Here is a 57,671-nt window from a genome sequence, read left to right on the forward strand (position 1 = left end):
TGCCTGCTGGAGGTCGACGCGGGCGACGGTCTCGACGAGGACGCCCAGCAGGCGAGCGGTGCTCGCGTTCTGCGACGGCTGCTGCTCGGCGGCGGTGGCGAACGGAGGGCACTGGGGTTCAGTGCCTGGGACGGCCGGCGCCGCTCACGGCATGGCCGCCGAAAGCGAGGACGCTGGCGGCGCGCGGGCGAACCGCAGCACGTTGCCGTACGGGTCGATGACCTCCAGGGTCGGGCCGCCCGGCGCGTTCGCGTCCACCCCCGGGCGCAGCGCCGCCTCCGGCTGAGCGAGCAGTTCGGCGCGGAGCGCGTACACGTCGTCGACCGGAAACCACACCACGCCGTGCGGACTGCCGTCGCCGTGGTGCTCGGACAGGTGCAGCAGCGCGGTCGAGCGCGACACCTGTACGTACAGCGGCAGCCCCGGCTCGAACCGGTGTGCCCAGTCCACCGTGAAGCCCAGGTAGTCGACGTAGAACCGCAGCGCCACCTCGGCTGAGAGCACGCGCAGGACCGGCACCCCGGGGCTGATCACCGGTGTCCGGGACCGCCCGGCGGCGCCACGACGCCGCCAGGACGTTCCAGTCCCTGGCCCCGTGCTGGTGTGCGACCAGTTCCAGGGCGAGGCTGTGCGGGATCTCGATCCCCGCCTCGGCGAGATCGCGCCGGAGCAGTCTGGCGAGACCCTTGGCCCGCCAGCAGGCATTCGTGGCGGTCATGCTCGGCCTTCCGCGCGGCTACACCGGCCGGTGCTCGCGTTGTCGGCGGACGCCGCGCTCGAAAGCCGGGCTCGACTCGACCTGTCCGGCGCATTCACCGAACCCCTCAGGGGCGCGAGCGGCTGGCTGCACCGAGCCGCCACCACCGTAGCCGAACCGGAACCCGGGCACCATCCGGCGCCGGCCCCCTCAGCGCTGGGACCGGCAGCGGGTCAGTCGTCGTCCTGGTCGTCCGCGTCGTCGTCCTGGTCGTCGTCCTGGTCGTCGTCCTGGTCGTCGTCCCGGTCGTCCGCGTCGTCGTCCGCGTCGTCGTCCTGCTCGGTCCGGACGACCGCGCCGGTGGTCGCGTCCACGTCCACCTCGAACTCCCGGCCGTCCCTGGTCAGCTCCACGCTCCACACCGCCCGGCCGTGCTCCTGCTCCCGCTCCACCTCGTCGAGCTGGCCCCCGCCGGCACTGCCCATCGCGATCTCGACGGCCCGCTCGGAGCTCACCTCACCGGCGGCCGGAGCGGTTCCGGTCGGGCCGGGCGTACCGGTCGGGCCGCCCGGCGTACCCGTCGGCTACCAGTCCGTCGTCAAGTCGACACCGCCGTCACCGGTCCCGCCAGGGCGTGGTCGCCGAAGGCGTCCGCCGTGGTCTCCACTCGGGCGCGCCCGCGCCGATCGCGGTGCCCACGATGGCGGCGGCGGCCAGCGTGCCGCCCACGGTCACGATCAGCGTCTTGCGCCGCATCACAGTTCCTCGCCAGCCGGACCCGCTGCCCGGTGTCGAGCGTTGTTGTTCGCTCCGGCGCCGGATAGCGGCGCGCCGGGTGAACGCCAGGTCTTGCAAAGAGTCACCGCGGCGCGGCACCGCGCAGGCCGGGCGCGGACCTTCGATGGCCTGCCGCCGCCACGGCGGCCAGGAATCGCCACACCAGCGAGGGCAAGAGCATGATCGGTGCCAACCGGGTCGTCGCCGGCACCAGGCCGGCCAGCGCCAGCAGTCCGACCGTCAACTGGACCCGGCTGACCTGCGCGAAGACGGTGTAGCTGAGCACCAGCCGGCCGATCAGGAACAGCGCCGGGCCACCGATGATCGCCCCGGCCCAGGCGGGCGGGGTGTCGCCGTAGGGGCGTTCGATCACGAGTTGCCCACCGACCGCCGCGTCCATGATGCCGGCCACGATCACCAGGTGGACGAACGCGGAGCGGCTCAGTTGGCTTGATCCAGCCGAGGCAGCGATGGTGGTGGTCATCAGCTCCCCGGCGCGGTGGATGTAGATCCGCCAGATCAGCACCGTGGTGATGAAGACCACCGTGAGTGCCTGGGCGTCCCGCACCGTGTACCGGCTCTGGCTGAACGCGTCGACGGTCACGAAGAGCGACGCGCCGAGCGCGATGATCACGAACTGCCGGTAGCGCTCGGCGATCCGCTCACCCACCCCTGGCCGGGTGGCCGGTGCCGGGACTTCACGCAAGCGGCTGGCCGGAGCAGGCATGCCAGGCGTACTCCACCACACCGCCCAGAGCGCGGGCTGGCCGTTGCAGTCGCCGAATCCACGCACGAGCAGACGACCCCAGAACAGGATCCGGCGGACTTGGGCCCAGTCGGTCGGCGCAGAGGCCGGTCCTGACATTGCGGACGACGTACGACGAAGAGCAGCAAGCCGCTGTACGCGTGCCGGCCACTGGTGTCGCCAGTGGCAGGCTGCCGGCCATGATCGCGATGATCTGGGTGACCACCACCGGGTGGCTCAGGTCCACCGAGTCACCGGCCCAGGCGGTGAACGCCCGACCAGGGTGAACGCCAGGAGCAGCAGAGCAGGCCAGGCCGACCGCCGGCCCAGCTCAGATCGTCGACCAGCCGCTCCGAGAGGGCGATCAGCGCGAAGACGTACGCCAGGTCGAAGAAGAGTTCCAGGAAGGTTGGGCGGGTCGCCTGGTCCAGACCGTCCGCCCAGCTCCCGTCGTCGGATGTTCGAGCCTGGTCCGGCCACTGGCGCCACCGTTGGCTGAACACGGCGATGTCGAAGAGCAGGAGAGCAACCAGCGTGAAGCCGTCAGAGAGTGCCGGGGGCGACGACCGAGGTGCCGCCCCGATCGGCGGCGCGAGCTCATACCCCATCGCCCTGGAACTCTTCTTCGACCTGGTCTACATCTTCATGCTCTCCCGGCTGTCCCAGGGACTGGCCGACGATCTCAGCGTCCGCAACGCGGCGCAGGTGGCCGTGCTGCTGCTCGCCGCGTGGTGGGTCTGGGTGCTGACCGCGTGGCTCACCGACCTGTTCAACCCCCGGCTGCCGGTGATCCAGGCGCTGGTCCTGGTGATCATGTTCGGCACCCTGGTCATGGCGGTGGTAGTGCCGGGGGCCTTCGAGGAGCACGGGGCCGCCTTCGTGGCCGCGTACTTCGGCATCCACATCGCCCGGGACGCCGTCCTCATCCCGGGCACCCGGGTGCACCGGCCCATCCAGGCCAGAAGCATCCGGGTCTTCTTCTGGTTCCTGGTCACCGCCGGGCTGTGGATCGGCGGGGCGTTCACGCACGGAACGGCCCGCCTGGTGCTCTGGGGGATCGCGGTGACCGTCGACCTCGGCTCCGCCCGGATCGGCTGGCCCACGCCACGGCTGGGCCGCACCGAGCTGGCGAGTCAGATCTTCGCCGGGATGCACCTGTCCGAGCGCCACCGGCAGATCCTCATCATCGCGCTCGGCGAGCTGATCCTGACCGCCGGCCTCGGGCTCGCCCGCAGCGACTTCGAGGCGGGCCGGGTGGCCGTCTGCGCGGTGGCGTTCGTCAACGCGGTGCTGCTCTACCAGCTCTACTTCCACCGGATCCGGCAATTTCAGGGACCACAGGACGTCGCGGCGGTGGAACGGGTCCAGCCGGGCACCGCCACCTCGTACCGGCACCTGGTGATGGTGGCCGGCGCCGTGGTGATCTCGGCCGGCACCTCGCTGGCCCTCACCCGCCCGTTCGGGACGGCGCCGGTGGCCTGGATCGTCGTCCTGCTGGGCGGTCCCGCGCTGTTCCTGCTCGGCACCGCCCTCTTCGACTACGTGATGACCGGGCGGATCCTCTGGTCCCGGCTGGTCGCCATCCTGGCGCTGGTCGCGGCCGGCCCGGCGATGCCGCTGCTCCCGCCGCTCGGGATCATGGTCGTGGCGAACCTCGTCCTGCTCCTCACCCTGCTCGCCGGGGTGACCGCCGCCCGGCGCCGGCCTCCCGCCTGACCCGGCACGACCGGGGACGGGTCCGGCCGCACGGCTCGGCGCACTGCACGGCTGGGCGCACTGCACGGCTGGGCGCGCGGTCAGGCTGGGCGCGCGCGGCTCCGACGGCGCGGCGCGGGCCGGAGGCGTCAGGCCGGGCCGGAGGCGTCAGGCCGGGGCGAGGACCGGGGGGCCGAGCGCGACCGCCACCCGGGCCCCGCCGCCGGCATCGGCGGAGAGTTCCAGCCGACCGCCGCTGGCCCGGGCCGCGCGGCGGGCGATGTCCAGGCCGAGGCCGGTCGAACCGGCGGCGCTCGCGCCCCGCTGGACGAGCGCGGCCGGGTCGACCAGGGCGGCCGGCAACCCGGGTCCGGCGTCCACGACGGTGAGCAGGGCCCCGCCGCCGGCCCGCCGGGTCAGGGTGACGGTGAATCCGACCCCGTCCGGGGTGTGCGCGAAGACGTTGCCGAGCAGCGCGTCCAGCACCGCGGCCAGCTCGTCGGCGGGCAGCCGTACCGGCAGGGGGCCGTCGGCGAGGTCCAGGGTGACCCCCCGGCCGGTGTCCTCGGCCAGCACGGACCAGAAGGCGACCCGCTCCCGGACCACCGCGGTGGCGTCGCAGGACTGCTCGCCACCGCTGTCGCCCCGCCGCCGGGCCTGCCGGATCAGCCCGGTGACCGCCCGCTCCACGGCGTCGACCCGGGCGGTCAGCCGAGCCGCCTCATGCGGGTCCGCCAGCGACTCGGACTCCAGCCGCAGCGAGGTCAGCGGTGTACGCAGCCGGTGGGAGAGGTCCGCGACCTGCTCCCGTTCCTCCCGGAGCAGCTCCTGGATCCGCCCGGCCAGGTGGTTGAGCCCGCTGGCCACCTGGCGCAGCTCCGCCGGCCCGGACGGGCGGGCCCGGGCGGTCAGTTCCGCGCGGGCCAACCGGTGCGAGACCTCGGCGAGCTCGGTGATCGGCGTGACCAGCGCGCGGGCCAGCCGGTCGGCGACGGCGAGACCGAGCAGCAGCAGCGCCACCCCGAGCCCGGCGAGGACCAGCCAGGACCGGTAGACGCCCCGGGTCAGCTCGGCGTCCGGCACGAAGGTCCGGATCACCGCCGTACCGTCCGGCCGGCCCTGCACGGCGACCAGGATCTCCCGGCCGTCGGGGCGGGCCACGGTCAGGCTCTCGCCCCGGGCGGCCAGCCGCACCCCGTCGGTGCGCGGTGCCGGCGTGCCGAGCACCGAGCCGTCCGGCAGGAAGACGGTGACCGGCCGGCGGGCGGCGGCGCCCACCTGCTCGGCGGCGAGTCGCAGGCTGCCGGGGTCGGCGGTGCCGACCAGCGGGACCAGGCCCTGGACGTCGGCGCCGGCGGCCACCACCGCCCGGTCGGCGGCCACGCCGCGCAGCAGCACCGCGAGCGGCACCAGGAAGGCCAACAGCACCAGGCACATCGTGGCCGCGACCAGCAGGGTGAGCCGCCGCCTCACGCGTCCGTCCCGGGCGCCTCGAGCCGCACCCCGACCCCGCGCACCGTGTGCAGGTAGCGGGGGCGCTGCGCGGTCTCACCGAGCTTGCGGCGCAACCACGACAGGTGTACGTCCACCGTCTTGTCCGCCCCGCCGTAGGGGAGCTGCCACACCTCGGTCAGCAGTTCCCGCTTCGTCACCACCAGACCGGCCCGGCCGGCGAGGTGGTGCAGCAGGTCGAACTCGCGCGGGGTCAGTTCGAGCGGGGTGCCGGCCAGGGTCGCCTGGCGGGACCCCGGATCGACCCGCAGCTCGCCGACGGCCAGCGGGGCGGGGCCGTTCGCCGGGGCGGCGCCGCGGCGCAGTACGGCCCGGATCCGGGCGTCGAGCTGGGCGGCGGTGAACGGCTTCACCACGTAGTCGTCGGCGCCGGCGTCCAGGCCCCGGATGATGTCGGCCTCGTCGTCCCGGGCGGTGGCGATGATCACCGGGGTGGCGTTGACCGCGCGCAGCATCCGGAGCATCTCCAGACCGTCCAGATCGGGCAGCCCGAGGTCGAGGATGACCAGGTCGGGCCGGTCGTCCAGGACACCCTGCAACCCGGTCATCGCGCTGCGCACCGCGGCCACCGCGTGCCCCCGCTCGCGCAGCGCGTGGCGCAGCGGGTCACTGATCGCGGGATCGTCCTCGATGAGCAGTAGGCGGGCCACCATGGCACGGTAACCCGGCGGGACGGCCGATGTCCGTCGTCGCGGCACGCCCGTGGCCGTCCCCGACCCCCGTTCGGCGATCGGCCGGCCGGCCCGGCCGCACCCATAGGCGGCGGGCCGGGCCGCCCATTCGGATCCGGCCGCCCGGCCGGGAATCCGCTCGACTGTGGAATTCGACGGCTGCGGGTGGCCGGGATAAGCATTGGCCGGCGATGATCGGAGCCTTTCCCGCGCCATTGGCACCGGTTGTCGTAATCGTGACACGGGCGGCCACCGAAAGGCGTCTTGCGGTATTGCCCGGCTACTGGTGGGCTCTCATTCAACCGCAGCCATCTGGCATCACCCACCAGTAATCCAGCACGGGATTCCGGAGGAGACCATGGCTACCTTTCATCAACAGGGACAGTATGTCCACGGACCTCAGTACAACGCCGATCTGATAGACCTGCGCGGTGCCGCCCTCAGCACGCTCGCCGGCGGCGACACCGCCGAGCTGTCGGCGCGGCTGACCGGTCTCGTCGACGGGCTGCGACACGCCGCGGCGTCCGGCCTGCTCGACCCGGCGGCGGAGCCGGCCGTGACCGCGGAGGTCCGCGCCGCGGTGGCCAGTCTCGACCGGCAGGACCGGGCCGCTGCGGCCCAGCACCTCGGCAGGGCGGTCGCGGCGCTCCAGGTGGCCGCCCCGGTGGTGGCCCTCGGCGCGGCGCTGGTCACCGCGTGGAACGCGTTCTCGGTAGCGGCGTCATGACCGACCACGACCAGCGGTACCAGCGCATCTTCGGCACCCAGATCAACGCCGACACGGTTCACGTGCGGTCGTCCGCCTCGGCGGACGAACTGCTCGGCTACGGCATGCGGGCCATCGCCGAGCGGCTCTACCCGAAGGCGGTGGAACTCTTCACCGAGGCGATCGCCAAGGGCGCCACCGGGGCGGATCCGCACTACTACCTCGCCCTGGCACTGCTCGGCGGGCGCAAGCCGAGCCGGTTGGGCACGCAGGCACAGGAGATCGTGCCGCGGGTCGAGGAGCAACTGCGACGGGCCATCGAGCACGATCCGAACGCCGCACACGCCTACGCCCTCTGGGCCGCCGTCAAGCGCGATCACTACGCGGACCGGTTGGACCCGGGGCCGCCGCTGGCCGGCCTGGAGGCCCGGGCCCGCACCGTCGACCCGGTGCACGCCGCCGAGATCGCACCACTGGTGAGCACCCAGGAGAACCCGCTCTGGCAGGCCGCGCTGACCATGGCCCGGGCCGGCGTCGAGGCGCGGCGGCCCAACGTGCACAAGTACTTCGTCCGCACCCCGAACCCTCCCGACCTGACCGGTGCCCAGGCCCTGATGGTCACCGGGGGCATCGGCGTCCTGCTGGCGTTCGTGCTCACCCTGGTGGGCATCGCGGACACCGACTCCGCCGGGCTGCTCTGCCTCTCGGTGCCGATGGGGATCGGTGCGGTCTATCTGCTGGGCAAGGGCGGCATCCGGCGCGCCGCGCTGGGGTCCGCGTACGCCCGGGCGCTGTCGGCCGCCGAGCCGAAGCCCACGGACGAGCAGATGGACCTCTGGTTGCACTTCGACAAGTTCGGACTGCTGGACCGGGCACTCGGAAACTCGGACCGTTCGCTGGACGATCTCATCTGCGAGCCGCAGATGGCAGATCGGGCACGAGCTCTTCGTCGGCCGACCAGGCGGTCGGCGCGGTCCATGCGATACGGCGGTTCTCGCGATACAAGGTCGCCGGCTCTGCCATGCTCGGGCACAACAGGATATCGGTGTTCTCCTGTGAATGGGATTTCGTCCGTTGCGTCGTTTCCAACACCGACTCGTTCGACTTCCGCTACTCCGACATCACCGGCCTCCGTACCCGGCAGTTGCACGATGCCGCCCACGGCGGAGAACTCTTCCTGATCACCGAGGACGGCAAGGAGGTGCCGGTGCGGTTCGCCAGGATGTTCGAGATGATCATCGCGGGTACGGACCGGATCACGGTGACCATCGACGTGCAGCGGGACGGACGGGGTGCCGAGCTGCAGCCCACCGGTGCCACCGCCACCGAGCGGCTGATCCGCCGGCAACTCGACTCGGTCCACTGAGCCCCCGCCCGCCCCGGTACGCCCCGCCGGCCGTACCGGGGCGGGCCCCTGCCGGACGCGTCCGACCGCCGTTAACCCCGCCTTAGGGTCTGCCGGGGCCGTCCTTAACGACCGGTGCGGCATAGTCGGGGGATGCGTCGACGTACCGGCCTGGCGGTGACCGGGTGGCTGCTGGCGGCGGGGGCCGCCACGGTCACCGGGCTGGCCGCCGTACAGGTGATCGGGGCCGGGCTCACCGGTCCGGCGGGCGAGGTGCGCAGCCCCGACGAGGTGTCGCGGGCGCTGGCGGCCAGTCCCGGGCCGGCCGCCCCGTCCGGTGCGGCGCCGCCCGGACCAGCCGGCTCCGGCTCCCCGGGCACGTCCGGCCTCGGCTCGCCCGGCCCGTCCGACCCCGGCTCACCGGCTCCGGGCGGCGCCTCCGCCAGCGGTACCCGCCGGCTGCTCTCCACCCCGGGCGGGACCGTGGTCGCCGAGTGCACCGGCCAGCGGGTCTGGCTCGCCTCCTGGACTCCCGCCCAGGGCTTCCGGGTCCAGGACGTCGACCGGGGCCCGGACGACGACGCGGAGCTGACGTTCCGGGGCTCCGGTCGCCACATCGAGGTGGAGGTGGAGTGCCCGGCCGGCGAACCGGTGCCGTCCTGGACCGAGGGCGACGACTGACCGGTCGGCCGTGGATCGGGTGGGTGGTCACAGACTGCGCGACCAGGTCTGCTCCACCAGATCCTGGCCGAAGCTGTGGTGCGGAGCCTGGTCGCGCAGTTCGAAGCCGGCCTTCTCGTAGATCCGCCGGGCGTCGGCGAGCACGTCGTTGGTCCAGAGCATGATCTCCCGGTAGCCGGCGCGGCGGGCGAAGCGGAGGCACTCGTCGACGAGCCGGGTGCCGATGCCCATTCCCCGGGCGCCCGGTTCCACGAGCAGCAGGCGCAGTTGGGCCACCTCGTCGTCCCGTCGTACGCAGAGGACGCAGCCGACCCGGTCCCCGTCGACCTCGGCGATCCAGGCACCCTCGCGGCGCGGGTCGGCGCCGTCGAGGTGGTCGGCGACGATCCTGGCCACCAGCGCCTCGAACGACAGGTCCCAGCCGTACTCCTCGGCGTAGCGGACGCCGTGCCGCTGCACGATCCAGCCCGGGTCGCCGGCCTGGAGGGGGCGCAGCAGGTAGCCCCGGGGTGCGGCGCTCGTGCGGTCCAGCAGCTCCCGGATCACCCGCATGGCGGCGACCAGCCGGTGCCGGTCCTCGCCGGACAGCTCCGCCAGGAGGGTTTCGATCTCGGCCTGGGACCGGCCGTCGAGCGTCTGGTACGCGGCGCGCCCGGCCTCGGTCAGCTCGACCACCTGACGCCGGGCGTCGGTCGGGGACTGGCTGCGGGCAATCAGCCCCTCGGCGGCGAACCGGGCCAGGATGCGGCTCAGGTAGCCGGGGTCCAGGGCCAGCTCGCGACGGAGGTGCGGTACCTCGGTGGCGGGTCGCCGGGCCAGCTCGAAGATCACCCGGGCGTCGGTCAGCGAGTACGGCGACCGCACCAGCCCTTCGTCGAGGGCGCCGATCAGCCGGGTGTAGAAGCGGTTGAAGTCCCGTACGGCGGCGGTCTGGGTGCCCAGGAGCCCGGTCGGGGAGTCCGCCGTCCTGGTGCCGCGAGGATCCGACATAGCTGACCACCTCAAATAATCAGTTGACGAAGTCAAGATTTCATCTCCGCCCGGTCTCGTCAAGGTGGCTGCGGGTCCGGCGGGGGTTCCGGCGGGCACGGTGCGGTGTTATCTTTGCCTAAGTCAACTAAATCATTGAGATTGGCAACGATTATGGCGCTGTTGCTCTTCCTGCTCTTCGCCGTCGGGCTCGGACTGGCCTCCACGCTCGGTCTCACGGTCGACAGTCGGGACGGCGCGGACTGGGCACCCAGTCACGGCGGCCTCCGCATGCCCCGCGACCATCGCCGGCACTGGTCCGTGCCCCGCTGACCCCCCGCTGCCGCGCCGACCGCGTTCCGGCCCGGCTCCGGCCACCCGGTGGGCGGGTGTGGGCTCAGCCGTACCGGCGCGCACCCAGGGACCAGTCGTAGCTGCCCCGGATCCAACTGCGCCGGGCGGCCACGAACCGGAGGAGATCCGGATCCGCCCCGGCCAGCAGTTCGGACTCCAGCCGCAGGTAGGCGTCCAGTCCACTGTTGAACCGCCGCGCGGCCTCGGCCAGCCCGGACCGCTCGTCCCCGCCGGACGCGCCGGTCAGCACCACGACCAGGTTGTGTCCGTCCCCGCCGAGCCGGCGCTCCTTGGCGTAGGAGAAGACGTCGTTGCACCAGCACACCAGGTCGGTGGCGAGGTCGTCCAGGCCGGCCACCACCGGGTCGGCGCGGCGGGCCGGATCCGGACCACCGCCGTACGCCAGGTCGGTCAGGGTGAAACTGGGTCGTACGCCCCCGGTGTGCCGGCGCATCTGCAGGTACTCGGCGACGCCCGGCACCCGGTGCCGCTCCCGGTTGGCCGCCTCCCAGAGCAGGGCGAGCAGGTAGTCGCGCAGGTGGTTGGTGAAGTCGAGCAGCGGCCGGGGGCCGCCGTGCGCGCGTACCCGCCGACAGAGGTCGTGCAGTGCGGCGCCGGCCGGGCCGGCGGCGGTGACCGCCGCGGACGCCGGCCCGCCGCGCAGGTCGAGCACGTCCAGCAGCCGGCCGACGACCGGGGCGAGCCGCCCCGGGGCCCGGCCCAGCTCGTCGTCGTCGCAGCTGTCGTCGAAGGCGAACAGCCAGGTGAAGAGGTCGGTCAGCAGGCGGAGCGGTTCCGGCCGGGCGTCCGGGCAGGCCCGCCCGGCCAGGCCGGCGGCGTCCGCCCGGTCCAACCGCCGCGCGGCGTCCGCCCCCGACACCAGGCCGAGCCCGACGGCCCACCGGACGGACTGCCGGCCGACCTCGCCGGCGTGTCCGTTGTGCCGGGCCGGGAAGGGCGGCCCGGCCAGCGCCGCCGCGGCGAAGGTACGCATCCGACCCCCTGTCGGTGATACCGCTCGGACGGCCCGGTTCCGCTCCGGGTGGCGCTCAGACCCCGAGCCGACGGGTGCGGAGCCGGTCGGCGAGTTCGGTGGGACCGGCCAGTTGCACCCGGGCCACCCGCTGCCGGCCGAACAGGAACATGGTCAGCTCGGCGGGCGAACCGACCAGCCGGAGCTGTTCCCCGCCGGCCCCGGTCGAGGTCTCGCCGTGCCCCGGGGCCTGGATGAGCAGGTCGGCCGGGAACCGGCGCAGCGACATCCGGGCCAGCGCGGGGATCCGCCGCCAGAGCGCGCCGTGGTGCCCCTCGGCCAGCTCCCGTGGCTGCCAGCCGGGCTGCGCCCGGCGTACGTCCTCGTGGTGGACGAAGAACTCGGTCAGGCTGGCCAGTTCGTCCAGCGCCGGCAGGCTCAGCGGGCTCCACCGCGGTCGGTGCCGGACCAGCTCCACCAGGGCCGGGTAGGGGCGCGCGGCCAGCCCCGTCCGGACCCGTTCCGAGTGGGCACGCAGCGGCCGGAGCAGGATCCCGGCGGCGGCGTCCGGCCGGCGCTCCCGGATCACCAGGTGTGCCGCGAGGTCGCGGGTGGTCCACTCCTCGATGACGGTCGACGCGTCCGGTCCGAGGGACAGGAGGAGATCGGCCAGGGATTGACGCTCGACATCCGCGTACCGGGGCATGCCCTTGATCGTAGGGGTGATCCGGCCATCCGCACCGGTCCGGACGCCCCCGACCCGATCGGGCTTCGCCGGTTCGGGGTGCGGGGGGCCTGTGACAGCAGACACAATCGGTGCGGAGCCGCTCTCGGCGTCGTCAACGGCGGGCGTGATCAGTAAGGATGAGCAGGAGGAAGACGGCTTACGGCGGGGGACAGCGTGGCGGGTGTGACGAGCCGGGACGTGCTCGGCAGGGGGATCCGGGTCCTCGGCTACGCGGTCCGGGAAGAGCCGCGGATCTTCGCCGTCGCGGTCAGCGGCAGCATCGTCTACAGCCTGCTCATCATCACCGGCGCGTACGTCGTGGGTGCGATCGTCGGCGAGGTGGTGGTGCCGGCGCTGGAGCGCGGCCGGGCCGACACCGCGGCCGTGCTGGTGAGCGCCGCCGCGCTGATCGCGGTCAGCCTGGGTCGGGTGGCGGGCATGTTCGGCCGCCGGCTCGGCGCCGGCTACATGCAGTACCGCCTCCAGGCCAGCTACCGCCGCCGGGTCACCCGGCGCTACCTGGAACTGCCGGTGTCCTGGCACCACCGGCACGCCACCGGCACGCTGCTCTCCAACGCCAACTCGGACGTGGAGGCGGCGTGGTTCCCGATCGCGCCGCTGCCGTTCGCCGTGGGCACCCTGGTGATGCTGGTCGCCGCGATGGGGTCGCTGTTCCTCACCGACTGGGTGCTCGCGCTGGTCGGGGTGGCGATCTTCCCCGCGCTCTTCGCCCTCAACGTCGTCTACTCGCGGCGGATGGCGCCCCGGCAGGCCCGGGCGCAGCAGATGCGCGGCGAGGTGAGCGCGATCGCGCACGAGAGCTTCGACGGCGCCCTGGTGGTCAAGACGATGGGCCAGGAGGCGCGCGAGACGGCCCGGTTCGCCGCCCGGGCCGGTGAGCTGCGCGACGCGTTGATCTCGGTCGGCCGGCTCCGCGGGGTCTTCGACCCGATGCTGGAGACCCTGCCCAGCCTCGGGACGCTCGCCGTGCTGCTGGTCGGCGCGGTACGGCTGGGCCAGGGCGCGGTCACCATCACCGAGCTGATCAGCGTCGCCTTCCTCTTCACCGTGCTCGCCTTCCCGGTGCGGGCGGTCGGCTGGGTCCTCGCCGAACTGCCGCGCAGCGTCGCGGGCTGGGACCGGCTGCAGTCCGTGCTCACCGCCACCGGACAGATGCCGTACGGGGACACCACGCTGGACCCGGGGGAGCGCCGGCCCGCCACGCTGGTTTTCGACCGGGTCACCTTCGGCTACGCGCCGCCGGAGCAGGAACCCGCCGCCGGGCCGGCCGGGCCGGACGCCGCCGCCGAGCTGACCGGGGCCGGGGCGGAACCCGGCGGGGTGGACGGCGCCGCCGCCGAGCAGGCCGGACCGGCCCGCGCCGCCGCCGACGGCACGCAGGTCCGCGCCGCCGACGACACGCGCGAGGGCGACCCGGCCCGGCGTGCCGCCGAGGTGCGCGCCGGCGGGCCGGCCGGCGAGGCGATGGACCAGCCCGGGGCGAGCGCGTCGCCGGCGGCGGGGGCGCCGGTACTGCAGGAGGTCTCGTTCACGGTGTCCGCCGGACGTACCGTCGCACTGGTCGGGCCCACCGGCGCCGGCAAGTCCACGATCGTCTCCCTGGCGGTGCGGCTCGTCGACCCCGACGCCGGGACGGTACGCCTGGACGGGGTCGACGTCCGGTCGCTGACCGCCGAGTCGCTGACCGCCACCGCCGCCCTGGTCTCCCAGGTGCCGTTCGTCTTCGACGACACCGTCCGGGCCAACATCACGCTGGGTCGGGACGGCATCACCGACGATGACGTCTGGGCGGTGCTGCGGCTGGCCGAGGCGGACGGCTTCGTCGCCGCGCTGCCGGAGGCGCTGGACACCATGGTCGGCGAACGCGGCACGTCCCTCTCCGGCGGCCAGCGGCAGCGGCTGACCCTGGCCCGCGCCCTCGCCGGCCGGCCCCGGCTGCTCGTGCTGGACGACGCCACCAGTGCCGTCGACCCGAGGGTCGAGTCGGCGATCCTGGCCGCGCTGCGCGGCGACCGGCAGCCGGCGGACCGGGCCGGTACGGCCGGCCCCGACCCGCACACCACCGCCCCGGCCGCGTCGATCCTGGTGGTCGCGTACCGGCGGGCGACGATCGCGCTCGCCGACGAGGTGGTCTACGTCGAGCAGGGCCGGGTGGTCGGCCGGGGCACGCACGAGACGCTGCTGCGGAGCACCCCCGGGTACGCCGGCCTGGTCAGCGCGTACGAGCGGGCCGAGGCGGAACGGGAGCGGGAGCGGGCGTACCAGGAGCCCGGTGCCGGTGGCCCGGTCGGGCGGCAGGGCGAAGAGGTGGACGCGTGAGTACGACCACGGACGCGACGGCACCCGAGCAGGCCGAGGGCACCTGGCAGACGATGCGCCGGGGCCTGGCGCTCTCCCCGGAGCTGCGGACCGGGCTGGCCGGCACCCTCGGGCTGGCCCTGGTCTCGATGCTGGGCCGGGCCGCCGTACCGGTCGCCATCCAGCAGGGTATCGACCGGGGACTGCGCGCCCCGGGCGGCCCGGACGTCGGCGTCGTCGGCCTGGTCGTGGCGGCGACCGCCGCCGTCCTGGTGGTGACCACCGCGTGCGGCTACCTGATGATGCGCCGGCTCTTCACGGTGAGCGAGACCGCGCTGGCCGGCGTACGGATCCGGGCCTTCCGGCACGTGCACGACCTGTCGATGCTGCACCAGCAGTCGGAGCGGCGCGGCTCGCTGGTCTCCCGGGTCACCAGCGACGTCGACCAGATCACCCAGTTCCTCCAGTGGGGCGGGGTGATCCTCCTGGTCAACCTGGGGCAGGTGGTGGTGACCACCGTCGTGATGGCGGTCTACTCCTGGCAGCTGACCCTGGTGGTCTACGCCGCGTTCGTACCGGCGGTCGTGGTGATCCGGATCTTCCAGAGGCGGCTGGCCGCCGCGTACGGGCTGGTCCGGCAGCGGATGGGCGCGATGCTGGCGGCGATCTCGGAGAGCGTCGTCGGCGCGCCGGTGATCCGGGCGTACGGGGTGGCCGGGCGTACCTCGGCCAGGCTGGACGAGACGATCGACGCCCAGCGCCGGGCCCAGCAGCGGGCCATCCGGACCAGCGTGGTCAGCTTCTCGACCGGCGAGATCGCCGCCGGGCTGGCGCTGGCCGGTGTGGTGCTGCTCGGGGTCCGGCTGGGTGTCTCCGGCACCATCGGCATCGGCGAGCTGACCGCCTTCCTCTTCCTGGTCACCATGTTCATCCAGCCGGTGCAGATCGCCACCGAGGTGCTGAACGAGGCGCAGAACGCGATCGCCGGCTGGCGCCGGGTGCTCGACGTGCTGGACGTGGCGCCGGACGTGGCGGACCCGGGGGAGCGCGGCGTCGCGCTGCCGGTCGGGCCGATCGACGTGCGCTTCGCCGAGGTGGGATTCCGCTATCCCGGGGGGCCGCCGGTGCTCTCCGACATCAACGTGGAGATCGCGGCCAAGACCCGGGTCGCGGTGGTGGGCGAGACCGGCAGCGGCAAGACGACCTTCGCCAAGCTGCTCACCCGGCTGATGGACCCGACCAGCGGGGCGGTGCTGCTCTCCGGCGTACCGCTGGACCGGGTGCGGTTCGACTCGCTGCGCTCCCGGGTGGTGATGGTGCCGCAGGACGGCTTCCTCTTCGACGCGACCGTGGCGTCCAACGTCCGGTTCGGCCGGCCGGAGCTGACCGACGAGGAGCTGGCCCGGGCCTTCGTCGAGCTCGGGCTCGGCGACTGGGTCGACCAGCTGCCGGCCGGGCTGGCCACCCAGGTCGGGGAGCGGGGCGAGGCGTTGAGCGTGGGGGAGCGGCAGTTGGTCGCGCTCGCCCGGGCGTACGTCGCCGACCCGGACCTGCTGGTGCTGGACGAGGCGACCAGCGCGGTCGACCCGGCCACCGAGGTACGGCTGCAACGCACCCTCGACGCGGTCACCCGGGGCCGGACGACGGTGGCGATCGCGCACCGGCTCTCCACCGCCCAGTCGGCGGACGAGGTGATCGTGGTGGACCGGGGACGGATCGTCCAACGTGGACCGCACGAGGAACTGGTCCGGGACCCGTCGTCGGTCTACGGCCTGCTCTACAGCTCCTGGCTGGAGCAGACCCGGTAGTCGGTGACCACCGCCGGTAGACAAGTTAGCATCACCTTACTAAGGTGATCCTAACTACGCCGGAGGACGGTTTCCATGCAGCCCAGCCCCGCCGAGGTGGCCCGTACCCTGGCCACCGGCCGGCTCCCCGGCGCCGCCCATGTCGCCTACCGACCCGGCCCGCACGAGGTCCGGCACGCCACCGACCCGGTGGGCCGGGTGCTGCTGCTCGTTCCGGTGGTCAGCGACCTCGCGGCGGCGTTGCGGCCGGCGCCGGGGATGCCCGGCACGGCCCTGGTCCTCGACGTGCCCGACCTGCCACCGGCCGCCGGGGCGCCCGCGCTGGGCCGGGTCTGGGCCTCAGGCTGGGCCGAGGCGCTGGCCGGAGCCGAGGCCCGCCGGGCCGCCCTGGACTTCGCGGAGGTCAACCCGACGGGTGACCTGCTCGACGTCGGCCGGCTGTTCCGGCTGTACCGGTTCGAGCCGGCGGAGATCCGGCTGGAGCGGGGCGGCGAGATGCTCGACATCGAGCCGGCCGAGTACGCGGCGGCCGAGCCGGATCCCCTGCACCCGGTGGAGCGGGAACTCCTGGCGGACCTCGCCGACCACCACCAGCCGGAGGTGGCCCGCTTCGTGCTGCGCCAGCTCGGCCGGTCCGCGGAACCGTCGACCCTGGACGGATCCGCGCCGCGCATCGTCCGACTCGACCGGTACGGACTGGTGGTGGACCTGGGTCGGCCCGACGCCCGCTGCCGGGCCCGGCTCGCCTTCCCGCGTCCGGTACGCGACCAGGCCGACCTGGCGACGCTGCTGCATCCGGTGCTCTGCCGCCGCCGCGACCCGGCCGACCGCCTCGACCCCGTCGAGCGCCTCGACCCGGCCTGAGCCGTCCGCCCACTCCGCCGGTGCCGACCCGGCCGGCGGGCTTCCGCCGGCTGTTCCGGCCCGGCCGGGCGGCTTCCGCCGGCTATCCCGACCCGGCCGGTGACTCGGCGGTGGCGGTCAGGCCGGACAGGTCGCCGGTCAGGTAGCGCTGCACGGTCGGCCCGACGGCGGCCACCACGACGTCCGGCGGCGCGGAGGCGAGCGGCTCGATCCGGATGATGTACCGGACCATCACCATGCCCGCCATCTGGGAGGCGACCAGCGACGCGCGCAGCTGCGCCTCCGCCGGGTCGAGGCCCAGGGCGGTGACCGCGCGGCGCAGCACCTGGGTGACCAGGAACTCCCGCAGCAGCCGGGCGCCCCACTCGTTGTTCACCGCCGAGCGCATCACCGCCACCCCGGCGGTGCCGGCCGGGGAGTCCCAGATCCGCAGGAAGGTCCGGACCAGTCGCTCGCCGACGCCGTCGATGTCGCCGGCCAGGATCTGCGGCAGCACCTCCTGCGGGTCGAACGGGATGTCGATGGTGGCCCGGAACAGCTGGTCCTTGGTGCCGAAGTAGTGGTGCACCAGCGCGGGGTCGACCCCGGCGCTGGTCGCGATCGCCCGGATCGAGGCACCGTCGAAGCCCCGCTCGGCGAACGTCTCGCGGGCCGCGCCGAGGATCACCTCCCGGGTGTCCGGGTTGCCCGGCCGCCGTCCGCTCCTCCGTGCCATCGCCGTCCTCGTGCTCGTTTGCGTCTGCGCAGGCGGTGGCCGACGCCGCCCGGCCGCCGGCTCAGCCGGTGCGCCGCCGCAGCGTGGCCGCGGCGAGCACCAGGGCGACGACCGTCGCCCCGGCCGTCACCGCGAGGCCGCGCCACACCGTCGCGGTCGGTTCGGCGTGCGCGCCGACCTGTTGCAGCGCCTCGACGGCGTACGACAGGGGCAGCACGTCGCTGATCGCCTGGAGCCAGCCGGCCATCTGGTCGCGGGGGACGAACAGACCACAGAGCAGGATCTGCGGAATCACCACGACCGGCATGAACTGTACGGCCTGGAACTCGGTGCGGGCGAAGGCACTGCAGAACAGCCCGAGCGCGACCCCCAGCACGGCGTTCAGCACCGCGATCAGGATGACCAGCCCGGTCGGGCCGGCGGTCTCCAGACCGAACAGCCGGTACGCGACGCCGGCCGCGACGGTCGCCTGGAGTGCGGCGGCGGCGCCGAACGCGATGCCGTAGCCGAAGAGCAGGTCGAGCTTGCCCAGCGGGGTGCTGAGCAGCCGCTCCAGGGTGCCGGAGGTGCGTTCCCGGAGCATGGCGATGCTGGTCACCAGGAACATGATCACGAACGGGAAGACGCCCAGCATGACCAGGGCGATCCGGTCGAAGGTGCCGGGGGCGCCCGGCGGGGTGGGCTGGTCGGCGAACATGTAGTTGAGCAGGGTGAGCAGCAGGGCCGGCACCACGAGCAGCATCGCGATCGTCCGCCGGTCGTGCCGCAGCTGGCGCAGGATGCGGCCGGTGGTCGCGGCCAGGATCGTCGGGTTCATCGGGTCGCCGTTCCTTCCGGCGCCCGCCCGGCACGGCCGGTCGGGACGGCTCCGCCGGCCCGGCCGGGCGCGCCGCCCCGGGCGGCCTCGCTCGCCCGGATCAGCCGCAGGAAGGCCTCGTCCAGGTCGTCCGTGCCGGCCGCGGCCCGGACCGCCGCCGGGGTGTCGTCGGCGATCAGCCGGCCCTCGCGGATCAGCAGCAGCCGGTCACAGCGGGCGGCCTCGTCCATCACGTGGCTGGAGACCAGCAGCGTGGCGCCCTCGGCGGCCATGGCGTGGAACCGCCGCCACAGCTCGGCCCGGAGCACCGGGTCCTGACCGACCGTCGGCTCGTCCAGCACCACCAGCTCGGGACGGCCGACCAGCACGCAGGCCAGCGAGGCCCGGCTGTGTTGACCACCGGAGAGCGTGCCGACGAGCTGGTCCGTCGCGTCGGCCAGGCCGACCTCGGCCACGGCCCGGTCCGCGTCCGGGGCGGGCCGGCCGTACAGCCGGGCGAAGTAGCGGACGTTCTCCCGGACGGTCAGGTCGGGGTAGACGCTGGGTGCCTGGGTCAGGTAGCCGACCCGGCGGCGCAGCCGGCGCGAGCCGGCGGGCTGGCCCAGCACCGTGACGGTGCCGCCGGCCACCACCTGGACCCCGACGATCGCGCGCAGCAGCGTCGTCTTCCCGCTGCCGCTGGGGCCGAGCACGCCGGTGACGCTGCCCCGGGCGACGGTGCAGCTGATCCCGGGCAGGACGCGCCGCCCACCCCGGTTGACCACGAGGTCCCGGACCTCGACCGCGCTCTCCATGGCGCCTCCTCCGGAAACAATTCATCGTGTGTTGAAATTCAACGCTAGCCGACATCCTCCCCGGGGGCAACCGCCGGGGCGACGGGCCCGGGCCGGGGTTGACGTCGAGCCCACCCGAAGTGCGAGGCTGCCCGGGTGGGCGCCGGGCGCCCGGCGGGCGTTGTTCGAAGCGCGCCGCAACCGGGTACTGGCCCCGGATGGCCGAGCTGGAGGAGGACCTCAGGGTGTTCCACCACCAGGCCGAGGCGTACGGCCGCGCGGAAGGTGAGCTGGGCATGGAGCGGGAGCGATGAGGACGACCCGGATGGGCGCGATCGGACCGGAGGTCTCGGTTATCGGCCTGGGCTGCATGGGCATGAGCATGGCGTACGGGGCCGCCGACGACGCCGAGTCGACCCGGACCCTGCACCGGGCGCTGGACCTCGGCGTGAACCACCTGGACACCGCCGACATCTACGGGCGGGGACAGAACGAGGAACTGCTCGGCCCGGTGGTGCGCAAGCGTCGCGACGAGGTGTTCCTGGCCACCAAGTTCGGCAACCGGTTCACCGGTGAGGCCGTCTCCACCGCCTCCCCGGGCGCGTACGTGGACAGCAGCGGGGACTGGGCCCGGGAGGCCTGCGACGCGTCGCTGGCCCGGCTCGGCATCGACACCATCGACCTCTACTACCTGCACCGGCGCAACCCCGACACCCCGATCGAGGAGACCATGGGGGCGCTGTCCGACCTGGTCGTCGACGGGAAGGTCCGGTTCATCGGGCTGTCCGAGGTGAGCCCGGCGACGCTGCGGGCGGCACACGCCGTCCACCCGGTCGCGGCGGTGCAGATGGAGTACTCCCTGTTCAGCCGCTCGGTCGAGCGGGAGATGCTGGCGACCTGCCGCGATCTGGACGTCGCGCTGGTGGCGTACTCCCCGGTCGGCCGGGGGCTGCTGACCGGCACGATCACCGGCCGGGACCAGCTCGGGTCGGACGACTTCCGGGCCGGGGCGCCCCGGTTCGCCGAGGAGAACCTGGACCGCAACCTCGGCCTGGTCGAGCGGGTCCGGGAGGTCGCCGCCGAGATCGGCTGTACGCCGGCCCAGGCCGCGCTGGCCTGGCTGCTCGCCCAGGGCGAGGACGTGCTGCCGATCCCGGGCACCAAGCGGGTGCACTACCTGGAGGAGAACGTGGCGGCGGCCGACCTGGTGCTCAGCCCGGAACAGGTCTACCGGCTCTCCGAGGCGGTCCCGCCGGACGAGGTGGCCGGCGAACGGTACCCCGAGCGATCAATGCGATTTATCGGTAACTAGCCGACGAAACACCCAGGGGGCATTCGATCGGGCGTTGCTTCATGATCCGAGCTGGGGCACGATGACGCCGTGGGTCACGGTCCGTTACTACAACGCGGTTTTCTGGAGGACTGGACGGACCGGCTGCGCCGGATCTCCGGCCCGCCCGTCGTCGGTGTGCTGCTGCGCGGCAGCCACGCCCGGGGCGCCGCCACACCGTACAGCGACGTGGACATCGATGTCCTGGTCAGCGGGGGGCCGTACGTCGCCTATCGGGTCTACCTGGCCGAGACGGGCGAGCGGCTGACGCACGTCTCGGTCGCCGTCCGGGACGTCCGATCCTGGCTCGCCCGGTTCGACGAGCCCGCCGACTGGTCCTTCGGACTCCCGGTCGTCGCGCCCGCACGATTACTCTGGGCAAGCGACGAGTGGCGGTCCTCCCTCGACCTGACGGAGGTGCGGCACCGGCCGGCCGACCCGGATCTGGACAACCTCGTCGCCGCGCTGGGCAAGGTCACCGGGGCGTGGGTGGCCGGCGACGAGGTCGGGGCCCGGTTCGCCGCGGCCGAGCTGGCCCGGCGCTGCCCGTCGGTGCTCCGGCTGGCGAACCGGACGGTCACCGTGGCCAGCCGGCGGGGCGCGCTGAGCGCCGCGCTGGAGCTGCCGGTCGCGCCGGACGGCTACCGCGAGGACATGCTGACCTGCCTCGGGCTGCGCCCCGACACCCTGCCCCGGCTGACCGACGCCGCCCGCCGCCTGGTGGCCGGCGCCGTCGCGCTGGCCCGCCCGTACGCCGAGGAACTGCGACCGGTGGTCGGCGCGGATCTCGTCGCCGCCCTCGGCGACGGCCGGCTGGACCGTTACGTGGCCCAACTGGGCCCCCCCGGCACCTCCACGGCGGGTCCCGGACGGGACGGGTGGACGGCACCGGCACCCCGTGCGAAAGAATCGGTTGCTATGCCCGTACCCGAGCCTTCCGCCGCGCCGCCCGCGAACCCGGCCGGGCCGACGCACGGCGGCCCCGCGCGGCCCTCCGCCCTCGACCCGGCGATCGCGGCGCGGCTGCGCCGCAACCCCGACGGACTCGTCACCGCGGTGGTCCGCGCGCACGACACCGGCGACGTGCTGATGGTCGCCTGGATGGACGACGAGGCGCTGCACCGCACCCTCAGCACCGGCCGGGCCACCTACTGGTCGCGCAGCCGCCGGGAATACTGGGTCAAGGGCGAGACCTCCGGTCACCACCAGTACGTCCGCGCGGTGGCCCTGGACTGCGACGGCGACGCCCTGCTGGTCACCGTCGAGCAGGTCGGTGCCGCCTGCCACACCGGCAACCCGACCTGCTTCTTCGACGAGCTGCCGGTCACCGGGACCGGGAACGCCCCCGCCCGCCCGGACGGGGCGTAGTGGCCCGGTGAGCGCGAGAACGGAGAGTGGGAACCGATGACCAGCGGCGCGGTGAGCCCCGACGAGGCCACCTTCCAGCGGCTCGCCCGGACCCGACGGGTGGTGCCGGTCACCCGGCGGCTGCTCGCCGACGGCGAGACCCCGGTCGGGGTCTACCGCAAACTGGCCGGCGGGCCGGGCACCTTCCTGCTGGAATCGGCCGAGCAGGGCGCCGGGGCCGCCGGCATCGCCTGGTCGCGCTACTCCTTCATCGGGGTACGCAGCAGCGCCACGCTGGTCGAGCGGGACGGCCGGGCGCACTGGCTGGGCACCCCGCCGACCGGTGTGCCGACCGACGGTGACCCGATGGCGGTGCTCCGGGCGACCGTGGCGGCGCTGACCCACCCCGCCGACGCCCCCGCCGACGCCACTGCCCCCGCCGATGCCACTGCCCCCGCCGATGCCGGCGCCGGGGCCGGGGCCGGCCCGCTGCCGCCGCTGACCGGCGGGATGGTCGGCTACCTCGGCTACGACGTCGTCCGGCGCATCGAGCGGCTGCCGTCGCTGACCGAGGACGACCTGGGCCTGCCCGAGCTGGGCATGATGCTCGCCACCGACCTGGTCGTGCTGGACCACTTCGACGGCTCGGCGATCCTGGTGGCGAACGCCGTGCTACCCCCACCGTCCCACCCGCTGCCGGACGACGACGCGACCGGTCCGGCGGGCGACCGGGCGGCCCGGGTCGCCGCCGCCTACCACCAGGCGGTCGGCCGGCTGGACGCGATGACCACCGCGCTGTCCCGGCCGATCCCGCCGATGATCTCCACGATCGAGCGCGCGTCACCGGGCCAGGTGCTCAGCCGCACCCCGGAGGGGGAGTACCCGAAGGCGGTCGAGGTGGCCAAGGAGGCGATCCGGGCCGGCGAGTGCTTCCAGATCGTGCTGGCCCAGCGCTTCGAGCGGGAGACCCGGGCCGACCCGCTGGACGTCTACCGGGTGCTGCGGGCCACCAACCCCAGCCCGTACATGTACCTGCTCCGCTTCGACGACTTCGACATCGTCGGCTCGTCCCCGGAGGCGCACCTCAAGGTCACCGCCGCCGCTGACGGGCAGCGGCGGGCGCTGTTGCACCCGATCGCCGGTACCCGGCCCCGGGGCGCCAGCCCGGCCGACGACGGCCGGCTCGCCACCGAACTGCTCGCCGACCCCAAGGAGCGGGCCGAGCACGTGATGCTGGTCGACCTCGGCCGCAACGACCTCGGCCGGGTGTGCCGGCCCGGCACCGTGCAGGTGCCGGAGTTCGCCACCATCGAGCGGTACAGCCACGTGATGCACATCGTCTCGACCGTGGTGGGGACGCTGCGCGAGGACCGGACCGCATTCGACGCGCTCGCCGCCACCTTCCCGGCCGGCACCCTCTCCGGCGCGCCGAAGGTCCGCGCGATGGAGATCATCGAGGAGCTGGAGCCCACCCGGCGCGGCCTCTACGGCGGCACCGTCGGCTACTTCGGCTTCGGCGGGGACCTGGACATGGCGATCGCCATCCGTACCGCCCTGATCCGGCGGGGGCGGGCCTACGTGCAGGCCGGCGCGGGGATCGTCGCCGACTCCGACCCGGCCGCCGAGGACCGGGAGACGCGCAGCAAGGCGGCCGCCGTACTCGCCGCCATCGCGGCGGCCGAGACACTGCGGCCGGCCCGATGAGCGGCGCCGACCCGGCCACCGGCGCCGCGGCGCCACCCGGGGCGGACCCGACGGTGCCACCGGACGGGCCGGGCCGGGCCGGCCGGCGGGCGCTGACGTACGCCGTCCTGCTCTGCCTGGCCGGCGCCGGGCTGGCGGTCTTCGCCGCGACCCGGACCTGGGCGGTGGACCTGGCGGCGCGGCCGGCGCCGCTGCCACCCACCCGTACCGTCCGGACCGGTGCCGACCTGCTGCCCTGGCTGCCGGCGCTGGCCCTGGTCGGGCTGGCCGGGGCGGGCGCGGTGCTCGGCACCCGGGGACTCGGGCGGCGGCTGGTCGGCGGGCTGCTGCTGCTCGTCGGGACCGGTGTGGCGGCCGGCGGGGCGTACGGCGCGTTCGGGGCCGACCTGGCCGGGGCGCACCGGGGATGGCCACTGCTCTGCCTGCTCGGCGGGCTGCTGGCCGGGGCGGCCGGGCTGCTCACCGCGGTCCGGGGCGCGGCCTGGCCGGCGATGGGCGCGCGTTACGAACGGGCGCCGCGCGGCGCGGCGCCGCCGGCGCCACCCGCCGACGGTGGCCGGGTCGAGGGGACGCGGACCAGGGCGGCCTGGGACGCGCTGGACCGGGGCGAGGACCCGACGGTCAACTGACCGGGCGCCCGGCCGGCACCGCCACCGGGGACCGCCCGGCCGCCTGCCGCGGGCCCGCCGTCCGGGCCAGGCCCGCAGCGGGTTGCGGGACCGGGGCCGGCCGCCCGGTCGCCGGCGGCGGCGAGCGCGGCCACCAGGGCCCGGATCTCGTCGCGGCGCAGGGCCCGGTCCCGGTCGGCGCAGATCGCCTCCCAGGCGTTGCCCCGGGAGGTCCGGACCCGGGCGTCGCCCACCATCGCCCGCTCCACGCTGTGCACCACGCCGACCGCTACGGAGAGCACCGCCCGGGGAATGCTGGTCAGGTCGATGGTCGAGTCCGGTGTCGCAGTGCCCATGTCATCCCTGCCCGAAGATCGATCCGACCGGCCGGCGGCGCTCCGCGACCAGTGTGCCCGACGTTGATGGTGCCGAGGCGGTGTTTCCGGCCGGTCACCCCCGGGTCAACTGTTCCGGACCGGCCGGTGGCGCCCGGGTGCGGCGACCGGCGCCGGCCCGGCACCGCACCGGGTCCGGCCACCCCGGCCGGGGTCGGGCGATCGGGCCCTGCCGATGCCGCCCATGGCGCTGTGTGATGTCCCGCTCACCAAAAGTCGGTCATTATGCCCCAGCCCATTCCGTGAGGCGCGCCATACCCCCGACACCGCCCGCCCCCTGGACGCCGCCTAGCATCGGCCCATGACACCCGGAGAGGGGAGTCCGCTGGTGACTGCAGAGCATGTGTACGCCGAGGGGGACGACGCCGGGACGGCCGCGTCCGCCAACGTGCTCGACGAGATCCTCGCCGGGGTCCGGGAGGACGTCGAGCGGCGACAGCAAGAGGTCTCGCTGGAGCAGATCAAGGAGCTGGCCGCGGCGGCGCCACCCGCCCGCGACGCCTACGCGGCCCTGCGCCGCCCGGGCGTGGGGGTGATCGCCGAGGTGAAGCGCTCCTCGCCGTCCAAGGGGCAGCTCGCCGAGATCGCCGACCCGGCCGACCTGGCCGGCGACTACGCCGCCGGTGGCGCCCGCTGCATCAGCGTGCTGACCGAGGGCCGCTGGTTCGGCGGGTCGCTGGACGACCTGGCGGCGGTACGGGCCGCGGTGGACATCCCGGTCCTGCGCAAGGACTTCGTCGTCTCCAGCTACCAGGTGCACGAGGCCCGGGCGCACGGTGCCGACCTCGTCCTGCTGATCGTCGCCGCGCTGGAGCAGAACGTCCTGGTCGGGCTGCTGGAGCGGATCGAGTCGCTCGGCATGACCGCCCTGGTCGAGGTGCACGACGAGGAGGAGGCGGACCGGGCCCTGGAGGCCGGCGCCCAGGTGATCGGGGTCAACGCCCGCAACCTGCGCACCCTCGAGGTCGACCGCTCCGTCTTCGAGCGGATCGCGCCCGGCCTGCCGAACAACGTCGTCAAGATCGCCGAATCCGGCGTGCGCGGCCCACACGACCTGATCCGCTACGCCTCGGCCGGCGCCGACGCCGTGCTGGTCGGCGAGGGACTGGTCACCCAGAAGAGCCCTCGGGAGGCGGTCGCCGAACTGGTCAACGCCGGCAACCATCCCGCCACGCCCCGGCCGGTGCGATGAGCGCGAGGAGGTCGACCATGAGCGCGCCGACGTTGCCCACCGACGCCACCCTGCTGCCCGACGCCGGCGGGCACTTCGGCCGGTACGGCGGCCGGTTCGTCCCCGAGGCGCTGGTCGCCGCGCTGGACGAACTCGACGCGGCGTACCGGGAGGCGCTGGCCGACGAGTCGTTCCGGGCCCAGTTCGACGCCATGCTGCGCGACTACGCCAACGTCCCGTCCAAGCTCTACCGGGCCGAACGGCTCTCCGCCAAACTCGGCGCGCGCATCCTGCTCAAGCGGGAGGACCTGAACCACACCGGCGCGCACAAGGTGCGCAACGTGCTCGGTCAGGCGCTGCTCACCAAGCGGATGGGCAAGCCCCGGGTGATCGCCGAGACCGGCGCCGGCCAGCACGGGGTGGCGAGCGCGACCGCGGCCGCGTACCTCGACCTGGAGTGCGTGGTCTACATGGGCGAGGTGGACACCGAGCGGCAGGCGCTCAACGTCGCCCGGATGCGGATGCTCGGCGCCACCGTCATCCCGGTGACCACCGGCTCGCGCACCCTCAAGGACGCGATGAACGAGGCGATGCGCGACTGGGTGGCGAACGTCGACCACACCCACTACATGATCGGCACCACCGCCGGCCCGCACCCGTTCCCGGCGATGGTCCGGGAGTTTGTCCGGGGCATCGGGGTGGAGGCGCGGGAGCAGTGCCGGGAGCTGACCGGCGGGCTGCCCGACGCGGTCACCGCCTGCGTCGGCGGCGGCTCCAACGCACTCGGCGTCTTCCACGCCTTCGTCGGCGACGAGAGCGTAAGGCTGTACGGCTTCGAGGCGGGCGGCGCGGGCATCAGCACCGGCCGGCACGCCTCCAGCATCACCGGCGGCTCCTCCGGCGTGCTGCACGGCACCCGCACCTACGTGCTCCAGGACGACGACGGGCAGACCCTGGAGTCGCACTCGATCTCCGCCGGGCTGGACTATCCGGGCGTCGGCCCCGAGCACGCCTGGCTCAACGACATCGGCCGGGCCCGGTACGCGCCGGTCACCGACGACGAGGCGATGGCGGCCTTCCAGTTGCTCTGCCGGACCGAGGGGATCATCCCGGCGATCGAGAGCGCGCACGCGCTCGCCGGCACCCTGAAGATCATCCCGGCGCTCACCGAGGAACTGGGCCGCGAGCCCACCATCGTGGTCAACCTCTCCGGACGGGGCGACAAGGACGTGCACACCGCCGGCACCTACTTCGGCATCCTCGACGGCGAGGAGGCGAGCCTCGACGAGGCGGCGCTCGAGGGAGAGCAGCCGTGACCGGCCCGGGACCGGGCCACGACCGGGGCATCGGGGTCGCGTTCGAGAAGGCCCGCGCCGAGGGCCGGGCCCTGCTGGTCGGCTGCATGCCGGCGGGCTTCCCGAGCGTCGAGGGCAGCATCGCCGCGATGACCGCGATGGTCGAGGCCGGCGTCGACGTGATCGAGGTCGAGATCCCGTACTCCGATCCGGTGATGGACGGGCCGGTGATCCAGAACGCCAGCGACATCGCGCTCGCCGGGGGCGTACGCACCGCCGACACGCTGCGGATCATCGAGGCGGTGGCCGGTACCGGGGCGCCGGTGGTCACCATGACCTACTGGAACCCGATCGAGCGCTACGGCGTCGACGCCTTCGCCCGGGACCTCGCCGCCGCCGGTGGCACCGGGCTGATCACGCCGGACCTGATCCCGGAGGAGGCGGCCGAGTGGCTGGCCGCCTCCGACGCGCACGGGTTGGACCGGACCTTCCTGGTCGCCCCCTCGTCCACCGACCAGCGGCTCGCGCTGACCGTCGGGCACTGCCGGGGCTTCGTCTACGCCACGGCGCTGATGGGGGTCACCGGTGCGCGCAAGAGCACCTCGGCGGCGGCGCCGACGCTGGTCTCCCGGGTCCGGGAGGTCACCAGCCTGCCGGTCGGGGTTGGGCTGGGTGTCGGCAACGGCGCCCAGGCGGCCGAGGTCGGCCGGTACGCCGACGGGGTGATCGTCGGCAGCGCCCTGATCCGCTGCCTGCTGGACGCGCCGGACGAGGCGAGCGGGCTGACCGCCCTCCGCACGCTGGAGCGCTTCTTGGGCTTCGCCGAAGGGCCTCGGACAGCCCGTCGCACTGACCGCCGGATCGCCGCGGTACGGGGGCGCAAACCGGAGAAGTCGGCGCCGCAGGAGTCTGCTGGCCCGACCGGGGTGCCGCCGCAGCGGTACCGGCGGTAGCCTGTGCACCCGTGACCCTCGCCTCGCTTTCTACCCAGGCGGCTCTGCCCAGCCCGGCCACCGCTGTGTGGCAGCTCGGGCCGGTGCCGATCCGTGCCTACGCGCTCTGCATCGTGCTCGGCATCGTCGTCGCCTGCGCGGTGACCGAGGTGCGGCTGCGCCACCGGGGCGTCGCGCCCTGGGCGGTGCTGGACATCGCGGTCTGGGCGGTGCCGTTCGGCATCGTCGGAGCCCGCGTCTACCACGTGATCACCTCGCCCGGTGACTACTTCGGCGAGGGCGGCCGGCCGATCGAGGCGCTCTACATCTGGCAGGGCGGACTCGGCATCTGGGGAGCCGTCGCGGGTGGTGCCGTCGGAGCCTGGCTGGCCGCCCGGCAGCTCGGCCTGCCGTTCGCCGTGGTGGCCGACGCGCTCGCCCCCGGGCTGCCCCTGGCCCAGGCCGTGGGCCGGGTCGGCAACTGGTTCAACAACGAACTCTTCGGCGGGCCGACCACGCTGCCCTGGGGCCTGGAGATCCACCGGATGGACCCGGACAATCCCGGGCACGCGCTCCGGGACGACGCCGGCAACCCGATCCTCGAACCCGGCCTGTTCCACCCGACCTTCCTCTACGAGGCGCTCTGGAACATCGCCGTCGCCGTCCTCGTCCTCCTGGTGGACCGGCGCCTGAAACTGGGCCGGGGACGGGCCTTCGCGCTCTACGTCGCCGGCTACACCGTCGGGCGGTTCTGGATCGAGATGATGCGTACGGACCGGGCGACCGAGATCCTCGGTGCCCGGCTCAACGTCTGGACCGCCGCGCTGGTCTTCTGCGGCGCCGTGTTCTACCTGCTCCGGGTCCACGGCCCCCGGGAGTACCTGGTGCCGGTGGACGGCGTACCGGCCCCGGTGGGTGCGGCCGGCGCCGCCGACGTCTCGCAGGTCGACGTGTCCCGCAGCAACCCGGAGGCGGTCGGCGTGCCGAGCGCGTACCGGGTGGTGACCGAGGAGCAGTTCCACCGCTACCGGGAGACCGGTGAGGTGCCGCCTCCGCCGCCGGGGGCGCCGACGGACGCTCGGGAGGACCCCGACGACGACGCGGACGACGACGAGCCGGTGGGCTCCGGCGTGGACGTCGGCGCGCAGCCGCCCGCCGCCCCGGGGGGCGACGGTGCGTCGGCTGACGCCGGCGCCGCGCCCGGGACCGCTGACCGGGACCGTTGAGCGGGGGAGCCGGACCGATGCGTACGGCCGTGGTGGTGGGCGCCGGGATCGGCGGGCTGGCGACCGCCGGCGCGCTGGCCCGGTGCGGATGGCAGGTGACGCTCCTGGAGCAGGAGGACCGGGTACGCGCCGAGCGCACCGCGTTGATCCTCTGGCCCAACGGGGTGCGGGCGCTGCGGGCGCTCGGTCTGGGTGAGGGGCTGGCCGCGATCGCCACCCCCCTGCCCGACGCCGGGGTACGCCGCCCGGACGGGCAGTGGCTCGTGCAGCCCCGCCCGGTGCCGGACGAGCGGGCGCCGGTCGTCGTACACCGGGAGGATCTGCACGACGCGCTGGTCGCCGGCCTCGGCGACAAGGTGGAGATCCGGACCGGAGCGCGGGTCCGGACGGTGCGCTGCGTGGACGGGGAGCGACCCAGCGTCGGCGACGGGCGCAGCACCTACGAGGCCGACCTGGTGGTCGCCGCGGACGGCACCGACAGCGCGATCCGCCGCCGGCTCGCCCCGGAGGCGACCGTGGTCAGCTCGGGCTGCGCGGCCTGGCGGGCGGTCATCCCCTGGTACCGCGCCCCGAACCTGCCCGCCGACCGGCCGGTCGGCGGGGAGACCCTCGGTGCCGGCTACCGCTTCGTCGCGGCCTCGCTCGGCGATCGCGGCTCGTCCGGTGGCTCGACCCGGGGCGGCATCTACTGGGTGGCGACCGCGGCCGGCGCGTCCCGCCCGGAGTCGCCGGCCACCCAGCTCGGCCTGCTGCGCCGGTGGTTCGCCAACTGGCCGGCGCCGATCGGCGACCTGCTCGCCGCGACCGAGCCGGACGACCTCGTCCAGCAGGAGGTACGCGAGCTGCGCCCGCTGCCCCGCTCGTACGGCTTCCCGGCCGGCACGGGTGGGATCGTGCTGCTCGGCGACGCCGCCCACGCGATGCCGCACCACCTCGGCCAGGGCGCCTGCCTCGCGCTGGAGGACGCGGCGACGCTGCGCGCGCTGGTCCGGGAGGCGATTCCGGGGGCGGCGCTGCGGGCGGCCGTCGAGTCGTACAGCCGGTTGCGTCTTCCCCGGGCGGTCACCGTGGTCCGGCAGACCCGGCGGATGTCCGCCGTGTTGCAGGCCCGGGGCCGGCTCGCGCTGCGGGCCCGGGACGCCGCACTCGGCACCATCACGCCCCGGCTGCTGGGCAGTGCGGCCAGCACGGCCGCCCAGTGGCATCCGCCGGCCTGACCGCTTGATCGCCACGGCGACCGTCCTCGTCGCCCCGCCCGGTCGGTCGCCGGCCCGACCGGGCCGGCGGCCGGGGCCGGCCGGGTCGTCCGGACGGGGCTGATCCCGGGCCGGCCGAACCGGGAACCGTCCCGCCCGAGCGGGTCGTGCCGGACCGCCCGGTTCGCGGCGGAACCGGACCGATCGGGGGGATGACCTGCGGCGGGGCCGCGCAGCACACTACCCGGGAGCGAAGGTGAGGGCTCCCGAGTTGCTGCGCATCGTGCCTGACCAGTGGGGCAGTACGGGTCGGCCGCCGCCCACCCGGGGCGAGGTACGGCTGCTGGGGCGGGTGCGCCTGATCGGCCCGGACGGACCGGTCGCGCTCCAGGACGGCCCGCGCCTGCTGCTCGGTCTGCTCGCCCTGCGCCCCGGCGAACCGGTCCCCGAGGCGGAACTGCTCGCCGCGCTGGACACGACGAACCCGTCCGACGGGGCGCTCGGTCTCCGGTCGCTGCGCCGCCAGGCCGCGCTGCTGGTTGCGACGCTCGATCGGTGCGGCATGCCGGGGGCGCTGGAGTGCCACTCCCGCGGCTATCTGCTGCGGGTGCCGGAGCACCGGATCGACGCACACCGGTTCACCCGACTCGTGGCCCGGGGCCGGCACCGGATGGCGGCCGGTGATCTTTCCGGCGCCGGCCGCCTGTTCAGCGCGGCCCTGGCCGTCTGGGCCACGCCGGTGACGACGACCTGGTTCGAGGAACAACCGCCCACCGTGGACCCACCGCCGACCCCACCCGGGAAACAGCCGCCCACCGCGGACCCACCGCCGACCCCACCCGGGAAGCGACCGCACACGGCGGCCGGACCGGCCGGGGACCGGGCACCGGCGGCCGGCCGGGCCGAGTCGTTCGGCCGGCGCCGGTTGCACCCTCGGGGTTGGGCGGCCGCCGAGCTGGACCGGCTGCGGCAGGCCCGGGTCGACGCCGTCGAGGACCGCTGGGAGTGCGCGCTGCGGCCCGCCGTCATCGCGTACGTCGCCGCCGGTGGCCCGGTCGCGGACCGCTCGGTGGTGGCGGCCGGGGTGGCCGGTGGCCGGCTCGCCCGGGAGGCGGTCGCCGAGCTGGAGGCGGCCCTGGTCGTCCACCCGCTGCGGGTCCGGTTGTGGGAGCTGCTGCTCGTCGCCGCGTTCCTGGCCCGGGGACGGGGCGCCGTGGCCGAGTTGGTGCGCCGGGGCCGCACCGTCTTCCTGGAGCAGCTGGGTGTGGAGCCGCCCGGCCGGCTGGAGACGCTGGCCGAGGCGATGCGCCGGGGTGAACTCGGCGAGGAGTGGGTCACCCGGCGCTCCCGGGTTCCGGACCCCGGGACCGGTCGCGGCGACCCCCGGCCGGTGCCCAGCGCCCGGGCCCCGCTGCCGGTGCCGCTCACCGCCCTGCTCGGCCGGGACGACCTGCTGGTGGCCGTCGCCCGGCGGCTGGCCGCGCACCGCCTGGTCACCCTCACCGGGCCCGGCGGGGCGGGCAAGACCCGGCTGGCGGTGGCGGTCGCGCACCGGCTCGGCGGGCTGCCGGCCAGCTTCGTCGACCTCAGCCCGGTGGACAACCCGGTACGGGTCCCGCACGCGGTCGCCGCCGCGCTGGGCGTACCGGACGCGGGGCGGGACGTGGTGGCGGCCCTCGCCGCCGAGTTCGGTTCGGCCCGGGCCCTGCTGGTGCTGGACAACTGCGAACATCTGGTCGCGGGCTGCGCCGAACTGGTGGAGCGGCTGCTCGCCCGCTGCCCGGGACTCCGGGTGCTGGCGACCAGCCGGGTCGCGCTGCGGGTGCCCGCCGAGGCCGTGGTCCGGGTGCCGACGCTGGCGCTACCCGGGCCGGGGACGGGGCACAGCATCGCCGGGCTCGCCGCGCATCCGGCCACCCGGCTCTTCCTGGACCGCGCCCGGGAGTGCTCCGGCCGGCCCGTGCCGGAGGCCAGCGCGAACGCCGTCGTGCGGCTCTGCGCCGAACTCGACGGGTTGCCGTTGGCGATCGAGCTGGCCGCGGCGCGTACCCCGCTGTTGACCGTCGACGAGATCGTCGCGCGGCTGGGCGCGAACCCGCGACTGCTGCGCGGTACGGACCGGTCGGCGCCGGACCGGCACCGCAGCCTGGACGCGGTCGTCGGGTCCAGCCTGGCGCAGCTCGGCGCCGACGCCCGCCGGCTGTTCGAGCTGCTCGCGGTCTGCACCGGTGGCTTCGACGGCGACGCCGCGCGGGCGCTCGGTGGCCCGGGCGCCCCGGCCGCCCTCGCCGCACTGGTCGAGGCGTCGCTGGTCGAACCGCTGCCGCCCGGACCGGTCACGCCGGTGCGGCCGTCCGGGCCGGGGCCGGCCGACCCGCCCCGCTACCGGATGCTGGTGCCGATCCGCCGGCACGCCCTGACCCTCCTCGCCGCCTCCGGTGCCGAGCAGGCGGCCCGGCGGGCCCTGGCGACGTACTGCCTCGGGTTGGCCGAGCGGGCCGAGGCCGGGCTGCCCGGCGCGGACCAGGAGCGCTGGCTGGCCCGGCTGCGTACCGAGGAGACCAACCTGCGCGCGGCGATGACCTGGCTCGCCGAGGCGGGCGCCGCCGGCCCCGCCCACGGCGACCTGCGGTTGGCGGCCGCGCTGACCATGTACTGCCGGCTGGCCGGGCACTACCGGGAGGGGCGCGGCTGGCTGGTCGCCGCGCTGAACCGGCACCCGGGCGCGCCCGCCGCGCTGCGGACCCGGGCCGCGACCGGGGCCGCGATGCTCGCCATGCTGCTCTGCGACTATCCGGCGGCGATCGAGCAGGCGGAGCTGGCCCGGGGCGCCTGCCGTCGGGCCGGGGACCGCCGGGCCGAGGCGCGGGTGGAGCAGATCCTCGGCTCGGTGGCCCGGGAGCAGGCCAGGTACGGCGACTCGGCCCGGCACCTGGCCACCGCCGCGGCGATCTTCGCGGAGTACGGCGACGAGTCGGGCGAGGCGCGCACCGTGGAGCTGCGCGGGTTCACCGCCTGGCTGGCCGGGGACCTGGATCGCGCCGACTCCCGGCTGCGCGCGGCGCTGCGCCGGTACGACGGCATGGGCGACGCACCGGCGATGGCGAGCGCGCTGATGACCCTGGGTGCCGTGGCGTTCTACCGGCGGGACGTCGACCGGGCGTCGTCGCTGCTGGACGCGGCCCTGCAACGGTATTCGGCGATCGGCTTCCCCGAGGGGGTCGGCTGGGCGCACAACCTCTGCGGCCTGGTCGAGCTGCGCGGCCGGCGGCTCGGGCCGGCCGGGGCGCACCTGCTGGCGAGCCTCGCCGCCCACCGCCAGGTCGGCGACCGGTGGCGGACGGCGAGCGTGCTGGAGGCGCTGGCCGAGGTGGCCCGGTTGACCGGGGCGCCCGGCCGGGGCGCCGGGTTGCTCGGTGCCGCCGACGGGCTCCGGGACGAGATCGGCGCCCCGGTGCCGGGCTGTGAGCGGGCGGACGTGGCGGGGACCCGGCGGGCCCTGCGGGCCGAGCTGGCGGACCGGTACGCCGCCGCCTACCGCCGGGGCCGCGAGATGGGCGTGGACGGACTCCTGGCGGCGGACGAGATCGGCGCCCGGTCGAGGGGGGCCGGCCGTACCCGGCCGCCCTGACGCCGTACCCCGGGGGGTCAGGACCCCCGGGGTCAGTGCCCCCGGTGGTCCTTGCCGTCGGCGGTGGTGGGCAGGTTGCCGAGGACCTTGTTGACGACGTGGATCCGGCCGTTGCCGATCCGGTAGTCGGCGCAGACGGTCTCCGCGCCGTCGCCGACCCGCACCATCGCCCCGGCCCCGGTCACCGGCAGCGAGGTGCCGTCCAGTGTGGTGATCCGGCCCACGTCCCGTAGCTGCGCGAGCGGGTGCGCGCCGTCGACGACGTGCGCCCGCAGCAGGGCCCGGAGTTCGTCCTTGCGGGTGATCAGCAGCTCGTCGAGGTTGTCCTCGGAGAACTTCGCCCCGAACGCGTCGTCGGTCGGGGCCAGGATGGTCAGGCCGGTCATCCCGCGCAGCTCGGTGGCGAGCCCCGACGCGCGCAGCGCCGCCTCGAACGTGGTGAGCACGGTGATCCAGCGCAGCGCCTCGTCGACCGGCATGGCGGCCAGCGACGCCGGGTTGCCCGGATCGGTACCGGAGGGCAGCAGGTCGCAGAGCGGCCCGGTCACTGCGGTCCCAGCGGCCGTGGCCCCGGCACCACCGGCACCGCCGTCGTCGTCGGAGCAGGCCACGGTGCCGAAGGCCAGCAGCAGGCCCGTGCCGAGGACGGCGGCCAGTCGCGAGGCGCCGCTCGGGCCCCGGGTACGGCGCCGGCCCCGCGCCGGCGGAAGGGATGGAAGGGACACCGGTACCTCCAACGGTGGTGTCGATCCGGCGTACCGGCGGGCCGGGACCCTCGGGCCCGACCCGCCGGTACGGCGGTTGCGCCGTCGCGCTCAGCGACGGGTACGGCTCACAGCGCCGCGCACTGCCCCGCCTTCGGTCCGCTGACCGAGTTCGGGATCCCGAGGTTGACCGGCGCCGGGCTGTTGCCGGCGCAGCTCAGCGGGCCGCGCACCGTGTTGCCGGCGAACAGCGGCGCGTCGGCGCGGCTGTTGCCGGCTAGGCCGACCGGACCGGAGACCGTGACGTCCACCACGGAGATCGGGCCGGTGCTGCCCGAGATGGCCACCGGGCCGCGGACGGTGCTGTCGGCCAGGAAGACGCCGGCGGCGCCGGCCGCGCTGACCGGACCGCTGATCGTCGTACCGGTGGCGACCAGCGTCGCACCCGGCCGGACCGCGACCGGGCCGTTCACCGTCGCGCCCGACAGGCAGGCGAAGCCGGAGATCGTCAGCGGCCCGTTGTGCCGGCCGGTCGAGGTCGGGTAGACCCGCTCGCCGCCGACCCACTCCTCGGCGCCCTGGGCGTCGAGGAGCAGCGGGATCAGGCCCCGCTCCGGCTGGGCCAGCGGCACGTAGTAGCCGTCGGCGGCCTTGACGACCTTCCAGCCGTGCGCCGCGATCCGCTGCGCCACGGTGGCACCCACCCCGCCGGGGCCGTCGGTACGCGCCCCGTTGTACTGCTCCTCGGTGAGCCGGTACGCGCACGGCGCGTTGTCCAGGATCATCTCCGGCTCGGGCAGGTCGTCGCGGGGACCGGCCTCGCCCGGGTGCGGTGCCGGGTGCAGCGGGATCGGGCGCGACCCCCGGAAGACGATCCGGCCGCTGTTCGAGGCCTGGAACTCGATCGCCTCGGCCCGGGCCTGCTTGATCTGGCCGAGCTGCGCCCGGTGGTAGTCGAGGAACTGGTTGAACGTCCACAGCGCGGAGTACGCCTTGCGCCGCCGGTTGTTCGCGGTGTTCCCCTCGTCGGGCCGGGTCGCCCCGCCGGAGCTGCGCAGCTCCAGCAGCGAGTTGACCACGTTCTTCAGGCCCAGCGTGTTGCGCAGGATGGTCTCCTCGCTCAGCCCGACCCCGCTGCCGCCCTCGCAGCCGTACGGGCAGGCCCACCAACCGTCCTGGGCGCCCTCCGCGTACATGTGGTTCTCGATCATGTCGAGCGACTCGTCGAAGATCTGCCGTGCCACGTTCTGGTGCCGGGGCGGCAGCATCGGCAGGTCGCCGGCCTGGGTGTTGCCGTACTCGTGGCCGTCGTAGCCGGCGACCGGCCGGTACTCGCGTACCATCCTGACGAACGCGGCCGTCTCGGGCTGGCGGATCAGCGAGTAGTCCCGGTTGAGGTCCTGGCCGGTCGAGTTGCCCCGGGTGTTGGCCGCCCGCCCGTCGCCGTTGATGGTGGGCACGATCAGCACGGTGCTGCGCGAGAGCAGGTCGACCGTGCGGGCGTCCTTGCTGAAGGCGAGCTGGCGAGCCATGATCAGGCAGGCCTCGCGGTCGCCCGGCTCGTTGCCGTGCACGTTGCAGTTGACCGACACCGGCGAGGTCGCCGCGACGGCCTCCGGGGTGGCCGGCGGCTTCGGGTAGCCGATGACGAACATGTTGATCGGCCGGCCGAGCACGGTGCGGCCGATCTCCACCACCCGTACCCGGTCACTGAGCCGGTCGATCTCCGCGGTGTACGCGTACTCGTCGACGTCGCTGGTGTACTGCGCGGCCTTCGTGGTCTCCCACGAGGTCCGCAGCTGCTCGCCGGGGACGTCCGGGTTGCCCCAGTGCCCCAGGGTGGTGCCGGTGACCGGGGTGGAGTACGGCTGCTCGGTGGCGGCGATGCGGGCCCGCACCCGCCACTGGAACCGGTTGCCGGGGTCGAAGCCCGCGTCGGCGAAGGTCGGCGACTCGTTGTTGACCTGCCGGTTCGGCCGCCAGATGCCGACGATCACCGACGGGCCGGTGGCGGCACCGGCCGCGTCCACCGGGGTGCGCTCGATCTGGTAGTCCGTGGCACCGTCGACGGGCGTCCAGGCCAGCGTGGCGTACCCGTTGTCCTGGTTGACGGTGAGGTTCGTGACCTGGTTCGGCTCCGCCGCGGCGAGGGCGGTCGGCAGCGGTGCGCCCTGGGCCACCGGCGCGGCGACCACCGAGAGGCTGGCGGCGAGCAGGGCGGAAAAGGCGATCAGTGCTGGTCGTCTATGTCTCATTGCGTCTCCGAGGGGGAGAGGGGGAAGGAGCGGGGGTAGCAGTGCGGGTCATCATGATCGCACGAGGTCACGGACGCAATGATCTTGAGGATTTTTTGAGGATCCCCGGCTCGCTGACGTGTTAGGAGGGGGCCCTTCCTATGCAGAAAGCGATAGGAAGGGGCCCTTCCTTACCGCCGTCAGGCGGGTTCGGCGATGCAGGCGGTGCCGACCCGGCGGAAGCCGACCCGCAGGTAGACCCGCGCGATCTCGGTACTGCCCGCGGAGAGGAAGACCAGGTCGACGCCGTCGGCCAGGAGTCGCCGGGCCAGCGCGGCGGTGATCGCCGCGCCCAGACCCCGCCGCCGCGCCGACGGCAGGGTGGCGATCCCGGCGATCTCGGCGGCGTCGTCGACCCGCATCGCCATCCCGCTGGCCACCGCGCCCTGGCCGGGCAGCTCGGCCAGCGCCGAGATGCGGTGGCCGGACTCGGTGCGGCACTGCTCCTCGGCCAGCGCGTCGAGGGGCAGTTCGACCAGGGCGGTGTCCCGGGCGGCCGGGCCGGCGCCGCCGACCGCGGTGCCCGGGGCGGCGAAGCCCACGGCGGCCACCGCCCGCCGGGCCGCGAGGTCCGCGCCGAAGGTCGGCGCGGCCGGGTCGAGCAGCCGGACCGGTACGTCGGAGAGTTCCGTGACCGACGGCAGGGCGGTCGGGTCGAGCACCATCAGCGGCGCCTCGAGCACGGAGAGCCCGGCCGAACGGGCCACCGCCAGCAGTTCCGGATTGTTCTCGTGCACCCATTCGAAGGCCTCGGGGAGACCGAGTTCGCGCTGCCGGCGGCGGACGTCGGCGACGTCGGCGGCCGAGGCCGGCTCCGTGGCGTCCAGTCGCGGCCGAGCGTAAAATGGCCAGCCAGCGCCGTCGCGTACGAAGAGCACCAACCCGCCGAACGCCTCGGTGTGTGCACCGTCACGCGGGATCGCGTCGTAAAAGCGTTCCAACCGGGCAAACAGCTCGTCTCGTACAGGTACCACCGGGGGAGCGTACACGCACCACGAACGCGGCTGTGATCGATCCGGCGGCGTGTGATCAATCCGCACTGGTGGACGGGGTCGGCCCCTACCGTAGACTCAAGAGACCCTGCAGGGCCGACGTCGTCCCGACCTAATGATTGAACGTGAATGACGACAGGAGCCCCGGTGGCCTTTCCGTACCCCCAGGAACCGCGCCCCTCCTCGTCGGCGGCCGCCGACCTCGCTCCCGTGCGCGCGTCCCATGATCTGGAAACGCGGGCCGGCGTGCCCGCGGCACAGGGTCTCTACGACCCGGCGACCGAGCGGGACGCCTGCGGGGTCGCGTTCGTCGCCGACCTGCACGGCCGCCGCTCCCACGACGTCGTCGCCAAGGGCCTGGCCGCGCTCTGCCGGCTGGACCACCGGGGAGCCCGGGGCGCCGAGCAGAACACCGGCGACGGCGCCGGGATCATGCTCCAGGTGCCGGACGCCTTCCTGCGCGAGGCCGTCGACTTCCCGCTGCCGCCCGCCGGGCAGTACGCCACCGGGCTGGTCTTCCTGCCGAACGACCCGCCCTCCGAGGCCCGAGCCCGCACGGTGCTGGAGAAGTACGCCCTGGTCGAGGGGGCCGAGATCCTCGGCTGGCGGGACGTGCCGGTCCGCCCGGACGACCTCGGCGAGACCGCGCTGGCGGCCCGGCCCCGGATCCGGCAGGTCTTCCTCGCCGCGCGCCGGCTGACCGGTTCGGCGGCCGGCCCGGCCGGCGGCCCGCTGGCCGACCTCGACCTGGACCGGATCGTCTTCTGCGTACGGAAGCAGACCGAGCGGGAGACCGCCGAGCGCGGGGTGGCGGCGTACTTCCCGTCGCTGTCCAGCCGGACCATGGTCTACAAGGGCATGCTCACCCCGGACCAGTTGCCGGAGTTCTTCCCGGACCTGACCGATCCCCGGGTCAGCAGCGCGATCGCCCTGGTGCACTCCCGGTTCTCCACCAACACCTTCCCGTCCTGGCCGCTGGCGCACCCCTACCGCTTCATCGCGCACAACGGCGAGATCAACACCATCCGGGGCAACAAGAACTGGATGCAGGCCCGGGAGGCGCTGCTGGCCAGCCCCGACATCCCGGGCAACATCCGGCGGCTCTTCCCGGTCTGCACCCCGGGCGCCTCCGACTCGGCCAACTTCGACGAGGTGCTGGAGCTGCTGCACCTGTCCGGGCGGAGCCTGCCGCACGCGGTGCTGATGATGATCCCGGAGGCCTGGGAGAACGACCCGGACATGCCGCCGGCCAAGCGGGCCTTCTACCGCTTCCACGCCAGCCTGATGGAGCCGTGGGACGGGCCGGCCTCGGTCGCGTTCACCGACGGCTCGCTGGTCGGCGCCGTCCTGGACCGCAACGGGCTGCGCCCCGGGCGCTGGTGGCTCACCTCCGACGGCCTGGTGGTGCTGGGCAGCGAGGCCGGGGTGCTCGACCTCGACCCGGCGGTCGTGGTGGCCAAGGGCCGGCTGCAACCGGGCCGGATGTTCCTGGTCGACACCGCCGCCGGGCGGATCGTCACCGACGACGAGATCAAGTCGGAGCTCGCCGCCGAGCAGCCGTACGACGACTGGCTGCACGCCGGGCTGATCGACCTGGCTGACCTGCCGGCCCGCAAGCACATCGTCTACACGCACGACTCGGTGCAGCGGCGCCAGCAGACCTTCGGCTACACCGAGGAGGAGCTGAAGATCCTGCTCGGGCCGATGGCCCGGACCGGCGCCGAACCGCTCGGCTCGATGGGCACCGACACCCCGATCTCACCGCTGTCGACCCGGCCCCGGCTGCTCTACGACTACTTCCACCAGCTCTTCGCCCAGGTGACCAACCCGCCGCTGGACGCGATCCGGGAGGAGCTGGTGACCAGCCTCCAGGCCACCCTGGGCCCGGAGGGCAACCTGCTCGACCCCACCGCGGCGAGCTGCCGGCAGATCGTCCTGCCGTACCCGGTGATCGACAACGACGAGCTGGCCAAGCTCCTCTCGATCGACGAGGACGGCGACCTGCCGGGCTTCAAGGCGGTCCGGGTCTCCGGGCTCTACCGGCTGCGCGAGGGCGCCGTCGGGATCAAGGCCCGGCTGACCGAGATCTGCCGGCACGTCTCGGAGGCGATCGAGGACGGCGTCCGGATCCTGGTCCTCTCCGACCGCGACTCCACCGCCGACCTCGCGCCGATCCCGTCCCTGCTGCTCACCGCCGCCGTGCACCAGCACCTGGTACGCGAGCAGACCCGTACCCAGGTGGCGCTGGTCGTGGAGTCCGGTGACTGTCGCGAGGTGCACCACGCCGCCGTGCTGATCGGCTACGGCGCGGTCGCGGTCAACCCCTACCTGGCCTTCGAGTCGGTCGAGGACCTGATCGGCACCGGCGCGCTGCCCGGCCTGGAGCCCGCCAAGGCGATCCGCAACTACGTGAAGGCGCTCGGCAAGGGCGTCCTCAAGATCATGTCCAAGATGGGCATCTCCACCGTCTCCTCGTACTGCGGTGCGCAGGTCTTCGAGGCGGTCGGCCTGGACAACCGGCTGGTGCAGCGGTACTTCGCCGGCACGCCGGGCCGGATCGGCGGGGTCGGCCTGGCCGAGATCCACGCCGAGATCGCGGCCCGGCACGCCCGGGCGTACCCGCCGAACGCCGCTCAGCTCAGCCACCGGCCGCTGGAGGTCGGCGGGGAGTACCAGTGGCGCCGCGAGGGCGAACTGCACCTGTTCAACCCGGAGACCGTCTTCCTGCTCCAGCACGCCACCCGCAGCCGGCAGTACGAGGTCTTCCGGACCTACACCGCGAAGGTCGACGAGCTGGCCCGGCAGGCGGGATCGCTGCGCGGACTGTTCACGCTGCGCACCGGGGTCCGCGAGCCGGTACCGCTGGACGAGGTCGAGCCGGCCAGCGAGATCGTCCGGCGCTTCGCCACCGGCGCCATGTCGTACGGCTCGATCTCCGCCGAGGCGCACGAGACCCTCGCCGTCGCGATGAACCGCCTCGGCGGCAAGTCCAACACCGGCGAGGGCGGCGAGGACGTCGAACGGCTCTACGACCCGGCCCGCCGCTCGGCGGTCAAGCAGGTGGCCAGCGGCCGGTTCGGTGTCACCAGCGAATACCTGGTCAACGCCGACGACATCCAGATCAAGATGGCCCAGGGCGCCAAGCCCGGCGAGGGCGGACAGCTGCCCGGCAACAAGGTCTGGCCGTGGATCGCCCGCACCCGGCACGCGACCCCGGGCGTCGGACTGATCTCCCCGCCGCCGCACCACGACATCTACTCCATCGAGGACCTGGCCCAGCTCGTCCACGACCTGAAGAGCGTCAACCCGGCCGCCCGGGTGCACGTCAAGCTGGTCAGCGAGATCGGCGTCGGCACGGTCGCGGCCGGGGTGGCCAAGCTCAAGGCCGACGTCATCCTCATCTCCGGGCACGACGGCGGCACCGGCGCCTCCCCGCTCAACTCGCTCAAGCACGCCGGCACCCCCTGGGAGCTGGGGCTGGCCGAGGCGCAGCAGACGCTGCTGCTCAACAAGCTGCGTGACCGGGTGACGGTGCAGGTGGACGGCCAGCTCAAGACCGGCCGGGACGTGCTGGTCGCCGCGCTGCTCGGTGCCGAGGAGTTCGGCTTCGCCACCGCCCCGCTGATCGTCGCCGGCTGCGTGATGATGCGGGTCTGCCACCTGGACACCTGCCCGGTCGGCATCGCCACCCAGAACCCGGTGCTGCGCGAGCGCTACACCGGCCGCCCGGAGTTCGTGGAGAACTTCTTCCTCTTCCTCGCCGAGGAGGTCCGCGGCTACCTCGCCGAGCTGGGCTTCCGGTCGCTGGACGAGGCGATCGGCGCGGCCGAACTGCTCGACTTCGCCCCGGCCCTGGAGCACTGGAAGGCGCGCGGGCTGGACCTGCGGCCGGTGCTGCACGTACCCGAGCTGCCGGCGGGTGCCGCCCGGCGCGGCGTACGGGCCCAGGACCACGGGCTGGAGCGCTCGCTCGACAACGAGCTGCTGAGCCTGGCCGAGCCGGCGCTGCGCGACGGCGCTCCGGTGCGCGCGGCGGTGCCGGTGCGCAACGAGCACCGCAGCGTCGGCGCGATGCTCGGCGGCGAGGTCACCCGCCGGTTCGGCGGCGCCGGCCTGCCGGCGGACTCGATCGAGTTCGACCTGACCGGCACCGCCGGCCAGTCCTTCGGCGCGTTCCTGCCCAGCGGGGTGACGCTGCGGCTGGTCGGCGACGCCAACGACTACGTCGGCAAGGGACTCTCCGGTGGCCGGATCGTGGTCCGCCCCGACCCGGCGGCGCCGTTCGCGGCGGGCCTGGACTCCGCGCCCGGACCGCACGGCCGGGCCGAGGACCAGATCATCGCCGGCAACACCATCCTGTACGGGGCGACCGGGGGCGAGCTGTTCCTGCGCGGCCGGGTGGGCGAGCGCTTCGCGGTGCGCAACTCCGGCGCGGTGACGGTGGTCGAGGGTGTCGGCGACCACGGCTGCGAGTATATGACCGGGGGCACCGTGGTGGTGCTCGGCCGGACCGGGCGCAACTTCGCCGCCGGTATGTCCGGCGGTACCGCCTTCGTCTGGCAGCTCGACCGCCGGCTGGTCAACCCGGAGCTGGTCGATCTCGCCCCGCTCAGCGACGACGAGCGGGTCAGCCTGCACGACCTGGTGCAGCGGCACTTCGCGGAGACCGACTCCTCGATCGCGGAGGCGCTGCTCAAGCGCTGGCCGGAGGCGGTGGAGGAGTTCACCGCCGTGGTGCCCCGGGACTACAGGCGGGTCATGCAGATCATGCGGTCCGCGCAGGCCGAGGGGCGCGACGTCGACGAGGCGGTGATGGGCGGGCTCGCCGCGCCGGCCGCCGCCACCCCCGCCGGCACCGGTACGCCGGCCGCCAGCATGCCCGCCGTGACCCCGTCGGTGCGCAGACCCGCGCGCGCCGTCCAGCCGCCTGGGAATGACGAGCCGCGTTCGCCCCAGGAGGTGGCTCGTGCCTGACCCGACCGGATTCCTCAAGCACGGCCGCCGGCTGCCGGCCCGCCGTCCGGTGCCGGTCCGGATCTCCGACTGGCGGGAGGTCTACCCGCCCGCCGCCGACGAGCTGATCCGCGAGCAGGCGACCCGGTGCATGGACTGCGGCATCCCGTTCTGCCACGACGGCTGCCCGCTCGGCAACCGGATCCCGGACTGGAACGACCTGGTCCGGACCGGGGGCTGGGCAGCGGCGATCGAGTCGCTGCACGCCACCAACAACTTCCCGGAGTTCACCGGGCGGCTCTGCCCGGCGCCCTGCGAGGCGGCCTGCGTACTCGGCATCGCCGGCGGCGCGCCGGTCACCATCAAGCAGGTCGAGGTCGAGATCATCAACCGGGCCTTCGACCTGGACCTGGTCGCCCCGCTGCCCGTACCGGCACCGTCCGGCCGGCGGCGGTCGGCGGCCTGGCCGGCGCCGGCTATGCGCCGTCGGCGGCGTAGCTCGGCCTGGCCGGTCGCGCCGTGACGCAGTGCGAGCGATCGACGCGATCGGCGGGCTGCTCCGCTACGGCATCCCCGACTTCAAGCTGGAGAAGGAGCACATCGACCGGCGGCTGGCCCAGCTGCGCGCCGAGGGGGTGCGCTTCGTGACCGGGGTGAACGTCGGGGTCGACGTCACCGCCGAGCAGTTGCGCGCCGAGCACGACGCGGTGCTGCTGGCCTGCGGCGCGCTCGCCGGCCGGGACACCACGGCCACGCCCGGCCGTTCGCTGCGCGGGGTGCACCAGGCGATGGAGCACCTGGTGGCCGCGAACCGGGTGGTCAACGGCCGGGAGGCGGGTACGCCGATCGACGCCGCCGGCAGGCACGTGGTGATCATCGGCGGCGGCGACACCGCGGCGGACTGCCTCGGGGTGGCGCACCGGCAGGGCGCCGCCGGCGTACACCAGCTCGACCTCTACCCGCGACCGCCGCGCGAGCGGGACGAGGAGCGCGACCCGTGGCCGACCTGGCCCTGGGTCCTGCGCGAGTACCCGGCCCACGAGGAGGGCGGTGAGCGGGTCTTCGCGGTGGCCGTGCAGGAGTTCGTGGACGACGGTACCGGCCAGGTGCGCGCGGTGCGGATCGCCAAGGTGACCGTGGAGAAGCGGGACGGCCAGCGGATCCTGAACGTGCTGCCCGGCTCCGAGCGGGAACTTCCGGCCGACCTGGTGCTGCTCGCCATCGGCTTCGACGGGACCGAGGAGCAGCCGCTGCTCGACCAGTTCGGCGTGGTGCGCAACCGGCGCGGTGCCGTCGACGCCGACCCGGACTGGCAGGCCGGTACGCCCGGGGTCTTCGTCGCCGGGGACATGCACCGGGGCGCCTCGCTGATCGTCTGGGCGATCGCCGAGGGGCGGGCCGCCGCCGCGGCCATCCACCGCTACCTGGACGGGGCAGGCGAGCTGCCAGCCCCGGTCACCGCGTCAGCCCAGGCACTAGCGGTGTAAGGAAGGGCCCCTTCTTATCGCTTTTTGTGGACAGGAAGGGGCCTCCTGCACACCCGCGGCAGGTCACTCCGGCACGGCGTCGAGGAAGCGGAACATCCGGGCGCCCCGGTCCAGTGGCCGGGGCGTACCGGTGAAGCGGTGCACGCCGACGCCGAAGCGCTCCTCGGCGCCGGAGAGCCAGCGCAGTTCGAAGCCGTCCTCGGCGAACCAGTCGCAGATCCGGGGTACCAGGTCCGGCTCGCGCCGGTGCCGGGTCCAGATCACCGTCCCGCCGGTGGCGCAGAGTTGGGCACCGGCGCGGACAGTGCGGCGTACGTCGGTGTCGGAGATGTTGCCGAAGACGCCGCAGGCCAGCACGAGATCCGCCGGAACGAGGTCGGCGTACCGGTCGAGCAGCGCGGCGTCGCCGAGGACCACCTCGACGGCGTCGAGGCCGGCCGCGCGGGCCGCCTCGACGGCCGCCTCGGCGTTGCGGGCGTCCAGCTCCACCAGCCGGGCGGTCACGTCCGCGCGGCGGGGATGGTCGACCAGCACCCCGAGCAGGTCGCGGCCCTGTCCGGCGCAGATGCTGACCACCCGCAGCGGTCCGGGGCCGGCCTCGTCGAGCGCCGTCCGGATCCGCTCCTGTACGACCACCAGTCGGCGGCGGAGCGAGGCGTCCGGGTCCGCGTAGTGCTCGTGCCAGGCGTGCCAGTCCCGTCCGCTCATGTCGCCGTCCTCTCCGGGGTCCGGTTGTCGGGTGCCCGCCGCCGCGGACCGCCCGGTTCGGGCGCCGGGGTGGCGGTTTCCGGCGCGGTGCGGGCCACCCAGTCTCACATCAGACTGTCTCGTTCGGCAGCAGGCGGGATGGTCACGGTGGGCGACGTCGTAGCGAACCGGACCGCGACGAGGGCCGCTCAGGTGGCGAGGACGACCTGGAGTTCGTGGCGGCGGCGGGTGGCCAGGTCGGTGAGCACCCCGGGTGCCTCGTCGAACGGCACCACGGCGGAGACGAGGTGCTTGCGGACCGGGTCGCCGTACTCGCGCAGCAGCTCGATCGTCTCCGCCGACAACCGCTCCCGGTCCCAGGTGGCAGCGAGCCCCCGGGGCACCCGGCCGACCTGCGCGCACCGCAGCGACAGCCCGTTGTGGTGGAACTCCTCGCCCAGCCGGAGCGCGTCGGCGCCACCCTGGTAGAAGGCGAGGTCGACCACGGTGCCCTGCGGGCGGAGCAGCCGCAGCGCCAGGTGCAGCGCCCCGGCCTGACCCCGGCACTGGAAGACCACGTCCGCGCCCCGGTCGTCCGGGCCGTGCCGCCACCGGGTCTTGAGCACCACGGCCGGATCCGTCGCCTCCGGATCCAGCGTCTCCAGGCCGAGGGCCTCGGCGACCGCCCGGCGCTGCGGGGTCGGGTCGAGCACCACCACCGAGGCCGCTCCCGCCCGCCGGGCGAAGAGCGCGGTGAGCAGGGCGACCACTCCGGCGCCGGTCACCGCCACCCGGCGGCCCCGTACCCCGTCGCCCAGGTCGCGCACGGCGCCGCCGTACAGGTCGGCGGCGGCGTGCAGCAGGCCGTTGGCGCAGATCGGACCCATGTGCGCCACGTAGACGCCGAGCAGCGGGTCCAGGTCGGGCGGCAGCGGCACCACCCGGTCCACCAGCGGATCGCCCCGGTACGCCGTGCGGTGCCCGTACGTCATCGCCACCACCGTGCCCTGCGCGACCGCCGGGGTACGGCTGGCCGCGACCCGCCCGACCTCCATGTAGCCGAGCCGGGTCACCGGGTACGGCGTGGCCGGCGCCCCGTCGACGAAGAGGCCGAGCGCCGCGTCCCAGCCGGTCGAGAGGTACGGGTTGGTGCCCTTGAGGTAGCTCAGCTCGGTGCCGGCGGAGACCCCGCTGAACAGCGTCTCCACCCGGAACGTGCCGTCGACCAGCGGCGCCGGCTCCTCGGCCCGGACGACCACCTCACCCGGGCCGGTGACCACGACGTTGCGCTCCTCAGACACCGGCCACCACCGGCGACTCCACCCGCACCGCGCGACCGGTCGCCGCGGACTCGGCGACGGCCAGCGCGAGCAGGTGGGTGCGGAGCGCCTCCGCGTACGGCACCCGGACGTCGTCGCCGACGCCGCGCACCGCGTCGACGAACGCCCGGTCGACGGCGACCCGGGCCGCCTGCGGGTCGCCGGCGATCCGCCAGTCGCCGTCCCCGTCCCTGACCTCCAGGGCGTCCTCGGCGACGGCGAGCGCCAGCCCGTCGGCGTACACCTCCAGGCCGGCGCGGTGCTTCCAGCCCAGCGCACAGGTCGCGGTGAGGGTGCCGACCGCGCCGCCGGCGAAGCGCAGGGTGGCGGCGGTCGAGCCGTCGATATCGGCGCCGTCGACCTCGGGTGGCGTCCCGTCCCCGGCGGCCCAGACCTCGTCGACCTCGCCGGCCAGGTGCCGGGCCAGGTCCAGGACGTGGGCGGCCTGCTCCACGACCGGGCCCCCGGAGCGGTCCCGGCGCGGCCACCAGCCCACCGGCGGAACCTTGTCCAGCCACGCGCCGGTGACCAGCCGGATCCGCCGGTCGGCCAGGATCCGCCGCGCCTCCTCGACCACCCCCAGGTAGCGCCAGTGGTGCCCGACGGCGGTCAGGGCCCGCCGCTCCGCCACGATCCGGCCGATCCGCAGCGCGGTGTCCCGGTCGAGGGCGATGGGCTTCTCCACGAAGAGCGGGAGGTCGGCGGCGAGTACCGCCTCCTCCGCGGTGCCGTGCGCGAACGGCGGCACGCAGACGTAGACCGCGTCCAGGTCCGCACGGAGCAGCGCGTCGGCGTCCGGGAAGACCCGGGCCCCGTACGTCTGCGCCAGCCGCTCGGCCGCCGGCGCCGACACGTCGGTGACCCCGACGATCCGTACGTCGTCGAAACCCGCCAGCACCCCCACGTGGCGCTGGGCGACGTTGCCCGCCCCGACCAGTCCCACCCGGCAGACCTGCATACCGTCCTCCGCCTCCGCTGGGAGCCCACTGCTCCCGCCGTCCTCCCATGTGATCGCGAGATTTCTCCGGCTGGCCGGAAATGAAACGTTCACGCGTACGCAGCGCCGATGCCCCACCTGTGTGATCAAGATGTCATGCCGCAAGCCGCTTGGTGCGGTCCCATGGTGGGAAAGACGGGGATCCGGCAATCGAACAGCGAACTGGGGGTCTTGCTCGTGGGGCATTCGACCGAGGCAGTCTCACCCGTGGTAGAGGCGTGGACCACGTACCGTACCGGAAACGCGGCGGAGTGGACCACGCGCCGCGTGCTGAAGGCCAAGGGGGAGACCCGGCTCAGCGTGGTGATTCCGGCCCGCAACGAGGAGGCCACCGTCGGGGCCATCGTGACCACGCTGCGTCGACACCTGATGGAGAAGGCGCCGGTCATCGACGAGCTGATCGTGGTCGACTCCCGCTCCACGGACACGACCGCCCAGGTCGCCACCGCCGCCGGCGCCCGGGTGGTCTCTCAGGACGAGATGACCCGGGGACTGCCCCGGCTGGACGGCAAGGGCGACGCGCTCTGGTCCGGTCTGGCCGCCGCCTCCGGCGACGTGGTCGCGTTCGTCGACGCCGACCTGCGGCGCTTCTCGCCGAGGTTCGTGACCGGGCTGGTCGGGCCGCTGCTGACCGATCCCAGCATCGCGTTCGTGAAGGGCTTCTACCACCGCCCGCTGGTCGGTGCCGCCGGGGTGGAGCCGGACGGCGGTGGACGGGTCACCGAGCTGATGGCCCGGCCGCTGCTCAGCCTCTTCTGGCCGGAGCTGGCCGGCTTCGTCCAGCCGCTCGCCGGCGAGTACGCCGGCCGGCGCGAGATCCTCGAACAGCTCCCGTTCGTCTCCGGGTACGGGGTGGAGATCGGCATGCTGATCGACCTGCTGGACCTGGTGGGGTTGGACGCGCTGGCCCAGGTCGACCTCGGTGAGCGGCTGCACCGGCACCAGGACACCGAGGCGCTGGGCCGGATGTCCGGGCAGATCCTCTACACCGCCTGGTCCCGGCTGCACCGCCGGGGCATGGTCACCGAACCGGTGCCGCCGGCGGCGCTGCTCACCCAGTTCCGGCGGGGTGGCGACGGGGCGCTGCCGAACCTGGACCGCGAGATCGTCGTCTCCGATGTGTCGGTGCGGGAGCGGCCGCCGCTGGCCTCGGTGGCCCGGCAGATGCGGGCCCGGCGGGCCCAGGTTGCCCGGTTGGCGGTGGCCGGGGCATGAGCCTGACGGTCCTGATGAACGCCGGTCCCTGGCTGCCGGTGCCGCCCAAGGGGTACGGCGGGATCGAGAACATCGTCGCCACCCTCGTGCCCGAACTGCGCCGGCTCGGCGTCCGGGTGGTGCTGGCCACCGTCGGCACCAGCGAACTGCCGGTCGACGAGCGGCTGTCGGTCTTCGCCGAGGGGCAGTTCGCGGCGCTGCAGCGGCCGTACAACCAGGTCTGCGGGATCTCCCAGGCGCACCTGAACGGGGTGGTGCGGGCGCTGCGGGCGCGCGACGACATCGACCTCGTGCACGACCACGTCGAGGCGGCCGGCCTGGCCACCCTCGCCGCGCTGGGACCGGACGCCCCGCCGGCGCTGCACACCCTGCACTGGGACCTGGCCAAGCACCCCGAGCTGTACGGGACCTCGACGGCGGCGACCGGGTACGGGTGAACGGTGTGTCGGCGGCGCAGCTCGCCCGGGCGCCACGCGCGCTGCGGGAGCACGCGGTCGGGCATGTGCACCTGGCCACCCCGCTCGCCGTGGACGCGGTGCGCCGCCCGCCGGTGGACAAGGGCGGACACCTGGTGATCATGGGACGGATCACCCCCGGCAAGGGCCAGCACCTCGGCGCCCGACTGGCCCACCAGGCCGGCTTCGATCTGGTGCTGGCCGGCCCGGTCGGTCCGTACCGGCGGCCCGAGGAACTGGCCGCGGCCGGGCCGGAGGCGGACCACAACCCGGATGTCCGGTACTGGCGGGCCGAGGTCGCCCCGCAGGTGGACGGGGTACGGGTGCGCTGGGTCGGGATGGTGGCCGGGGCGGAGCGGGACGACCTGGTGGCCAGTGCGCGGGCGAGTCTCTTCCCGCTCCGCTGGGAGGAGCCCGGGGGCACCGCGGTGATCGAGTCGCTGGCGGTCGGCACCCCGGTGGTGGCCATCGGACGGGGATGCCTGCCGGAGTTGGTCGAGCACGGCGACACCGGCCTGCTCACCGCCGACGAGGCGGAGTTGGCCGACCTGGTGGCCGACGCGGACCGGATCGATCCCGCGCGCTGCCTCGCCGAGGCGGCCCGCCGGTTCACCCCGGCGGTGATGGCGGCGTCCTACCTGGACCTGTACGAACGCGTCCGCGCCCTCGGCCGGCCCGCCGATACGATCGGTAACGGCAGCCCCAGGGTGATGATCGAGAATGGTCGTCGGTCCGCCCCGCTGGTGGAGGGTCAGCCCGGTCGGTAAATGCTCGGGCATTGCCGGATAGCGACGTCGTTCGCCATGGGTGGAAACTGGTCAGACCGGGGCGCCATGGCTGGGGGGCCGATTCGACTGCCTTACTGAACGGGGACGTGCCAGCCGATCGGACAGAGCAGTCGGCGCATTTGCCGGCCGCATCGAGATCTGCGATATCGTGTGGCTGTTCGTAGAGGGACATAGATCGATTTCCTCCATCGAAGGCCGAGGGCACGCCTGTGAACGACGGACCCAATCGCAGCCGTACCTCCGTGCCACCGCGACACCTTCTCGACAATCTTGTCGCCCTCGACAATGGATCATCCCGGGGGGTGGATGTCCGCGCACTCGACGAGGCCGGGTTGACCGTCGGAAACGTGTGGGATCTGCTGACCCGGGCCGCGGTCGAGCACGACGCCTTCGAGGGGACGTTCGAGCATCCCCGAGTGGCTGCGGTGGATTCGCTGCGACACCTCTTCGGGTCGCTGCGCGACCGGACCGAGGAGTGTGTCGGACTGCTCGGTCTGCTGACCGCGAGCATGATGATCGCGCACGAATTCGATCGCCGCCGGGGACTGGGGTTCGAAAGCGCGTCGGACCCGACGGCAAAGGCCGTCTTCGCGGAGCTGAAAGTCCTGTTCGAGGATGCCCGGGTGCTGCTGGCGCTGAAGGCGGTGTACGGGGTCGCGAACCACGACGGTGCGGACGCGGCGCAGGCGACGGCGGTGTGGGAGGACCTCGACTTCGTCGAGCTGAGACTCCACCGGCTCGGCACTACGTCGTTCATCCTGGCCGGGCCCTGGATCGAGAAGCAGGGACGCCGGGCCAAGGTGGCGTTGAAGTGCGTGCTGCTGCCGTACACCCGCATCGCGGCCATCGCCAGGGCGACCGAAGGGTACGCCCGACGCTATGGCGCGCCCGGCCTGGGTGGCGCGGGGGAGGGGGACGCGGACGGCTCCTCGCCGCATCTCGCGGAGGTCTACGCCAGCACCCGGGCCTGGGTGGCGATGGAGCTGATCAACGGTCGTACGCTCCGGGAGGAACTGGACGCGCGGTTCGGGGACCAGTCGGCGGCGCAGGACCAGTCCGATGCCCGGGCCCGGGTACGCGGCCCGGAACGACTGCGGCTCGACGCGCTCTGCCAGCTGGCCCCGCCGCTGTTCCGGGCGCTCTCCGACATCCAGCGACTCGGGCTGACGCACCACGACCTCACGCCGACGAACATCATCTTCACCCGCGACAGCGCCTACGGCAGTGGCACGAGAGCGGTCCTGATCGACTTCGGGCGCAACCACCTCTACACCCGCACGATCGGTGCCCTGGAGGGGCCGGAGGCGAGCTTCGTCGCTCCCGAGACGAAGCAGAACGCCGCGCAGGCCGATCCTCGGTTGGCGGACCTCTACTCGCTGGGCAAGCTGCTCATCGCGATCGGCGGGACCGAGCCCGGCCAGGGGGCGGAGGTGCCGGACGCCTTCTACGTCCGCACCCCGCTGCTGGCGCGTTTCGTCGAGGATCTGGTCGACAGTGACCCGAACCGCCGACTCCTGCTGTACGGCGACTCCGGCTGGACCTACGCCGACCTGGGTACCGAGTTCGCGATGGAGTTGCAGGCGGTCTCCGTCGCGGACCGGGAGGGCCTGCTCGGGGATGACCGGCCGACCCTGCGGGGACTCTTCGACCTGGCCACCCCGACCTCCCGTACCGCGTCCCGGCAGTGGCGGATCCGGCGGGTCCGGGCTCAGCAGCGGCGGCTGTTGCGGGAGGCGGGCCGCGAGGAGTCGGAGGCCCAGCCAGGGGGCACCGGGCCGGTGCTGCCGGAGGTGGCCGGACCGGCGGTGACCGTCGAACCCGACGAGCCCGGGTTCATCCTGGTCGGACGGCCGTCCGAGCAGGCGCTGCGCCGACTGTCGGACCGGGCCCGGGTCAACAGCCGGCGGGCGGGCGTCCTGCTCTTCTGGTCGGCCCTCTGCGGTGTCTGCTGGGCGCTGGTGTTCCTGGTGATCTCCGTTCAGCTCGCCCGGGACGCGGGCATCGATCCCACCCCGGAGGCGGTCGACGTGGTGCGGTGGTTCACCGGGGTCATCGGTTGGACCGGTGCCACCGCCGCGATCAGCGGGTGGGAGCGGCAGCTGACGGACCTGCTGGGTCCGCCCGGCGCGCACAACCTGGACGCCCGCATCGTCGGCGGCACCTTCGCCCTGGTGAACGTCAAGCACTACCAGAACATCTTCGCCGGGATCAGTCCGCTGAACGGAGCCGGTCAGCTGCCGCTCGGGCGCCGCGTGCATGCCTGGGCGTCGGAGTTCTGGATCCGGCTGTTCGCGTTCTGGTGGATCACCGTCGTGCTGGCCCCGAACTTCGGCGATCCACTGTGGTGGCCGATCTGCACGGCGATCGGGCTCAGCGTGCAGCTCATGCTCAACGCGACGGTCTCGTCGTTCGCCAACCTGACCGTGAAGGACGCGCGCCGCAACGGTTTCTCGACCGTCCCGCCGCACTCACGGGAGATCACCGGGCTCAAGGTGTTCAGCAGGTGGACGCCGTCGATGTTCGTCTTCCTGCTGATGGTGTGGCCACTGGCCTACTTCATCTCCCGGGGCAACCTGGACGGGACGCCGTACGCGCTCATGCTGGGCGTGTCCAACATCGGCATCTTCTACGTCGTCAAGTGCGGCCTGGACGCGCCGGCCATCCGCAGTGGCCTCGCGCGGGCGTTCCTCGCCTCCGAGCGGGCCGCCGCGGCCCGGGTCACTGGGACGACAGCTGGCTCGTGGCGTCCAGCGGCACCACGTGCTCGACAGCCGTGAGGCGGGGGATGACGCGGAGGGTGTTGTCCAGGATCCGGTCCGGCGAGACGTTGGCCAGCGCGCAGTACATGACGCCGTAGGCGGTGCGGGCGCCGGTGAGCAGCCTGCCGAGGCTGATCTCGTGTCGCTTGACCTGGGGCATCCACGGCAGCGGCGCCAGGTCCAGGATCGCGGGCTCCTCCGTGGGGGCGAGCATCTGCCGCTGGAGATTCCGGCGGTCCTCCCAGCCTTCCCGGACGGCGCGGAGGTAGCCGGTGCCCAGTCCGGCGCGCAGCTTGTTTATCCGGGACGCCGCGAAGCGCTGGGTCACCGAGTGCCGGTGCTGCGGGGTGCTCACCGGCCGGGTGCTGAGCGAGAGGATGTGGGTGCACCCGTCCCGCAGGGCCAGCCGGAACGGAAACGCCGTCAGGAGGCCGCCGTCGACGACCCGCTGTCCACGCCAGACGGCGGTGCCCGGCACGGCCACGGGAAGCCAGGCGCTGCCCCGCAACGCCTGTTTGAGATCCGCCCGGTTCTCGAAGTCGCTCACGTCCATCGTGCGCATCTCGTCGACCGAGGTCATCGAGACGTGGAAACGGATCGGTGCGGCGAGAACCGCCGCGAAGTCGAGCGGTTTGACAACCTCGACCACGTTTTCGAAGGCGTATTCCATGTCCAGTATCGGACGCCCGGTCAGTGCTCGGCGAAAGTCCACGAACTTGCGGCAGGCCAGATCGTCATAGTAGATCGACAGCGGATACCAGGTGTTGGTGGCCAGGAAGTACGCGGTGTTGATGGCGCCCGAGGAGGCCGCGTAGACATCGTCGAAAGCGTTGTGGAAACCGAGGTCCTCGATGGCGGTCAGCATCGCCGCGGAAACGATCCCGCGCATCCCGCCGCCCTCGACGGCAAGTCCAATCTTCCACGGGTCGCTGCGACTGCCCGGTCGCGAATCGGATGCGCGTCGCTGACGCAGGGCCTCAAGCACCGGGTGACTTTCGAGCCAACGCCCGGTGGGGGCCTGTTCGATTGTTTGACCCGCCACCAATTCGAGCTCCAGAATGGGTAGGTGCAGACCCAGCCACCGTTGCACACGGATGGTGGGGCGTCAATGGGCGTCTGGTGGCGCGTAACTGGCCGTGTGGAGGTAGACATCCGGGCCGGTGAGCTGTCCGACCTGGACGGTAAATGTGAGACGCGTGTCCCCGACCCGCCATGATCGGAAAACGCGTACCCCGCGCGCCGGCGTTGTCGATCACAAATAGCGGCATTGATCGTCCGCCCGGAGCACGGACGGGCCGCCGGTGTGCCTTCCCGCCCGCTTCGGTTAATGTTCGGTGACTGCGTCGCCGAGGCGGGTTGGGGGCAGGGTTGGGACTCGCGGCCACGTACGGACGGGCGGTGTCGCTGCACCAGCGCGCTCGGGCACACCTGGACGCCGCCCTGCGGGGGCTCGCCGGGCTGCGGCCGCCGGCCGACTCCGGCGAATCCGCCGACATCGTGGCCCGGCTGCACCGGGTGGGCGACGAACTCGTCGCCGAACCCGAGCCGTCGCGCTTCTTCCCCGGCCCGGTGCCGATGCGCCTCGGCGCCGCCACCACCGGCGACGGCGGCTTTCCCGCCGTCGTACCGCTGACCGGCGGCACCCACCTGGCGATCGAGCCGGACGCCCGCGATCCCCGGGTCGCGGCGCTGCTGCGGGCCCTGGTCGTCCGGCTGCTCGCCGCCGCCCCGCCCGGCTCGGTCCGGGTGTACCCACTGGACGGTGCCGCGCTGGGCGCCACCTTCCTGTCGCTGCGCCCGCTGGTCGAGGCCGGCGCGCTGCTCCCGCCGGCCACCACCGACGCCGAGATCGCCGACCTGCTCGACGCCGCCGAGCGGCACGCCCGGGCCGGGCAGGACGCCGGCGGCACCGACGAACTCCTGCTGCTGGTCGCCGCCGCCGCACCGCAGGGCCGGGAGCTGGCCCGGCTGGCCGCGCTGACCCACGCCGGCCCGACCGCCGGGGTCTGCGTCCTGGTCGCCGGCTATCCGCCCCGGTCCGTCGGGCTCGCCCCGCCGCCGCTGGGCGGCACCACGCAGCTCCGGCTCGACCCCCGGGGGTACGCCCGGGTCGGCGACCCGCCCGGGTACCCGTTCAGCGCCGACGGCAGCGGCCTGGCGGCCCCCGTACTCCTGGATGGTGACCCGCCGGCCGGCGCGGTCGCCGCGCTGGCGGAGCGGCTCGGCGAGGTGCACCGGCGGCACTCGGCGGTGGACTTCGCGGACCTGCTCCCGGCCCGGCCCTGGGCGGAGTCCTCCGGCAACGGCCTGCGCGCGGTGGTCGGCCGCACCGGGCGGGAACCGGTGATCTGCGCCTTCGACGACCAGACCCCGCACTGGCTGGTCGGCGGCCGGACCGGCGCCGGCAAGACGGTCTTCCTGCTTGACGTCCTCTACGGACTCGCCGCCCGCTACTCCCCGGCGGAACTCTCGCTCTACCTGCTCGACTTCAAGGAGGGCGTCAGCTTCACCGAGTTCGTGCCGACCGGCCGCGACCCGTCCTGGATCCCGCACGCCCGGGCCGTCGGCATCGAGTCCGACCGGGAGTACGGCGTCGCGGTGCTCCGCGAGCTGCGCCGGGAGCTGAACCGGCGGGCGTCGGCGCTGAAGCGGCACGGCGTCACCAAGCTCTCCGACCTGCCCCGGGACGGCGCGCCGGTGCCCCGGGTGGTCGCGGTGATCGACGAGTTCCACGTGCTCTTCGCCGGCAACGACGCGGTGGCCCGGGACGCGGTGGCGCTGCTGGAGGAGCTGGCCCGCAAGGGCCGTTCCTACGGCATTCACCTGGTGCTGGCCAGCCAGAGCATGTCCGGGATCGAGGCGCTCTACGGCAAGACCGACTCGATCTTCGGCCAGTTCCCGCTCCGGGTGGCGCTGCCCGGCGGCAACGGGGTGCTCGACAAGCTCAACGAGGCGGCCGGCGCGCTGCCGATCGGCTCGGCCATCGTCAACCCGTCCGCCGGGCTGGCCGCGGCGAACACCATCGTCCAGTTTCCCGACGCGCACGCCAGCGCCGAGCGGGTCGCGGCGCTGCGCCACGAGCTGTGGCAGGCCCGGCCGCCGGGCTCGCGCCCACCCGCCGTCTTCAAGGGGTACGAGTCGGCGCACGTCGAGGACGACCCGACGTACCGGGGACTGGTGCCCGGGGGACGACGGCCGCTCGCCCTGGTCGGCCGTACCGTCGACGTGGACCTGACCTCGGCGCTCTTTCCGCTGGACGCCACCCCGGGCCGGCACCTGGCGGTGGTCGGCACCTCACCGGTCGGGGCGAGCGTGCTGCACGCCGCCACGGTCAGCCTGGCCCGCCAGCACGCCCCGGGCACCGCCCGGTTCGTGGTCGCCCCGCTGGTGGCGGTCGCCGACGAGATCGCCGACGCCACCACGGACTCGCTGACCGGGGCGGGACATCCGGTCACCCGGCTGGACGCCGCCGGGCTGCGCGAGGAGGTACGCAAGCTGGCCGGGCAACCCGCCGACGGGGCGGGCCGGACCTTCCTGGTGGTGTACGGGATGGACGGTGCCAGCGGCGTGCTCAGCGTCCGGGACGAGAATTTCCGCTCCGGGCTGGACGACCTCCAGGCGATGCTCCGGCAGGGTCCCGCGTACGGCGTGCACCTGCTCGGCTGGTGGCGCGGGCTGCGCCGGCTGTCGGAGGACATCGGCGGGTCGAGCAACCGCGACGACATCGCCTGCCTGGTGGCGCTGAACGTGCCCGGCGGGGAGCTGGGGATGTACCTCGGCCAGCACGACCTGGCGTACACCCCCCGGGCGAACCGGGCGTTGCTAGTGGACCGGCACGACCAGCGGACCCGGCTGATCGTGCCGTTCGTCCGACCGGGCTACGAGGCGGACGAGGAGCACTGAGGTGACCAGCTATTCCGAGTACGCGGCGCTGGCCCGGCACCTGAGCGAGCTGCACCACTCGGGCGAGCGGATCGCCGCGCAGCTTGCCCAGCACCGGGGTGACGCGGGCCGGCACGCCGACCAGCTCGGCCAGCGGCTGGTCCTGCAGTACCAGCGGCTCGGCGGGCTGGGGCAGATGATCGGCAAGCCCGTGCCGCCCCCGCCACCGGGCTACGTCGTGGTGCCACCCGGCGTCGACGCCCCGCCCCCGGGGGTCGGCCCGGTGCCGCCGAAGGCCTGGCCGATGCCGCCGGGCGCTGCCCCTCCGCCGCCGCCCCCGCCCGGTCTGGGAGCGCCGCCGCTCGGTCCGCCGCCCGCCCGGTACGCCCGGCCTGCGCCGCCCTCACCGCCCCCGCCGCCGGGGTCGCCGATCGGCTCGGCGTACCCGGAACTGCCCGGTGCCCCGGCGCGGCGCGCGCTGCCGGCGACCCCGGCGACCGGCCCGGACCCCCGGGCGGTGCCGGGCCAGCGCCCGCCCGCCGCCCCGGTCTCCGGGGCCGGCGGCCCACCCGCGCCGGCGGCCGACCCGGGCCGCGAACTGGAGCTGGCCCGGCAGGCGCTCGACGCCGCCGACGGCCTGATCACCCGGGCCGAGACGGAGGCACAGCAGGCGCCGCTCTTTCCGGGCCTGTCAATGCGGAGCCGGGCGCTCGCCGTCTACTTCAGCTGCCTCGGGGTCATCACGGTGATCATCTGGATCCTGCTGACCGCCTCCGAACTGCACGCCTTCAACGGCGGCCGGGGCCAGTTGACCGTGCTCTCCTGGAGCTGCGCCGGGCTGCCCGCGATGGCGTTCTTCGTCGGGTACTTCGTGCTCAGCGTCTGGGGCAAGCCCCGGATGGTGGAGGGGCGGTTCCCCCGCTATCCCCGGCTCGGCTTCCTGATCTGCTTCCTCGGCGCCCCGCTCGCGTTCCTCGTGTACTTCGCGGTCTTCTTCAGCTGAGCGGACGGGCTCTGGCTCGGCGGTCGTTTCGGCCTCGGTCAGGAAGCGGGTCACCTCGGCGGGGGTCAGGCCCTCGTCGTCGAGGAGGCTGACCAGCAGCAGGCTCTGCGCGGTGACCGTGGCCGGCTCGGCCGGGGCGGGCGGCTCCCCGTC

General features: G+C 74.1%; 43 protein-coding genes and 8 pseudogenes. 29 read left to right on the forward strand and 22 right to left on the reverse strand.

All coding sequences use genetic code 11. The features are described 5' to 3' along the window. Positions 1 to 144 precede the first annotated feature (144 nt). From ACQEUR_RS19670 to ACQEUR_RS19695, 6 genes and pseudogenes are all read right to left on the reverse strand, one after another. Positions 145 to 519 (reverse strand): glyoxalase superfamily protein, encoded by a 375-nt coding sequence (locus ACQEUR_RS19670; protein WP_433033154.1) that lies wholly within the window; start codon positions 517 to 519, stop codon positions 145 to 147. A 43-nt stretch (positions 520 to 562) separates the two neighbouring features. Then, a pseudogene (locus ACQEUR_RS19675) lies at positions 563 to 718 on the reverse strand (glyoxalase superfamily protein); the annotation flags it as partial. Positions 719 to 930: 212 nt separating this feature from the next. Beyond that, positions 931 to 1,212 (reverse strand): PepSY domain-containing protein, encoded by a 282-nt coding sequence (locus ACQEUR_RS19680; protein WP_433033157.1) that lies wholly within the window; start codon positions 1,210 to 1,212, stop codon positions 931 to 933. A 100-nt stretch (positions 1,213 to 1,312) separates the two neighbouring features. Then, positions 1,313 to 1,453, reverse strand: a complete 141-nt coding sequence (locus ACQEUR_RS19685) for a hypothetical protein (RefSeq protein WP_433033160.1) — start codon at positions 1,451 to 1,453, stop codon at positions 1,313 to 1,315. Positions 1,454 to 1,556: 103 nt separating this feature from the next. Further along, complete coding sequence (locus ACQEUR_RS19690) at positions 1,557 to 2,339, reverse strand: low temperature requirement protein A (RefSeq protein WP_433033163.1); 783 nt, start codon at positions 2,337 to 2,339, stop codon at positions 1,557 to 1,559. Between the two features lie 131 nt (positions 2,340 to 2,470). Then, positions 2,471 to 2,722 carry a low temperature requirement protein A gene (locus ACQEUR_RS19695; RefSeq protein ID WP_433033166.1) on the reverse strand — a complete coding sequence of 84 codons (252 nt, stop codon included), beginning with the start codon at positions 2,720 to 2,722 and terminating at the stop codon, positions 2,471 to 2,473. Positions 2,723 to 2,753: 31 nt separating this feature from the next. On the opposite strand from ACQEUR_RS19695, the gene ACQEUR_RS19700 reads away from it, so the two are divergent. Further along, complete coding sequence (locus ACQEUR_RS19700) at positions 2,754 to 3,935, forward strand: low temperature requirement protein A (protein WP_433033169.1); 1,182 nt, start codon at positions 2,754 to 2,756, stop codon at positions 3,933 to 3,935. A gap of 147 nt (positions 3,936 to 4,082) precedes the next feature. On the opposite strand, the gene ACQEUR_RS19705 is transcribed toward ACQEUR_RS19700, so the two are convergent. Further along, complete coding sequence (locus ACQEUR_RS19705; RefSeq protein WP_433033171.1) at positions 4,083 to 5,387, reverse strand: sensor histidine kinase; 1,305 nt, start codon at positions 5,385 to 5,387, stop codon at positions 4,083 to 4,085. Continuing rightward, complete coding sequence (locus tag ACQEUR_RS19710) at positions 5,384 to 6,076, reverse strand: response regulator transcription factor (RefSeq protein ID WP_433033173.1); 693 nt, start codon at positions 6,074 to 6,076, stop codon at positions 5,384 to 5,386. Before ACQEUR_RS19710 ends, ACQEUR_RS19705 begins: the two co-directional genes overlap by 4 nt. Positions 6,077 to 6,455: 379 nt before the next feature. Between ACQEUR_RS19710 and ACQEUR_RS19715 the strand changes: the two genes are divergently transcribed. The 4 genes from ACQEUR_RS19715 (at position 6,456) to ACQEUR_RS19730 (ending at position 8,829) form a co-directional block, all read left to right on the forward strand. Continuing rightward, a complete protein-coding gene (locus ACQEUR_RS19715; protein WP_433033176.1) occupies positions 6,456 to 6,824 on the forward strand; it encodes a hypothetical protein in 369 nt (122 codons plus the stop codon). After that, positions 6,821 to 7,984 carry a hypothetical protein gene (locus ACQEUR_RS19720; RefSeq protein ID WP_433033179.1) on the forward strand — a complete coding sequence of 388 codons (1,164 nt, stop codon included), beginning with the start codon at positions 6,821 to 6,823 and terminating at the stop codon, positions 7,982 to 7,984. Before ACQEUR_RS19715 ends, ACQEUR_RS19720 begins: the two co-directional genes overlap by 4 nt. A 26-nt stretch (positions 7,985 to 8,010) precedes the next feature. Further along, positions 8,011 to 8,169, forward strand: coding sequence for a hypothetical protein (locus ACQEUR_RS19725; protein WP_433033182.1), 159 nt, complete (start codon positions 8,011 to 8,013; stop codon positions 8,167 to 8,169). 132 nt (positions 8,170 to 8,301) lie between these two features. Continuing rightward, the gene (locus ACQEUR_RS19730) at positions 8,302 to 8,829 is read left to right on the forward strand and encodes a septum formation initiator (RefSeq protein WP_433033185.1); all 528 of its coding nucleotides are present in this window, start codon (positions 8,302 to 8,304) and stop codon (positions 8,827 to 8,829) included. Positions 8,830 to 8,856: 27 nt separating this feature from the next. Here ACQEUR_RS19730 and ACQEUR_RS19735 read toward each other — a convergent pair whose 3' ends face one another. Beyond that, positions 8,857 to 9,819, reverse strand: coding sequence for a bifunctional helix-turn-helix transcriptional regulator/GNAT family N-acetyltransferase (locus ACQEUR_RS19735; protein ID WP_433033187.1), 963 nt, complete (start codon positions 9,817 to 9,819; stop codon positions 8,857 to 8,859). Positions 9,820 to 9,960: 141 nt separating this feature from the next. Between ACQEUR_RS19735 and ACQEUR_RS19740 the strand changes: the two genes are divergently transcribed. Then, positions 9,961 to 10,131, forward strand: coding sequence for a hypothetical protein (locus ACQEUR_RS19740; protein ID WP_433033190.1), 171 nt, complete (start codon positions 9,961 to 9,963; stop codon positions 10,129 to 10,131). A gap of 64 nt (positions 10,132 to 10,195) precedes the next feature. Here the strand turns inward: ACQEUR_RS19740 and ACQEUR_RS19745 are convergent, their stop codons facing one another. Further along, positions 10,196 to 11,146 (reverse strand): terpene synthase family protein, encoded by a 951-nt coding sequence (locus ACQEUR_RS19745; protein WP_433033193.1) that lies wholly within the window; start codon positions 11,144 to 11,146, stop codon positions 10,196 to 10,198. Between the two features lie 55 nt (positions 11,147 to 11,201). Beyond that, a complete protein-coding gene (locus ACQEUR_RS19750; RefSeq protein WP_433033196.1) occupies positions 11,202 to 11,831 on the reverse strand; it encodes a TIGR03085 family metal-binding protein in 630 nt (209 codons plus the stop codon). 195 nt (positions 11,832 to 12,026) lie between these two features. Between ACQEUR_RS19750 and ACQEUR_RS19755 the strand changes: the two are divergent. From ACQEUR_RS19755 to ACQEUR_RS19770, 4 genes and pseudogenes are all read left to right on the forward strand, one after another. Next, a pseudogene (locus ACQEUR_RS19755) lies at positions 12,027 to 13,118 on the forward strand (ABC transporter transmembrane domain-containing protein); the annotation flags it as partial. 243 nt (positions 13,119 to 13,361) lie between these two features. Beyond that, positions 13,362 to 14,192: pseudogene (locus ACQEUR_RS19760) on the forward strand (ABC transporter ATP-binding protein); the annotation flags it as partial. 53 nt (positions 14,193 to 14,245) lie between these two features. Then, positions 14,246 to 15,979 carry an ABC transporter ATP-binding protein gene (locus ACQEUR_RS19765; RefSeq protein ID WP_433033305.1) on the forward strand — a complete coding sequence of 578 codons (1,734 nt, stop codon included), beginning with the start codon at positions 14,246 to 14,248 and terminating at the stop codon, positions 15,977 to 15,979. A gap of 75 nt (positions 15,980 to 16,054) precedes the next feature. Further along, positions 16,055 to 16,843, forward strand: a complete 789-nt coding sequence (locus ACQEUR_RS19770; protein WP_433033199.1) for a DUF2470 domain-containing protein — start codon at positions 16,055 to 16,057, stop codon at positions 16,841 to 16,843. Positions 16,844 to 16,925: 82 nt separating this feature from the next. Here ACQEUR_RS19770 and ACQEUR_RS19775 read toward each other — a convergent pair whose 3' ends face one another. From ACQEUR_RS19775 to ACQEUR_RS19785, 3 genes and pseudogenes are all read right to left on the reverse strand, one after another. Beyond that, a complete protein-coding gene (locus tag ACQEUR_RS19775; RefSeq protein WP_433033201.1) occupies positions 16,926 to 17,558 on the reverse strand; it encodes a TetR family transcriptional regulator in 633 nt (210 codons plus the stop codon). Positions 17,559 to 17,619: 61 nt separating this feature from the next. After that, a complete protein-coding gene (locus tag ACQEUR_RS19780; protein ID WP_433033204.1) occupies positions 17,620 to 18,375 on the reverse strand; it encodes an ABC transporter permease in 756 nt (251 codons plus the stop codon). A gap of 86 nt (positions 18,376 to 18,461) precedes the next feature. After that, positions 18,462 to 19,169, reverse strand: a pseudogene (locus ACQEUR_RS19785) (ABC transporter ATP-binding protein); the annotation flags it as partial. Positions 19,170 to 19,458: 289 nt separating this feature from the next. Between ACQEUR_RS19785 and ACQEUR_RS19790 the strand changes: the two are divergent. The 5 genes and pseudogenes from ACQEUR_RS19790 to ACQEUR_RS19810 all read left to right on the forward strand — a co-directional run bounded on the left by ACQEUR_RS19790 (position 19,459) and on the right by ACQEUR_RS19810 (position 24,158). Beyond that, positions 19,459 to 20,460: an aldo/keto reductase gene (locus ACQEUR_RS19790; RefSeq protein WP_433033207.1), complete on the forward strand. Its 1,002-nt coding sequence runs from the start codon at positions 19,459 to 19,461 to the stop codon at positions 20,458 to 20,460. A gap of 69 nt (positions 20,461 to 20,529) precedes the next feature. Then, positions 20,530 to 21,216, forward strand: a pseudogene (locus ACQEUR_RS19795) (nucleotidyltransferase domain-containing protein); the annotation flags it as partial. A gap of 180 nt (positions 21,217 to 21,396) precedes the next feature. Continuing rightward, entirely contained in the window at positions 21,397 to 21,846 is a 450-nt protein-coding gene (gene hisI, locus ACQEUR_RS19800) for a phosphoribosyl-AMP cyclohydrolase (RefSeq protein ID WP_433033308.1), read from the forward strand. Positions 21,847 to 21,882: 36 nt separating this feature from the next. Next, positions 21,883 to 23,529 (forward strand): anthranilate synthase component I, encoded by a 1,647-nt coding sequence (locus ACQEUR_RS19805; RefSeq protein ID WP_433033209.1) that lies wholly within the window; start codon positions 21,883 to 21,885, stop codon positions 23,527 to 23,529. Then, positions 23,526 to 24,158, forward strand: coding sequence for a Trp biosynthesis-associated membrane protein (locus ACQEUR_RS19810; protein ID WP_433033212.1), 633 nt, complete (start codon positions 23,526 to 23,528; stop codon positions 24,156 to 24,158). Before ACQEUR_RS19805 ends, ACQEUR_RS19810 begins: the two co-directional genes overlap by 4 nt. 92 nt (positions 24,159 to 24,250) lie before the next feature. On the opposite strand, the pseudogene ACQEUR_RS19815 reads toward ACQEUR_RS19810, so the two are convergent. Continuing rightward, positions 24,251 to 24,493 (reverse strand): annotated as a pseudogene (locus ACQEUR_RS19815) (hypothetical protein); the annotation flags it as partial. A gap of 427 nt (positions 24,494 to 24,920) precedes the next feature. Here ACQEUR_RS19815 and trpC point away from each other — a divergent pair. The 6 genes and pseudogenes from trpC (at position 24,921) to ACQEUR_RS19845 (ending at position 33,983) form a co-directional block, all read left to right on the forward strand. Continuing rightward, positions 24,921 to 25,724, forward strand: a complete 804-nt coding sequence (gene trpC / locus ACQEUR_RS19820; RefSeq protein ID WP_433033311.1) for an indole-3-glycerol phosphate synthase TrpC — start codon at positions 24,921 to 24,923, stop codon at positions 25,722 to 25,724. A gap of 17 nt (positions 25,725 to 25,741) precedes the next feature. Next, on the forward strand, positions 25,742 to 27,019 hold the full coding sequence (trpB, locus tag ACQEUR_RS19825) for a tryptophan synthase subunit beta (protein WP_433033215.1): 1,278 nt from the start codon (positions 25,742 to 25,744) through the stop codon (positions 27,017 to 27,019). Further along, positions 27,016 to 27,837 (forward strand): annotated as a pseudogene (trpA, locus tag ACQEUR_RS19830) (tryptophan synthase subunit alpha); the annotation flags it as partial. The gene trpB and the pseudogene trpA, both read left to right, overlap by 4 nt. 125 nt (positions 27,838 to 27,962) lie before the next feature. Beyond that, positions 27,963 to 29,156 (forward strand): prolipoprotein diacylglyceryl transferase, encoded by a 1,194-nt coding sequence (gene lgt, locus ACQEUR_RS19835; protein ID WP_433033218.1) that lies wholly within the window; start codon positions 27,963 to 27,965, stop codon positions 29,154 to 29,156. A gap of 17 nt (positions 29,157 to 29,173) precedes the next feature. Continuing rightward, positions 29,174 to 30,373, forward strand: a complete 1,200-nt coding sequence (locus ACQEUR_RS19840) for an FAD-dependent oxidoreductase (protein WP_433033221.1) — start codon at positions 29,174 to 29,176, stop codon at positions 30,371 to 30,373. Between the two features lie 235 nt (positions 30,374 to 30,608). Then, the gene (locus ACQEUR_RS19845) at positions 30,609 to 33,983 is read left to right on the forward strand and encodes an AfsR/SARP family transcriptional regulator (protein ID WP_433033224.1); all 3,375 of its coding nucleotides are present in this window, start codon (positions 30,609 to 30,611) and stop codon (positions 33,981 to 33,983) included. A gap of 32 nt (positions 33,984 to 34,015) precedes the next feature. Here ACQEUR_RS19845 and ACQEUR_RS19850 read toward each other — a convergent pair whose 3' ends face one another. From ACQEUR_RS19850 to ACQEUR_RS19860, 3 genes are all read right to left on the reverse strand, one after another. Then, on the reverse strand, positions 34,016 to 34,708 hold the full coding sequence (locus ACQEUR_RS19850) for a fasciclin domain-containing protein (RefSeq protein ID WP_433033227.1): 693 nt from the start codon (positions 34,706 to 34,708) through the stop codon (positions 34,016 to 34,018). A gap of 107 nt (positions 34,709 to 34,815) precedes the next feature. Next, positions 34,816 to 36,942, reverse strand: coding sequence for a M14 family zinc carboxypeptidase (locus tag ACQEUR_RS19855; RefSeq protein ID WP_433033229.1), 2,127 nt, complete (start codon positions 36,940 to 36,942; stop codon positions 34,816 to 34,818). Between the two features lie 179 nt (positions 36,943 to 37,121). Then, on the reverse strand, positions 37,122 to 37,955 hold the full coding sequence (locus tag ACQEUR_RS19860; RefSeq protein WP_433033232.1) for a GNAT family N-acetyltransferase: 834 nt from the start codon (positions 37,953 to 37,955) through the stop codon (positions 37,122 to 37,124). A gap of 165 nt (positions 37,956 to 38,120) precedes the next feature. Between ACQEUR_RS19860 and gltB the strand changes: the two genes are divergently transcribed. Together gltB and ACQEUR_RS19870 are read left to right on the forward strand one after the other, a co-directional pair. Then, a complete protein-coding gene (gltB, locus tag ACQEUR_RS19865; RefSeq protein ID WP_433033234.1) occupies positions 38,121 to 42,947 on the forward strand; it encodes a glutamate synthase large subunit in 4,827 nt (1,608 codons plus the stop codon). After that, a pseudogene (locus ACQEUR_RS19870) lies at positions 42,940 to 44,413 on the forward strand (glutamate synthase subunit beta). Before gltB ends, ACQEUR_RS19870 begins: the two are co-directional and overlap by 8 nt. Before the next feature lie 63 nt (positions 44,414 to 44,476). On the opposite strand, the gene ACQEUR_RS19875 reads toward ACQEUR_RS19870, so the two are convergent. The 3 genes from ACQEUR_RS19875 to ACQEUR_RS19885 all read right to left on the reverse strand — a co-directional run bounded on the left by ACQEUR_RS19875 (position 44,477) and on the right by ACQEUR_RS19885 (position 47,377). Continuing rightward, positions 44,477 to 45,121 carry a class I SAM-dependent methyltransferase family protein gene (locus tag ACQEUR_RS19875; RefSeq protein WP_433033237.1) on the reverse strand — a complete coding sequence of 215 codons (645 nt, stop codon included), beginning with the start codon at positions 45,119 to 45,121 and terminating at the stop codon, positions 44,477 to 44,479. A gap of 188 nt (positions 45,122 to 45,309) precedes the next feature. Further along, positions 45,310 to 46,401: a zinc-dependent alcohol dehydrogenase gene (locus ACQEUR_RS19880; RefSeq protein WP_433033240.1), complete on the reverse strand. Its 1,092-nt coding sequence runs from the start codon at positions 46,399 to 46,401 to the stop codon at positions 45,310 to 45,312. Continuing rightward, on the reverse strand, positions 46,394 to 47,377 hold the full coding sequence (locus ACQEUR_RS19885) for a Gfo/Idh/MocA family protein (protein WP_433033243.1): 984 nt from the start codon (positions 47,375 to 47,377) through the stop codon (positions 46,394 to 46,396). The genes ACQEUR_RS19880 and ACQEUR_RS19885 overlap by 8 nt, the downstream gene beginning before the upstream one ends. A 216-nt stretch (positions 47,378 to 47,593) precedes the next feature. Here ACQEUR_RS19885 and ACQEUR_RS19890 point away from each other — a divergent pair, with 216 nt between their 5' ends. From ACQEUR_RS19890 to ACQEUR_RS19905, 4 genes are all read left to right on the forward strand, one after another. Beyond that, the gene (locus tag ACQEUR_RS19890; RefSeq protein WP_433033246.1) at positions 47,594 to 48,631 is read left to right on the forward strand and encodes a glucosyl-3-phosphoglycerate synthase; all 1,038 of its coding nucleotides are present in this window, start codon (positions 47,594 to 47,596) and stop codon (positions 48,629 to 48,631) included. Continuing rightward, positions 48,628 to 49,068, forward strand: coding sequence for a glycosyltransferase (locus ACQEUR_RS19895; RefSeq protein WP_433033248.1), 441 nt, complete (start codon positions 48,628 to 48,630; stop codon positions 49,066 to 49,068). The genes ACQEUR_RS19890 and ACQEUR_RS19895 overlap by 4 nt, the downstream gene beginning before the upstream one ends. Further along, complete coding sequence (locus ACQEUR_RS19900) at positions 49,065 to 49,853, forward strand: glycosyltransferase (RefSeq protein WP_433033251.1); 789 nt, start codon at positions 49,065 to 49,067, stop codon at positions 49,851 to 49,853. The genes ACQEUR_RS19895 and ACQEUR_RS19900 overlap by 4 nt, the downstream gene beginning before the upstream one ends. A gap of 323 nt (positions 49,854 to 50,176) precedes the next feature. Further along, positions 50,177 to 52,651 (forward strand): hypothetical protein, encoded by a 2,475-nt coding sequence (locus tag ACQEUR_RS19905; protein ID WP_433033254.1) that lies wholly within the window; start codon positions 50,177 to 50,179, stop codon positions 52,649 to 52,651. Here the strand turns inward: ACQEUR_RS19905 and ACQEUR_RS19910 are convergent. Further along, complete coding sequence (locus ACQEUR_RS19910) at positions 52,593 to 53,723, reverse strand: patatin-like phospholipase family protein (RefSeq protein WP_433033257.1); 1,131 nt, start codon at positions 53,721 to 53,723, stop codon at positions 52,593 to 52,595. The genes ACQEUR_RS19905 and ACQEUR_RS19910 overlap by 59 nt on opposite strands. A 308-nt stretch (positions 53,724 to 54,031) precedes the next feature. Here ACQEUR_RS19910 and ACQEUR_RS19915 point away from each other — a divergent pair, with 308 nt between their 5' ends. Together ACQEUR_RS19915 and ACQEUR_RS19920 are read left to right on the forward strand one after the other, a co-directional pair. Further along, positions 54,032 to 56,536, forward strand: coding sequence for an FtsK/SpoIIIE domain-containing protein (locus ACQEUR_RS19915; protein WP_433033260.1), 2,505 nt, complete (start codon positions 54,032 to 54,034; stop codon positions 56,534 to 56,536). A gap of 1 nt (position 56,537) precedes the next feature. Then, entirely contained in the window at positions 56,538 to 57,518 is a 981-nt protein-coding gene (locus ACQEUR_RS19920; RefSeq protein ID WP_433033263.1) for a hypothetical protein, read from the forward strand. Positions 57,519 to 57,671 lie beyond the last annotated feature (153 nt).

Source organism: Plantactinospora sp. CA-290183 (assembly GCF_050936375.1).
GTDB lineage: Bacteria > Actinomycetota > Actinomycetes > Mycobacteriales > Micromonosporaceae > Plantactinospora.

What these genes read in the sequence shown, in the direction of transcription:
- ACQEUR_RS19730 (WP_433033185.1), top strand. Translation starts at nt 8,302, where the DNA reads ATGCGTCGACGTACCGGCCTGGCGGTGACCGGGTGGCTGCTGGCGGCG.
- ACQEUR_RS19780 (WP_433033204.1), bottom strand. Translation starts at nt 18,375, where the DNA reads ATGAACCCGACGATCCTGGCCGCGACCACCGGCCGCATCCTGCGCCAG.
- ACQEUR_RS19840 (WP_433033221.1), top strand. Translation starts at nt 29,174, where the DNA reads ATGCGTACGGCCGTGGTGGTGGGCGCCGGGATCGGCGGGCTGGCGACC.
- ACQEUR_RS19885 (WP_433033243.1), bottom strand. Translation starts at nt 47,377, where the DNA reads ATGCAGGTCTGCCGGGTGGGACTGGTCGGGGCGGGCAACGTCGCCCAG.
- ACQEUR_RS19895 (WP_433033248.1), top strand. Translation starts at nt 48,628, where the DNA reads ATGAGCCTGACGGTCCTGATGAACGCCGGTCCCTGGCTGCCGGTGCCG.
- ACQEUR_RS19775 (WP_433033201.1), bottom strand. Translation starts at nt 17,558, where the DNA reads ATGGCACGGAGGAGCGGACGGCGGCCGGGCAACCCGGACACCCGGGAG.
- ACQEUR_RS19685 (WP_433033160.1), bottom strand. Translation starts at nt 1,453, where the DNA reads ATGCGGCGCAAGACGCTGATCGTGACCGTGGGCGGCACGCTGGCCGCC.
- ACQEUR_RS19720 (WP_433033179.1), top strand. Translation starts at nt 6,821, where the DNA reads ATGACCGACCACGACCAGCGGTACCAGCGCATCTTCGGCACCCAGATC.
- ACQEUR_RS19750 (WP_433033196.1), bottom strand. Translation starts at nt 11,831, where the DNA reads ATGCCCCGGTACGCGGATGTCGAGCGTCAATCCCTGGCCGATCTCCTC.
- ACQEUR_RS19810 (WP_433033212.1), top strand. Translation starts at nt 23,526, where the DNA reads ATGAGCGGCGCCGACCCGGCCACCGGCGCCGCGGCGCCACCCGGGGCG.
- ACQEUR_RS19805 (WP_433033209.1), top strand. Translation starts at nt 21,883, where the DNA reads ATGACCAGCGGCGCGGTGAGCCCCGACGAGGCCACCTTCCAGCGGCTC.
- ACQEUR_RS19690 (WP_433033163.1), bottom strand. Translation starts at nt 2,339, where the DNA reads ATGTCAGGACCGGCCTCTGCGCCGACCGACTGGGCCCAAGTCCGCCGG.
- ACQEUR_RS19735 (WP_433033187.1), bottom strand. Translation starts at nt 9,819, where the DNA reads ATGTCGGATCCTCGCGGCACCAGGACGGCGGACTCCCCGACCGGGCTC.
- ACQEUR_RS19745 (WP_433033193.1), bottom strand. Translation starts at nt 11,146, where the DNA reads ATGCGTACCTTCGCCGCGGCGGCGCTGGCCGGGCCGCCCTTCCCGGCC.
- ACQEUR_RS19770 (WP_433033199.1), top strand. Translation starts at nt 16,055, where the DNA reads ATGCAGCCCAGCCCCGCCGAGGTGGCCCGTACCCTGGCCACCGGCCGG.
- ACQEUR_RS19875 (WP_433033237.1), bottom strand. Translation starts at nt 45,121, where the DNA reads ATGAGCGGACGGGACTGGCACGCCTGGCACGAGCACTACGCGGACCCG.
- trpB (WP_433033215.1), top strand. Translation starts at nt 25,742, where the DNA reads ATGAGCGCGCCGACGTTGCCCACCGACGCCACCCTGCTGCCCGACGCC.
- hisI (WP_433033308.1), top strand. Translation starts at nt 21,397, where the DNA reads ATGCCCGTACCCGAGCCTTCCGCCGCGCCGCCCGCGAACCCGGCCGGG.
- ACQEUR_RS19790 (WP_433033207.1), top strand. Translation starts at nt 19,459, where the DNA reads ATGAGGACGACCCGGATGGGCGCGATCGGACCGGAGGTCTCGGTTATC.
- ACQEUR_RS19765 (WP_433033305.1), top strand. Translation starts at nt 14,246, where the DNA reads ATGCGCCGGGGCCTGGCGCTCTCCCCGGAGCTGCGGACCGGGCTGGCC.
- ACQEUR_RS19715 (WP_433033176.1), top strand. Translation starts at nt 6,456, where the DNA reads ATGGCTACCTTTCATCAACAGGGACAGTATGTCCACGGACCTCAGTAC.
- ACQEUR_RS19855 (WP_433033229.1), bottom strand. Translation starts at nt 36,942, where the DNA reads ATGAGACATAGACGACCAGCACTGATCGCCTTTTCCGCCCTGCTCGCC.